The 57,308-nt window shown below is 62.6% G+C and carries 51 protein-coding genes and 1 tRNA gene (2 of these 52 cut by a window edge); 32 read left to right on the top strand and 20 right to left on the bottom strand.

Annotated elements, in window-relative coordinates:
* From AC2D9V_RS02245 to AC2D9V_RS02215, 7 genes are all read left to right on the top strand, one after another.
* Positions 1–410, top strand: the final stretch of a protein-coding gene (locus AC2D9V_RS02245) for an RluA family pseudouridine synthase (RefSeq protein WP_484712407.1). The gene continues 634 nt to the left of window position 1, outside the view; only the last 410 of its 1,044 coding nucleotides appear in the window; the start codon falls outside the window, past its left edge; it ends in the stop codon at positions 408–410.
* 10 nt (positions 411–420) lie between these two features.
* Positions 421–1,128 (top strand): ATP12 family chaperone protein, encoded by a 708-nt coding sequence (locus AC2D9V_RS02240; RefSeq protein ID WP_484712406.1) that lies wholly within the window; start codon positions 421–423, stop codon positions 1,126–1,128.
* A 238-nt stretch (positions 1,129–1,366) separates the two neighbouring features.
* Complete coding sequence (locus AC2D9V_RS02235; RefSeq protein ID WP_484712405.1) at positions 1,367–2,383, top strand: amino acid ABC transporter substrate-binding protein; 1,017 nt, start codon at positions 1,367–1,369, stop codon at positions 2,381–2,383.
* Positions 2,384–2,520: 137 nt separating this feature from the next.
* Positions 2,521–3,798: an amino acid ABC transporter permease gene (locus AC2D9V_RS02230; RefSeq protein ID WP_484712404.1), complete on the top strand. Its 1,278-nt coding sequence runs from the start codon at positions 2,521–2,523 to the stop codon at positions 3,796–3,798.
* Position 3,799: 1 nt separating this feature from the next.
* Entirely contained in the window at positions 3,800–5,239 is a 1,440-nt protein-coding gene (locus AC2D9V_RS02225) for an amino acid ABC transporter permease (protein ID WP_484712403.1), read from the top strand.
* 9 nt (positions 5,240–5,248) lie between these two features.
* The gene (locus AC2D9V_RS02220) at positions 5,249–6,016 is read left to right on the top strand and encodes an amino acid ABC transporter ATP-binding protein (RefSeq protein WP_484712402.1); all 768 of its coding nucleotides are present in this window, start codon (positions 5,249–5,251) and stop codon (positions 6,014–6,016) included.
* 8 nt (positions 6,017–6,024) lie between these two features.
* Positions 6,025–6,405, top strand: a complete 381-nt coding sequence (locus tag AC2D9V_RS02215; RefSeq protein ID WP_484712401.1) for a hypothetical protein — start codon at positions 6,025–6,027, stop codon at positions 6,403–6,405.
* A gap of 17 nt (positions 6,406–6,422) precedes the next feature.
* Here AC2D9V_RS02215 and AC2D9V_RS02210 read toward each other — a convergent pair whose 3' ends face one another.
* Entirely contained in the window at positions 6,423–7,022 is a 600-nt protein-coding gene (locus AC2D9V_RS02210; RefSeq protein WP_484712400.1) for an arylesterase, read from the bottom strand.
* A gap of 97 nt (positions 7,023–7,119) precedes the next feature.
* Between AC2D9V_RS02210 and AC2D9V_RS02205 the strand changes: the two genes are divergently transcribed.
* Entirely contained in the window at positions 7,120–7,815 is a 696-nt protein-coding gene (locus tag AC2D9V_RS02205; RefSeq protein WP_484712399.1) for an ABC transporter ATP-binding protein, read from the top strand.
* Positions 7,812–10,322, top strand: coding sequence for an ABC transporter permease (locus AC2D9V_RS02200; RefSeq protein WP_484712398.1), 2,511 nt, complete (start codon positions 7,812–7,814; stop codon positions 10,320–10,322). Before AC2D9V_RS02205 ends, AC2D9V_RS02200 begins: the two co-directional genes overlap by 4 nt.
* Before the next feature lie 82 nt (positions 10,323–10,404).
* Here the strand turns inward: AC2D9V_RS02200 and AC2D9V_RS02195 are convergent, their stop codons facing one another.
* Entirely contained in the window at positions 10,405–11,127 is a 723-nt protein-coding gene (locus AC2D9V_RS02195) for a BUD32 family EKC/KEOPS complex subunit (RefSeq protein ID WP_484712397.1), read from the bottom strand.
* A 101-nt stretch (positions 11,128–11,228) separates the two neighbouring features.
* A complete protein-coding gene (hemC, locus tag AC2D9V_RS02190; protein ID WP_484712396.1) occupies positions 11,229–12,167 on the bottom strand; it encodes a hydroxymethylbilane synthase in 939 nt (312 codons plus the stop codon).
* Positions 12,168–12,260: 93 nt separating this feature from the next.
* Between hemC and hemE the strand changes: the two genes are divergently transcribed.
* The 3 genes from hemE (at position 12,261) to AC2D9V_RS02175 (ending at position 15,563) form a co-directional block, all read left to right on the top strand.
* Positions 12,261–13,289 (top strand): uroporphyrinogen decarboxylase, encoded by a 1,029-nt coding sequence (gene hemE / locus AC2D9V_RS02185; protein WP_484712395.1) that lies wholly within the window; start codon positions 12,261–12,263, stop codon positions 13,287–13,289.
* A 125-nt stretch (positions 13,290–13,414) separates the two neighbouring features.
* Complete coding sequence (locus tag AC2D9V_RS02180) at positions 13,415–14,317, top strand: DMT family transporter (protein ID WP_484712394.1); 903 nt, start codon at positions 13,415–13,417, stop codon at positions 14,315–14,317.
* Between the two features lie 70 nt (positions 14,318–14,387).
* Positions 14,388–15,563 (top strand): ATP-binding protein, encoded by a 1,176-nt coding sequence (locus tag AC2D9V_RS02175; protein ID WP_484712393.1) that lies wholly within the window; start codon positions 14,388–14,390, stop codon positions 15,561–15,563.
* Positions 15,564–15,720: 157 nt separating this feature from the next.
* Here AC2D9V_RS02175 and AC2D9V_RS02170 read toward each other — a convergent pair whose 3' ends face one another.
* The 4 genes from AC2D9V_RS02170 to AC2D9V_RS02155 form a co-directional block, all read right to left on the bottom strand.
* Positions 15,721–16,224: a SixA phosphatase family protein gene (locus AC2D9V_RS02170; protein ID WP_484712392.1), complete on the bottom strand. Its 504-nt coding sequence runs from the start codon at positions 16,222–16,224 to the stop codon at positions 15,721–15,723.
* Positions 16,221–16,907, bottom strand: a complete 687-nt coding sequence (locus AC2D9V_RS02165) for a ferredoxin (protein ID WP_484712391.1) — start codon at positions 16,905–16,907, stop codon at positions 16,221–16,223. The genes AC2D9V_RS02170 and AC2D9V_RS02165 overlap by 4 nt, the downstream gene beginning before the upstream one ends.
* A gap of 60 nt (positions 16,908–16,967) precedes the next feature.
* Complete coding sequence (locus AC2D9V_RS02160; RefSeq protein ID WP_484712390.1) at positions 16,968–17,759, bottom strand: sterol desaturase family protein; 792 nt, start codon at positions 17,757–17,759, stop codon at positions 16,968–16,970.
* A gap of 247 nt (positions 17,760–18,006) precedes the next feature.
* Positions 18,007–19,563, bottom strand: a complete 1,557-nt coding sequence (locus tag AC2D9V_RS02155; RefSeq protein ID WP_484712389.1) for a 2-isopropylmalate synthase — start codon at positions 19,561–19,563, stop codon at positions 18,007–18,009.
* A gap of 137 nt (positions 19,564–19,700) precedes the next feature.
* Here AC2D9V_RS02155 and AC2D9V_RS02150 point away from each other — a divergent pair, with 137 nt between their 5' ends.
* The 3 genes from AC2D9V_RS02150 to AC2D9V_RS02140 all read left to right on the top strand — a co-directional run bounded on the left by AC2D9V_RS02150 (position 19,701) and on the right by AC2D9V_RS02140 (position 22,090).
* Entirely contained in the window at positions 19,701–21,359 is a 1,659-nt protein-coding gene (locus tag AC2D9V_RS02150; RefSeq protein ID WP_484712388.1) for an NAD+ synthase, read from the top strand.
* On the top strand, positions 21,352–21,723 hold the full coding sequence (locus tag AC2D9V_RS02145) for a hypothetical protein (RefSeq protein WP_484712387.1): 372 nt from the start codon (positions 21,352–21,354) through the stop codon (positions 21,721–21,723). Before AC2D9V_RS02150 ends, AC2D9V_RS02145 begins: the two co-directional genes overlap by 8 nt.
* A gap of 76 nt (positions 21,724–21,799) precedes the next feature.
* Complete coding sequence (locus AC2D9V_RS02140; RefSeq protein WP_484712386.1) at positions 21,800–22,090, top strand: hypothetical protein; 291 nt, start codon at positions 21,800–21,802, stop codon at positions 22,088–22,090.
* 12 nt (positions 22,091–22,102) lie between these two features.
* Here AC2D9V_RS02140 and AC2D9V_RS02135 read toward each other — a convergent pair whose 3' ends face one another.
* From AC2D9V_RS02135 to AC2D9V_RS02120, 4 genes are all read right to left on the bottom strand, one after another.
* Positions 22,103–23,050, bottom strand: coding sequence for a 1-phosphofructokinase family hexose kinase (locus AC2D9V_RS02135; RefSeq protein ID WP_484712385.1), 948 nt, complete (start codon positions 23,048–23,050; stop codon positions 22,103–22,105).
* A 119-nt stretch (positions 23,051–23,169) separates the two neighbouring features.
* Positions 23,170–24,558 (bottom strand): glutamine synthetase family protein, encoded by a 1,389-nt coding sequence (locus tag AC2D9V_RS02130; RefSeq protein ID WP_484712384.1) that lies wholly within the window; start codon positions 24,556–24,558, stop codon positions 23,170–23,172.
* 2 nt (positions 24,559–24,560) lie between these two features.
* Positions 24,561–25,931, bottom strand: a complete 1,371-nt coding sequence (locus AC2D9V_RS02125) for an aspartate aminotransferase family protein (protein WP_484712383.1) — start codon at positions 25,929–25,931, stop codon at positions 24,561–24,563.
* 134 nt (positions 25,932–26,065) lie between these two features.
* Entirely contained in the window at positions 26,066–27,229 is a 1,164-nt protein-coding gene (locus AC2D9V_RS02120; RefSeq protein ID WP_484712382.1) for an alpha-hydroxy acid oxidase, read from the bottom strand.
* 126 nt (positions 27,230–27,355) lie between these two features.
* Between AC2D9V_RS02120 and AC2D9V_RS02115 the strand changes: the two genes are divergently transcribed.
* Together AC2D9V_RS02115 and AC2D9V_RS02110 are read left to right on the top strand one after the other, a co-directional pair.
* Positions 27,356–28,498, top strand: a complete 1,143-nt coding sequence (locus AC2D9V_RS02115) for an Acg family FMN-binding oxidoreductase (RefSeq protein ID WP_484712381.1) — start codon at positions 27,356–27,358, stop codon at positions 28,496–28,498.
* Positions 28,491–28,961, top strand: coding sequence for a MarR family winged helix-turn-helix transcriptional regulator (locus AC2D9V_RS02110; RefSeq protein ID WP_484712380.1), 471 nt, complete (start codon positions 28,491–28,493; stop codon positions 28,959–28,961). Before AC2D9V_RS02115 ends, AC2D9V_RS02110 begins: the two co-directional genes overlap by 8 nt.
* Here AC2D9V_RS02110 and trpA read toward each other — a convergent pair whose 3' ends face one another.
* A complete protein-coding gene (gene trpA, locus AC2D9V_RS02105; RefSeq protein WP_484712379.1) occupies positions 28,962–29,753 on the bottom strand; it encodes a tryptophan synthase subunit alpha in 792 nt (263 codons plus the stop codon). It abuts the gene before it with no gap.
* A 124-nt stretch (positions 29,754–29,877) separates the two neighbouring features.
* On the opposite strand from trpA, the gene AC2D9V_RS02100 reads away from it, so the two are divergent.
* The 3 genes from AC2D9V_RS02100 (at position 29,878) to AC2D9V_RS02090 (ending at position 31,731) form a co-directional block, all read left to right on the top strand.
* Positions 29,878–30,072: a hypothetical protein gene (locus AC2D9V_RS02100; RefSeq protein ID WP_484712378.1), complete on the top strand. Its 195-nt coding sequence runs from the start codon at positions 29,878–29,880 to the stop codon at positions 30,070–30,072.
* A gap of 71 nt (positions 30,073–30,143) precedes the next feature.
* Positions 30,144–31,241 (top strand): redox-regulated ATPase YchF, encoded by a 1,098-nt coding sequence (gene ychF / locus AC2D9V_RS02095; RefSeq protein WP_484712377.1) that lies wholly within the window; start codon positions 30,144–30,146, stop codon positions 31,239–31,241.
* Between the two features lie 400 nt (positions 31,242–31,641).
* A tRNA-Ser gene (locus tag AC2D9V_RS02090) sits at positions 31,642–31,731 on the top strand.
* Between the two features lie 670 nt (positions 31,732–32,401).
* Here the strand turns inward: AC2D9V_RS02090 and AC2D9V_RS02085 are convergent.
* Positions 32,402–33,433, bottom strand: a complete 1,032-nt coding sequence (locus AC2D9V_RS02085; RefSeq protein WP_484713391.1) for a sugar phosphate nucleotidyltransferase — start codon at positions 33,431–33,433, stop codon at positions 32,402–32,404.
* 576 nt (positions 33,434–34,009) lie between these two features.
* Here AC2D9V_RS02085 and AC2D9V_RS02080 point away from each other — a divergent pair.
* Entirely contained in the window at positions 34,010–35,200 is a 1,191-nt protein-coding gene (locus AC2D9V_RS02080; RefSeq protein WP_484712376.1) for a glycosyltransferase family 4 protein, read from the top strand.
* Here AC2D9V_RS02080 and AC2D9V_RS02075 read toward each other — a convergent pair.
* Complete coding sequence (locus tag AC2D9V_RS02075) at positions 35,174–35,602, bottom strand: rhomboid family intramembrane serine protease (protein WP_484712375.1); 429 nt, start codon at positions 35,600–35,602, stop codon at positions 35,174–35,176. The genes AC2D9V_RS02080 and AC2D9V_RS02075 overlap by 27 nt on opposite strands.
* A 470-nt stretch (positions 35,603–36,072) precedes the next feature.
* On the opposite strand from AC2D9V_RS02075, the gene AC2D9V_RS02070 reads away from it, so the two are divergent.
* Both AC2D9V_RS02070 and AC2D9V_RS02065 read left to right on the top strand, forming a co-directional pair.
* On the top strand, positions 36,073–36,768 hold the full coding sequence (locus AC2D9V_RS02070) for a VPLPA-CTERM sorting domain-containing protein (protein ID WP_484712374.1): 696 nt from the start codon (positions 36,073–36,075) through the stop codon (positions 36,766–36,768).
* Positions 36,769–36,951: 183 nt separating this feature from the next.
* Entirely contained in the window at positions 36,952–37,665 is a 714-nt protein-coding gene (locus AC2D9V_RS02065) for a VPLPA-CTERM sorting domain-containing protein (protein ID WP_484712373.1), read from the top strand.
* Between the two features lie 88 nt (positions 37,666–37,753).
* Here the strand turns inward: AC2D9V_RS02065 and AC2D9V_RS02060 are convergent, their stop codons facing one another.
* Both AC2D9V_RS02060 and xrtD read right to left on the bottom strand, forming a co-directional pair.
* Complete coding sequence (locus tag AC2D9V_RS02060) at positions 37,754–38,665, bottom strand: glycosyltransferase family 2 protein (protein ID WP_484712372.1); 912 nt, start codon at positions 38,663–38,665, stop codon at positions 37,754–37,756.
* Positions 38,666–38,732: 67 nt separating this feature from the next.
* Positions 38,733–40,313, bottom strand: a complete 1,581-nt coding sequence (gene xrtD, locus AC2D9V_RS02055; RefSeq protein WP_484712371.1) for a VPLPA-CTERM-specific exosortase XrtD — start codon at positions 40,311–40,313, stop codon at positions 38,733–38,735.
* Between the two features lie 202 nt (positions 40,314–40,515).
* Between xrtD and AC2D9V_RS02050 the strand changes: the two genes are divergently transcribed.
* Positions 40,516–41,193, top strand: coding sequence for a trypsin-like serine peptidase (locus AC2D9V_RS02050; protein ID WP_484712370.1), 678 nt, complete (start codon positions 40,516–40,518; stop codon positions 41,191–41,193).
* Between the two features lie 22 nt (positions 41,194–41,215).
* On the opposite strand, the gene AC2D9V_RS02045 is transcribed toward AC2D9V_RS02050, so the two are convergent.
* The 4 genes from AC2D9V_RS02045 to AC2D9V_RS02030 form a co-directional block, all read right to left on the bottom strand.
* Positions 41,216–42,457 (bottom strand): hypothetical protein, encoded by a 1,242-nt coding sequence (locus tag AC2D9V_RS02045; protein ID WP_484712369.1) that lies wholly within the window; start codon positions 42,455–42,457, stop codon positions 41,216–41,218.
* Between the two features lie 49 nt (positions 42,458–42,506).
* Positions 42,507–43,121, bottom strand: coding sequence for a polysaccharide biosynthesis/export family protein (locus AC2D9V_RS02040; protein ID WP_484712368.1), 615 nt, complete (start codon positions 43,119–43,121; stop codon positions 42,507–42,509).
* 160 nt (positions 43,122–43,281) lie between these two features.
* Positions 43,282–45,717: a tetratricopeptide repeat protein gene (locus AC2D9V_RS02035; protein WP_484712367.1), complete on the bottom strand. Its 2,436-nt coding sequence runs from the start codon at positions 45,715–45,717 to the stop codon at positions 43,282–43,284.
* 107 nt (positions 45,718–45,824) lie between these two features.
* Positions 45,825–46,511, bottom strand: a complete 687-nt coding sequence (locus AC2D9V_RS02030) for a sugar transferase (protein ID WP_484712366.1) — start codon at positions 46,509–46,511, stop codon at positions 45,825–45,827.
* Between the two features lie 410 nt (positions 46,512–46,921).
* Here AC2D9V_RS02030 and AC2D9V_RS02025 point away from each other — a divergent pair, with 410 nt between their 5' ends.
* The 8 genes from AC2D9V_RS02025 to AC2D9V_RS01990 all read left to right on the top strand — a co-directional run.
* Complete coding sequence (locus AC2D9V_RS02025) at positions 46,922–47,839, top strand: ExeA family protein (protein ID WP_484712365.1); 918 nt, start codon at positions 46,922–46,924, stop codon at positions 47,837–47,839.
* An 8-nt stretch (positions 47,840–47,847) separates the two neighbouring features.
* A complete protein-coding gene (locus AC2D9V_RS02020; protein ID WP_484712364.1) occupies positions 47,848–49,443 on the top strand; it encodes a GumC family protein in 1,596 nt (531 codons plus the stop codon).
* 8 nt (positions 49,444–49,451) lie between these two features.
* Complete coding sequence (locus AC2D9V_RS02015; RefSeq protein ID WP_484712363.1) at positions 49,452–50,357, top strand: CpsD/CapB family tyrosine-protein kinase; 906 nt, start codon at positions 49,452–49,454, stop codon at positions 50,355–50,357.
* A gap of 396 nt (positions 50,358–50,753) precedes the next feature.
* On the top strand, positions 50,754–52,361 hold the full coding sequence (locus tag AC2D9V_RS02010) for a right-handed parallel beta-helix repeat-containing protein (protein ID WP_484712362.1): 1,608 nt from the start codon (positions 50,754–50,756) through the stop codon (positions 52,359–52,361).
* 100 nt (positions 52,362–52,461) lie between these two features.
* The gene (locus AC2D9V_RS02005; protein ID WP_484712361.1) at positions 52,462–54,246 is read left to right on the top strand and encodes an ABC transporter ATP-binding protein; all 1,785 of its coding nucleotides are present in this window, start codon (positions 52,462–52,464) and stop codon (positions 54,244–54,246) included.
* A gap of 150 nt (positions 54,247–54,396) precedes the next feature.
* On the top strand, positions 54,397–55,353 hold the full coding sequence (locus AC2D9V_RS02000; RefSeq protein WP_484712360.1) for a glycosyltransferase family 2 protein: 957 nt from the start codon (positions 54,397–54,399) through the stop codon (positions 55,351–55,353).
* A 43-nt stretch (positions 55,354–55,396) separates the two neighbouring features.
* Complete coding sequence (locus AC2D9V_RS01995) at positions 55,397–56,626, top strand: Coenzyme F420 hydrogenase/dehydrogenase, beta subunit C-terminal domain (RefSeq protein ID WP_484712359.1); 1,230 nt, start codon at positions 55,397–55,399, stop codon at positions 56,624–56,626.
* Between the two features lie 30 nt (positions 56,627–56,656).
* A protein-coding gene (locus AC2D9V_RS01990; protein ID WP_484712358.1) for a polysaccharide pyruvyl transferase family protein crosses the window boundary here: on the top strand, positions 56,657–57,308 show its 5' portion. 533 nt of this gene lie beyond the right edge of the window; the window shows 652 of its 1,185 coding nt (coding positions 1–652); it begins with the start codon at positions 56,657–56,659; its stop codon lies off the right edge, out of view.

The raw sequence follows: 57,308 nt of genomic DNA, 5'->3' as shown, positions 1-57,308 counted from the left end.
TCCACCCGGCAAAGCTGGCGGACCACCCCGACGCCAAGCGCGCCCATACCGACTATTTCACCCTCTGGTTCCTTGGCACCCGTCTTTCCTGGATGGCGCTGGAGCCGGTCACCGGGCGCACCCACCAGCTCCGTGCCCATATGGCCGAGATCGGGCATCCGATCCTTGGTGACGGGAAGTATGGCGGGTCCGCGCAAGAGAATGCAGGCGATGGCTGGGGTGCTGCCGTGGGCGGCGATCTGTCGAAGAAGCTGCACCTCCATGCCCGCTCGCTGAGCTTCGAACATCCGATCACCAAGAAGACGATGACCTTCACGGCGCCCTTGCCCGACCACATGGCCCGGACCTGGAAGGTTTTGGACTGGAAGGAAGACGACGTGCCCGCCGACCCCTTCGAGGCGATCAGATGAGGGGCTGCCGTTGACGGGCTGGTCGGCAAAGAGGTTCTGGACCGAGGTGACTGTCCGGCCGGAAGGGCAGGGCTTTGCCGTCCTTCTGGATGCGCGCCCGGTGCGGACCCCGCAGAAGGCGCCCCTGATCCTGCCGACCGAGGCGCTGGCGCGCGAGGTGGCCGCCGAATGGCAGGCGCAGACCGGCTCGGTGAATCCGGCGACCATGCCCTTCACCCGTACCGCCAATTCGGCCATCGACAGCGTGGCCCGGCAGTTCGATGCCGTGGCCGAAATGCTGACCGCCTATGGCGGGTCCGACCTTCTTTGCTACCGCGCCGTTGATCCCCCCGGGCTTGTCGCGCGCCAGGCCGCGGGCTGGGACCCGATGATCGACTGGGCCGCATCCGCGCTTCGGGCGCCGCTGCATGTGACCGCTGGCGTCATGCACATCGATCAGCCCCCGGCCAGCCTTGCGGCCCTTGATGCCGCCGTGCGCGGCCTGACCGCCTTCGAGCTTTCGGCCTTCCATGACCTTGTCGCCCTGTCGGGTTCGCTGGTCCTTGCGCTTGCGGTCATCCGCGGCCGACTGGGTGCGAAAGAGGCCTGGGACCTCAGCCGGATCGACGAGACCTGGCAGGCCGAACTCTGGGGCCAGGACGAGGAAGCGGCCGAAACGGCGGCGCGGAAGCGGGCGGACTTCCTGCAGGCCGACCGATTCTTCCTATTGTGCCGGTAACAAGTTTGCCCATTCCCTGTGCAACGGGTTGCATAACGGAAGATCAGATCGTGCAACCTGCCGAAAACATACGTTTTTCCTGTTTCTGGCCATCGCTGCTTGACCTTTCAAACCGCTTTCGTTGAAACTGAACGGCACTGGGAGAGGCTCACCTCCAACAGTTGCGCCGCCGCGAGGGGATCGCGGGGCACCAAAAACGCGGCCCTTTGAAGGGTCGCCCACTCAGGAAGAGGTAAGAATGAAAAGATCCGTATTCTTCGGCGCGCTGGCTGCCACCACGCTCGTTGCGGGCATGGGCATGGCCGGCACGCTTGACGACATCAAGGCGCGGGGAGAGCTGATCTGTGGGTCGAACACCGGACTGACCGGTTTCGGCGCCCCGGATGCCAGCGGCAACTGGTCGGGCTTTGACGTCGACCTGTGCAAGGCGATCGCCGCAGCGGTCTTCGGTGACGCAACCAAGGTGAAGTTCGTTCCGACCACCGGCGAGACCCGCTTTACCGCGCTCCAGTCGGGCGAAGTCGACCTTCTGGTCCGCAACTCGACCTGGACCGCTTCGCGCGACAGCGAACTGGCGCTCGATTTCGTGGCCGTGAACTACTACGACGGCCAGGGCTTCATGGTGAAGAAGGACCTCGGCGTCTCCTCGGCCAAGGAACTCGACGGCGCCACCGTCTGCATCCAGACCGGCACCACCACCGAGCTGAACCTGGCTGACTTCTTCAAGCAGAACAACATCAGCTACCAGCCGGTCACCGTGGCCGACGACTCGGAAGCGCAGCGCCAGTACCTGGCCGGCGCCTGCGACGCCTACACCACCGACGCTTCGGGCCTGGCCGCCAGCCGCGCGACCATGCCGGATGCCGAAAACCACATCATCCTTCCCGAGATCATCTCGAAGGAACCCCTCGGCCCGGTCGTCCGTCACGGCGACAACAACTGGGGCGACGTCGTCCGCTGGACCTACTACGCGCTCCTGATCGCCGAAGAGAAGGGCATCACCCAGGCCAACGTGGAAGAGGTGCTCGCCTCGACCGCTGACGAGGAAGTCAAGCGCCTCCTCGGTGCCTCGGGCGACTTCGGCACAAAGTTCGGCCTCGACAACGCCGCCTTCAAGAACGCGATCCTTGCCGTCGGCAACTACGGCGAGATTTTCGCCCGCAACATCGGCGAAGGCACCTCGATCAACCTCGCGCGCGGGCTGAACGCGCTGTGGACCCAGGGCGGCCTGCAGTACGCACCGCCCTTCCGTTGATCGGAAGGACCCGGGGGCGCCGTCAAGGCGCCCCCCTCTTCGTTTCAATGACAACCTGACCGTCAGGGGCAAGTCCCCGGAGCGTCACCGGGAAAACCCGGGGCGCGCGTGCCGGCCAAGGGATACAGGGGGAAGCCATGGCAATGGCAACGGATGCGCCGAAAGACGGCTTTCGGCTTTCGATGCTGGTCTACGATACGCGCTACCGGTCCTACACGATCCAGATCGTGGTGCTGGTGCTCTTCGCGATGGCGGTGGCCTGGCTTCTGAACAACACCGTCCAGAACCTGGAAGCGCGCGGGAAAGAGTTCAACTTCGGCTTTCTCTGGCAGCGCGCGGGCTATGACATCGGCCAGCAGCTGATCCCCTACACCAACGACGACACGCATTTCCGGGCGCTTCTGGTCGGCCTTCTGAACACGCTGGTCGTGGCCATCTTCGGCTGCATCTTCGCGACCATCCTTGGCGTGATCATCGGCGTCCTCCGGCTTTCCCGGAACTGGCTCGTGTCCCGGCTGATGACCGTCTATGTCGAGGTGTTCCGCAACGTGCCGCTTCTGCTCTGGATCCTGCTTTCTTACGTGATCCTGTCCGAAACGACGCCCCAGCCCCGCGATTTCCGCATCACTGACGAAATGGCCGCGGCTGGCGAGGCACCGGCCGCCTCGATGATGCTCTTCGACACGGTTGCCGTGACGAACCGCGGCACCAACATTCCCGCCCCGCTTTTCGACCGCAGCCTCGGGTCGCTTGACCTGGGGTTCCTGTCCCTGAACCTGAACCTTCTGGCCTTCATCCTGGCAATTGCCGGATCGGTCTGGCTTAACCGGCGCATTCTGGCCAGCGCGCGGGCCGAGCAGGAGGCAACCGGCAACCGGCCGGTGACCTGGTGGAAGTCGCTCCTGATCCTCTTCGGGCCGGTTGTCGCGCTGAAGTTCATCCTTGGCCTGCACCTCGAGATACCCTCGCTCCAGGGCTTCAACTTCCAGGGCGGGATCCTTGTCGCGCACAGCTTCACCGCGCTTCTGATCGCGCTGACGCTTTACACCGCCGCCTTCATCGCCGAGATCGTGCGCGCCGGGATCATGGCGATCAGCCGCGGCCAGTCCGAGGCCGCCTTTGCGCTGGGTCTGCGCCCCAACCGGACGATGAGCCTGATCATCCTGCCCCAGGCACTGCGGGTCATCATCCCGCCACTGATCAGCCAATACCTGAACCTGACCAAGAACACCTCGCTTGGCATCGCCGTCAGCTACCTCGACCTGCGCGGCACCCTGGGCGGGATCACCCTGAACCAGACGGGGAGAGAGCTGGAATGCATGCTTTTGATGATGCTGATCTACCTCACGATCAGCCTGATCATCTCCAGCGTGATGAACATCTACAACAAATCCGTCCAGCTGAAGGCGCGCTAAGATGGACAAGCACTTTGCCCGTACCGAGATGCTGCCCCCCATGCCGCCGCCGATCACCGAGCGCGGCGCGGTCAAGTGGCTGCGCGACAACCTGTTCTCGACGCCGCTAAACGTCGCCCTGACCGTACTGGCCCTGCTTGCGATCTGGTGGCTGCTGTCAAGCTCGCTCCCCTGGTGGCTGAACTCGGTCTGGAACGCCGGAAGCCTTGGCGAATGCCGCGACATCGTGGCGGCCACGGCGGGCGAAGGCGCGACCGGCGCCTGCTGGGCCTCGATCCGGGTCTGGTGGGGGGCCTTCATCTTCGGCTTCTACCCGCCGGCGGAATGGTGGCGCCCGGTCCTTGCCTTCGGCCTTCTCTTCGCCGCACTGGCACCTGTCCTCTATGCCGGGCAGAAGCGCAACCTGACCGTGCTTCTCGGCGTGGTCGCGCTGTTTCTTCTGGTCGCACTGTGGCTGTCCGCAGCCCCGTTGCTGGCGTTCATTCTTGCCATCCTGCTGGTCGCCGGGCTGATCGGCCTGGCGCAGGTCATGCCGGGCAAGCTTCTGTGGTTCACCCTGATCTATCCGGCTCTGTGCTTCTGGCTCCTGTGGGGCGGGTCGCTCTGGTCGCCCATCGTCGCAATGGCGGGCTTTGCCGTCCTTTATGCCGTCTTCCGCCTGTTGTCGCCGCTGATCGGTCTTTCACCGGCCGCCGGCGCAGGGGTCGTCGCGGCTGTTCTGTGGTGGCTTTACCTTGACAGACCGCTGGTCGAGGCCCTGCAATCGGTCCTGCCCCTGGCGATCACCGCCGTCAATTCCGACCAGTTCGGCGGCTTCCTCCTTGCCACCGTGATCGGGGTGACCGGGATCTCGTTCTCCCTTCCCATCGGCATCCTCCTGGCGCTTGGCCGCCAGTCCGACATGCTGATCGTCAAGACGCTCTCGGTCGGCTTCATCGAATTCGTGCGCGGCGTGCCGCTGATCACGCTTCTCTTCACCGCCTCGCTCCTCCTGCAGTACTTCCTGCCGCCGGGGACGAACTTCGACATCATCCTGCGCGTGATCATCCTTGTGACCTTCTTCGCCGCCGCCTACCTGGCCGAGGTGATCCGGGGCGGCCTCGCCGCCCTGCCGCGCGGGCAGTACGAGGCGGCGGATGCCCTTGGCCTCGACTACTGGCGCGCGCAGCGGCTGATCATTCTGCCGCAGGCGCTGAAGGTGTCGATCCCGGCGATCGTCTCGACCTTCATCGGCCTCTTCAAGGACACCACGCTGGTCAGCTTCGTGGGCCTCATGGACCCCCTGCGCGGTGTGACCCAGATCCTGCGCGCCGACATCAACTGGAAGGGCATCTACTGGGAGCCCTACATCTTCGTCGGCGCGATCTTCTTCCTCATCTGCTTCGGGATGTCCCGGTACTCGATGTACTTGGAACGGAAGCTCAAGACCGACCACCGGTAAGGACACATCATGGCAGACGCAGCAAAGATGCAGATCTCGGACGAAGTCGCGATCCAGATCACCGGCATGAACAAGTGGTACGGCACGTTCCACGTCCTCCGCGACATCAACATGACGGTGCAGCGCGGCGAAAGGATCGTCATCTGCGGGCCGTCGGGCTCGGGCAAGTCCACCCTCATCCGCTGCATCAACCGGCTGGAGGAACACCAGCAGGGCCAGATCATCGTCGACGGGACCGAACTGACGAACGACCTGAAGAACATCGACAAGGTCCGGTCCGAGGTCGGGATGGTGTTCCAGCACTTCAACCTCTTCCCGCACCTAACGATCCTGGAAAACCTCACCCTCGCCCCGATCTGGGTCCGCAAGGTCCCGAAGAAAGAGGCCGAGGAAACGGCGATGTACTTCCTGTCGAAGGTCAAGATCCCGGAACAGGCGCACAAGTACCCCGGCCAGCTCTCCGGCGGCCAGCAGCAGCGGGTCGCCATCGCGCGGTCCCTGTGCATGAAGCCCCGCATCATGCTCTTCGACGAGCCGACCTCGGCCCTTGACCCCGAGATGATCAAGGAGGTGCTGGACACCATGATCCAGCTGGCCGAGGAGGGGATGACCATGCTTTGCGTCACGCACGAGATGGGCTTTGCCCAGGCCGTGGCGAACCGCGTGATCTTCATGGACCAGGGCCAGATCGTCGAGCAGAACGAACCGAAAGAGTTCTTTTCGAACCCGAAATCCGACCGGACGAAGCTGTTCCTCAGCCAGATCCTCGGGCACTGAGCGTGGCGGTGATCAAGGTCCTGGCCGGTCTGGCCATGATCTTGTTCGCCATTCCGTTCTACGCGATCGGCGCCATGTTCGTGTTCGGGGATCGCTCTGACCCCGAGCTTTTCCAGGCCTTCGCCATCTACGGCATGCAAGGCATCTATGCGCCCATCGCGCTCTGCGGCCTGCACCTCGCGGCGTCCGGTCCCCGGCGGTCGCTGGCCTTCCGGGGGATCATGGCCGCGCTCCTTGCCCTTTCACTGGCCGTTTGCGTCATGGGACTGCTGCCCCTGCTTCTCGCCGACCCGCCACGGCCGGAGGCGGGTCAGATCATCCTCAGCGCCGCGATCTCGGCCGCGCTCTTCGGCTGGCCGATCGTCGCTGCCTTCCTGCGGGGTCGCTGACGCCTGCGGTCACGCCGTCACCTCCCGACGCGCCCCAGCAGCTCCAGCACCTTCGGCCCAAGCCCCTCGACGATCAGCTTCACCCCCTCGGGGTTCGGATGGATGCCGTCCGGCTGCATGTAGGCGGTGAGCGAGGCGGGATCGGACGGGTCCGCGCCCGCCGCGCGAAGGCCGGCGAAGAAGTCCTCCGCCAGCACCGCGCCATACTGGGCCGCAAGCTCGGCATACATCCCGTCGAAGGCCGCCTTGTATTCGGGCCCGAAATTCCCCGGCGCCTTCATGGCGACCAGCAGCACCGGCAGCCCCCGCGCCGATGCCTCTTTCAGGATGCCGTCAAGGCTCTCCTTGCTGGCGGCGGGGTCAAGCCCCCGCAGCATGTCGTTGCCCCCCAGCGTCACGATCATCGCATCCGCTTCGGGCCCCAGCGCCCAGCCGACCCGCGCAAGGCCCCCCGCCGTCGTATCGCCCGAGACGCCCGCGTTCTCGATCACCACATCGGCCCCGCGCGCCTTCAGCCAGCCTTCAAGCTGCGGCACGAGTCCTGTGCCGGGATCGGCCAGCCCATAACCCGCCGTCAGGCTGTCGCCCAGTGCCACGATCGTGACCGGTTCCGCCATGACTGAACTTGACAGTGCAAATATTGCAAACGCAGCATTGCGGACTTTCCGAACCGCGCCATATCCAGCCGTAGCAATCACCCGAAGGGCCGAAAGAATGACCGATCCCGTCCTGTCACTGACCGATGCGCGGCTGACCCTTGCCGGCAATGCGGGGCCGGTCGAGATCCTGAAAGGCATCTCGCTGACGGTCGGCAGAGGCGAAACGGTCGGGCTGATCGGGCCATCGGGGTCGGGCAAGTCGTCACTCCTCATGCTCATGGGCGGGTTGGAGCGTGCCACCGGCGGCAAGGTGCTGGCCTTGGGCCAGGACCTGACCGCGATGGACGAAGACGCGCTCGCCCGCTTCCGTCGGGGGAATATGGGGGTTGTGTTCCAATCCTTCCACCTCATTCCGACGATGACCGCGCTCGAGAACGTCGCCCTGCCAATGGAACTGGCCGGTGCAGCAGATGCGTTCCAGCGGGCCGAGGCGGAACTGACGGCCGTGGGCCTTGGTTCCCGGATGCACCACTATCCCAGCCAGATGTCGGGCGGCGAACAGCAGCGGGTGGCCCTGGCCCGCGCCGCGGCACCCCGCCCGGCGATCCTTCTGGCGGATGAGCCGACGGGCAACCTTGACGGGGTGAATGGCCAGGCGATCATGGACCTCCTCTTCGGCCTCCGCGACCGCCACGGGGCGACCCTCGTCCTTGTCACCCACGCGCCCGAACTTGCCGCGCGCTGCGACCGGGTGATCCGCCTTGCCGATGGCCTTCTTGCGCCCGAAGCCCTCGCCAAGGCCGCAGAATGAGCCTCGCCCTCACCATCGCCCGGCGTGAGTTACGCGGCGGCCTTCGCGGTTTCCGCGTCTTTCTCGCCTGCCTCGCGCTGGGCGTCGCGGCCATCGCCGCCGTCGGCACGCTGCGGACCGGCATCCAGCAGGGTCTGACTGACCAGGGCGCCGTGATCCTGGGCGGCGATGCCGAGATGCGCTTTACCTACCGCGCCGCCGACGCCGACGAACGCGCCTTCATGGACCGGATCGCCACCCGCGTGTCCGAGGTCTACGACTTCCGCTCCATGGCGCTGATCGAGGGCGACCAGGCCCTGACGCAGGTAAAAGCGGTCGATGACGGCTGGCCTCTGACCGGGGCCGCCACGCTCGACCCCGCGATTCCGGTGGCCGAGGCGCTGGGTGACCAGGACGGCCTTCCCGGCGCGATCCTCGACCCCGTGCTCATCGAACGCCTCGGCCTTGCCATCGGCGACACCTTCCGTCTGGGCACGCAGGGGTTCCGCCTCTCCGCCGCCCTGGTGCGTGAGCCGGACTCTGCCTCCACCGGCTTTGCCCTGGGGCCCCGCAGCGTGGTGCGGACCGACGCGCTGGCAAATTCCGGCCTCCTCACCGCCGGATCCCTCTACGAGACGCGGTATCGCCTGACCCTGCCCCCCGGCACCGACCTTCAGGCGCTTGAGGATCAGTCAGAGGCCGCCTTTCGCGACAAGGGCATGCGCTGGACCGACAGCCGCCGTGCCGCGCCGGGGATCGACAGTTTCGTGGACCGCATCGGCAGCTTCCTCGTCCTCGTCGGCCTCGCGGGGCTGGCGGTGGGGGGTGTCGGGATCTCGTCGGCGATCCGCAGCTACCTTGACGGCAAGGTGGAAACCATCGCCACGCTGAAGACGCTCGGCGCGACCGGCGGGCTGATCTTCCGGACCTACCTCTGGCAGACGGCGCTTCTGTCGGCCCTCGGCATCCTGATCGGCGTCGCGCTCGGGGCTGTGGTGCCGCTGCTCGCAGCGCCTCTGATCGAGGCGTCTCTCCCCTTCCCGGCAGAGATCCGGCTGGCCCCGATGGCGCTGGTCGAGGCCGCCTTCTACGGCGCGCTGTCGGCGCTGATCTTCACGCTTCTGCCCCTCGCGCGGACCGAACGCATCCGCCCGGCCGCGCTTTATCGCGGCGGCGAGGGCACCCGCGCCTGGCCGCGCCGGCGCTACCTTGCCGCGCTGGTGGCCGCGGCCCTGCTGCTGATCGGCAGCGCGACCTGGCTGTCCGGCATCCCTGAACTAGCGCTCGGGGCGGCGGGTGGGATCGTCGGCTCGCTCCTCGTGCTGGCGCTCGCAGCACTCGCGCTGCGCCTCGTCGCACGCCGCCTTGCCCGCAGCCGTGCCGTCCATGGCCGGCCCGGCGCCCGGGCCGCCCTTGCTGCCATCGGTGCGCCACGGTCGGACGCGACGCCGGTGATCCTGTCGCTTGGCCTTGGCCTCTCCGTCCTCGCCGCCGTCGGCCAGATCGACTGGAACCTCCGCTCGGCCATCGCGACTGACCTTCCCACCCGCGCGCCGGCCTTCTTCTTCGTCGACATCCAGCCCGACCAGCTGGAAGGCTTCCTCGACCGCGTGACCAATGACCCCGCGGTGACCGAGGTGGAAACCGCCCCGATGCTGCGCGGTGTGGTGAACCAGATCAACGGCCGCCCCGCGCGCGAGGTGGTGGATCACTGGGTCGTCCGCGGCGACCGGGGCATCACCTATGCCGCCACGCCGGGCGAAAAGACCCGCATCACCGCTGGCACCTTCTGGCCCGAGGATTACACGGGCGACCCCCAGATCAGCTTTGCTGCCGAAGAGGCCGAGGAGATGGGGCTCAAGCTTGGCGATACCCTGACCGTCAACATCCTTGGCCGTGACATCACCGGCACGATCACCTCGTTCCGCGAGGTTGACTTCTCCAACGCCGGGATGGGCTTCGTGATGACGCTCAATCCCTCGGCGCTCGCGGGGGCACCCCATACCCATATCGCCACCGTCTATGCCCCGCCCGAGGCCGAGGCGCAGATCCTGCGCGACGTGACCAAGACCTGGCCCAACATCACCGCCATCCGGATCCGTGAGGCCGTGGACCGCGTGGCCGAGGCGCTTTCCGCCATCGCCACGGCCACTGCCTGGGCCGCAGGCGGCACGCTTCTGACCGGCTTCATGGTGCTGATCGGGGCAGCCGCGGCAGGGGAACGCGCGCGGATCTACGAATCCGCGATCCTGAAGACCATCGGCGCCACGCGCGGCCGCATCCTTGGCAGCTTCGCACTGCGCTCGGGCCTCATGGGGGCGGCGGCCGGGGTGGTCGCCGTCATCGCGGGCGGCATCGCCGGCTGGGCGGTGATGACCTTCGTGATGGACGGCACCTACCGGTTCGAGCCCGTCTCGGCCATCGGCATCGTCGCGGGCGGGGTGATCGCCACGCTTCTTGCGGGCCTCGCCTTCGCGCTCCGCCCGCTGGCGGCCCGCCCGGCCCAGACGCTCCGCGCGCAGGACTGACGCTAGGGCAAGCAGAGTTTTCGAAAACTCCGCAACGGAGCCTTCAAAGGCTCCGGCACGATTTCTTCGAAGAAATCGGCTGCTACCGGCGGAGCCGCCTGAGGGTCAGTCCGACCGCCCTGAGCTCCCGGCTCTCGGGCTTCAGTCGTGCTGCCCCCGCGGCAATCCAGCCCAGGGGAAGAAGCCCGATCGCCAGCCGCCGCACCCGGTCCATCGCGCCTTCGGGGGCGCTGACGGCATAGGCCGCAAGCGCCGCCTCCAGCCAGCGCGGGTCCTCGGGCCATTGGGTAAACGCCGTCTGCGCGAACATCACGATATCCGCGGCCTGCCGCACCCCGCCCCGCGCGCCCGGCCGGAACCGCTCAAGGTCGATGAACCGCGCCTCGGTGCCGTCCCAGCAGATGTCGCGCACCGCCGGTCGGCCATGCACCAGCCCCGCCCAGTGCAGGCGGCCCAGTGACCGCCCAGCCGCTTCAAAGGCCGCGCGCTTTGCGGCCTCGTCCCTTGAGGGATCGGCCACGACATCGGTCAGGACCGGCCCTGCATCGGGCATCAGCATCCAGTCCGGCCCCTCGGCGGCCAATTCTGCCACCGGCAGCCCCGCATCGGCCAGCGCATGAAGCCCCATGCGCTCGGCTTCGAAGGCTTTCGCCGGGTCACCCTTTTGCGCCCGCATGACGCCGGTCAGTCGCTCGACCCGCTTCAGCCAGAACCGCCGTCCGTCCGGCAGGTCCAGCCGCTGCACCCGTTGGAACGGCTCGTCCAGCGCTGACTGAATCGTGAGATCAAGATCGGGCACAGTCACCAGCAGGGTCCCCTTTCAGGCCCTTCTGTAACGCTTATGCAACGATTTTGTAAGGGGGACCCGTTCGGCGAAGACGGTCCGCCAGGACCGGATGAGCGGCTCTAGCCGAAGAACCCCGGTCCCGCCCGGCCAAGCAACTCATCGGCGAGAGCCTTGCCAAGCGCCGCCCCATCCGCCACCTGCCCGCGCAGCTCTCCGGCGACCGAGGCTGATCCGTCGGGCCGCAGAATCTCGCCCCGCAGCCACAGCTCCCCGCCCGTCACCACCGCCAGACCCGCGATCGGCGTCTCGCAGGACCCGTCCAGCCGCGCGAGGAACCCGCGTTCCGCCGCCAGCCTGAGGCCGGTCTCATGGTGGTGAATGGCTGCCAGCATCCCCGCCACCCGCGCATCCGCCACCCGCCGCTCCACCCCGATCGCCCCCTGCGCCACGGCCGGCAGCATCTCTTCCGGCTCGATCGCCGACCGCACCACTTCGGTCATCCCCAGCCGCGTCAGCCCCGCCATCGCCAGGAAGGTCGCATGCGCCACCCCTTCCTCCAGCTTCCGCATCCGCGTCTGCACGTTCCCCCGGAACTCGACCAGCTTCAGGTCCGGCCGCCGCAAGGCAAGCTGCGCCCGCCGCCGCAGGCTGGATGACCCCACCACCGCCCCCTCGGGCAGCGCCGAAATGCCCGCAAAGCCGGGCGAGACGAACGCATCGCGCACATCCGCCCGCTCCAGATAGCAGTCCAGCACCAGCCCCTCGGGCTGCACCGTCGGCATGTCCTTCATCGAATGGACCGCGATGTCGATCCCGCCGTCCAGCAGCGCCTCTTCGATCTCGCGGGTGAAAAGACCCTTCCCCCCGATCTCGCGCAGCGCCTTGTCCTGGATCTGGTCGCCGGTGACCTTGATCACCACGATCTCGAAGGCCGCCTCGGGAAGTGCAAACGCCTCACCCAAGAGCCGCCGCACCTCATGCGCCTGCCAAAGGGCAAGCGGCGAACCACGGGTTCCGATCTTCAAGGGCTGGGCGGGGGAGGGCAGGGTATCGCTCATGCCCCAAGCCATAACGCTGTCAATCAAGCCTGACAACTCTTGACAACCCTCGCCTGCCGTCGGACGCATGGACCGTCACGGAAAGGACCCACGATGTCGAAGACGATCCTGCGCGCGCTCAAGGGCGAGGTGCTGCCCACCCCCCCGATCTGGATGATGCGCCAGGCCGGCCGCTACCTGCCCGAATACCGCGAGACGCGCGCACAGGCGGGCGATTTCCTGTCGCTCTGCTACAACCCCGTCCTTGCAGCGGAGGTGACGCTGCAGCCGATCCGCCGCTACGGCTTTGACGCCGCGATCCTCTTCGCCGACATCCTCCTTCTCCCGCAGGCGCTCGGCCCGAAGCTCTGGTTCGAAACCGGCGAAGGCCCGCGGATGGAAACGATCACCACGCCGGCGCAGGTCGCGAACCTGAAACCCACCGAGGCGATCCACGAAACCCTGGCCCCGGTCTATGAAACCGTCCGCATCCTCGCGCAGGAACTGCCGAAGAAGACCACGCTGATCGGCTTTGCTGGCGCGCCCTGGACGGTTGCCACCTACATGATCGCGGGGAAGGGCTCGAAGGACCAGGCCGCCGCCCATCGGCTCAAGGACCAGGACCGCGCGACCTTCCAGGCCCTGATCGACCGGATCACCGAGGCGACGGTCGAATACCTCTCGGCCCAGATCGACGCGGGCGCCGAGGTGGTGAAACTCTTCGACAGCTGGGCCGGGTCGCTCAAGGGCCAGGACTTCAAGGACTTCGCCGAGGCCCCCGCCGCCCGGATCATTGCCGCCCTCAAAGCCCGCCACCCCGGCATTCCCGTCATCGCCTTCCCGCGTGAGGCAGGGCAGGGCTACATCGGCTTTGCCCACCGCACCGGGGCCGATTGCGTGGCGCTCGACAACTCCGTCAGCCCGGAATGGGCAGCGGCCAACGTCCAGATCGACGGCTGCGTGCAGGGCAACCTCGCGCCCGAGCATATGGTGACCGGCGGGCAGGCTCTGGTCGCGGCGACCCGCCATGTCGTGCAGGCCTTTTCCAAGGGTCCGCATATCTTCAACCTCGGCCACGGCATCACCCCCGACGCCCATCCCGACAATGTGCAGCTGATGATCGACACGGTCCGGGGCGGCTAGAGACAGATGCCGGCTGACCCTGTTGTCCGGGCCGATTTCTTCGAAGAAATCGGTGCGGAGTTTTCGAAAACTCCGCGCGCCCGGCAGGAAAGGGCCGCGCTGATGGTCAATCTCGGTTCGGTGCGATGCTGAGCAGCCTCTGGGTCCTGGCAACGCTTGTCGCCGCCGCCGCCCAGACCGCCCGGAACACCGCGCAGGCGGGGCTGACCGCGAAGATCGGCACGCTGGGCGCCACACAGGTCCGCTTTCTTTACGGCCTGCCCTTTGCGGCCCTGTTCCTCTGGCTCGCCAGCCTCGGCACCGGCGAAGGCCCGCCCGCGCTGACCAGCACGGCGTTCGCCTACACCACGCTCGGCGCGCTGGCGCAGATCGGCGCGACGGCGCTGATGCTGCTCACGATGAAACGCCGCTCCTTCGCCGTCACCACCGCCTGGATCAAGACCGAGCCGGTCCTCGTCGCCCTCCTTGCCGTGTTCCTGATCGGCGACCCGCTGACCTGGCCGAAGCTGGTTGCGATCGTGGTGGCGACTGCCGGAGTGGTCATCCTTTCCACGAAGCCTGAAACCGCGAAGGGCATGCTGACGGACTGGACGCCCGCCGCGACCGGCCTCCTCGCCGGCCTTCTTTTCGGCGTCGCCGCCATCGGCTTTCGCGGCGGGATCATCAACCTTCCCGAGGGCAGCTTCCTGATCCGCGCCTCCACGATCCTCGTCCTCAGCCTCGTGATCCAAAGCGCCGTGCTCCTCCTCTGGCTCGCGCTCTTCGACCGGACGGCCCTGACCGCCTCATTCACCGTCTGGCGGGTCTCGCTCCTCGCTGGCTTCCTTGGCGCCTTCGCGTCGCAGTTCTGGTTCATCGGCTTTTCGCTGACGAGTGCCGCCAACGTCCGCACCCTTGCGCTGGTTGAGGTGCTTATGGCCCTCGCCGTCTCGGCCTTCGTCTTCCGCCAGCCGGTGAGCGCGCGGCAGAAGGCCGGGATGGCGGTGATCGTGGCCGGTGTGGGGTTGCTCCTGATGTCACAGGCTTAGGTTTGTATCGACTGTGACAGCATTATAGTCTATACAAGCTATAAATGGATAAATCCGGTAGAGTTCCCGCATGGACCCGATCCGTAACCCCTTCGCACCTGGTGCAGGCACGCAACCACCCCAGCTTGCGGGGCGCGATCAGATCATCGAGGACGCGCGGATTGCCGTTCAGCGGGCCATCGCCGGACGGTCAAGCCGGTCGCAGATCCTTCTGGGCCTGCGCGGCGTCGGCAAGACCGTCCTTCTGAACAAGATCGAACAGGAGGCCGAGGCTGCCGGCCATGTCACGTCCTTCATCGAGGCGCCCGAGGACCGCAAGCTTGCCGACCTGCTCTATCCCCGGCTCCAGCATGCCCTGCAAAGCCTGTCGCGGATCGAGAAGGCAAAGGCATCGGCCTACACCGCCCTGCGCGCGCTCCGCTCCTTCGCGGGTGCCTTCAAGGTCAGGTACGGCGATTACGGTATCGAGCTTGACCCCGAACCCGGTGTCGCTGACAGCGGCAACCTCGAATACGACCTTACCGATCTCTTCCTCCGGGTCGGAGAGACGGCCAAGGCCGCCGGCAAGGGGTGGACGCTCCTGATTGACGAGGTTCAGTACCTTGACCAGACGGAACTCGCCGCTCTGATCGTGGCCCTGCACAAATGCAACCAGCGGGCCCTGCCCGTCCTTTTCTTCGGGGCCGGACTGCCGCAGGTCGCCGCGCTGTCGGGCGAGGCCAAATCCTATGCCGAACGGCTTTTCAATTACCCGAACATCGGCCCCCTTGATGACGCCTCGGCGCGGGCCGCGATCCGGCGACCGGTCGAAGCGGAAGGCGAATCCATTTCCGATGCTGCGCTGACGGCGATCAGTGCGGCGACGGGCCGCTATCCCTATTACCTGCAGGAATGGGGCTTCCATGCCTGGAACATCGCCGATCAGTCACCCATCGACGAGGCTGACGTGTTACAGGCCACCGTGCAGGCCCTGCGCCGCCTGGACGAAGGCTTCTTCAAGGTCCGCTTCGACCGGCTGACCCCCAAGGAACGCGACTACGTGATCGCCATGGCCAGTCTTGGCGTCGGTCCCTTCCGGTCCTCTGACGTCGCCGAGAAGCTTGGCACCAAGGTCACCAGCCTTGGCCCCCTTCGCGCCAAGATCATCGAGAAGGGAATGATCTACAGCCCCGCCCACGGCGACATCGCCTTCACCGTCCCGATGTTCGAGGACTACCTGAAGCGGAACTGGATGCCGCCGCCATAGCAGGCCGCCCTCCGTTCCAACGCTTCCCGACCCGTAGGTCGGACTTCAGCCCAACTCCCTCCCTGACCCCCCGTGGGCAAACCTTTCCAAATGGTTACCGTCCACGCGCAACCTTCCTGAAACAAAAGGAAATCCGAATCTGACCACTGTGGTCAGCTCAGGCCGCGATCTCGCGCGGGACGATGAAATCGACCGTTACCCCGCTCCCGAAGGTGACATCGGCCCAGTCCTTTACGTCGAAATCCACCACCAGAGTAGCCCCGGTCGGGTAGCGGGCGAAGTCGGGGGAATGGGGCGGATGGGCGACGAGGCGGGCGGCGAATTCTGCGATGCCGGGGTTGTGGCCGATCATCATCACCGTCTCGGCCTTCGCATGCCGGAGGACCGCCATCATGACATCCGGCCCGGCATGGTAGAGGGCCGGTTTCAGTTCAAGGACCGGGGCACCGGGCAGCGCGGGGGCGATGCCAGAGAAGGTCTTGCGGGTGCGTAGCGAGTCGGAGCAGAGCACCTCCTGCGGGACATAGTCGCGGCTGGCGAGCCACTGCCCCAGGTCCGCCGCCGCCGCCTTGCCGCGGTCGTTCAAGGGGCGGTCGTGGTCGGGGGTGAGAGGATCGTCCCACGAGGATTTCGCGTGCCGCGTCAGGATCAACCGCTTCATCTGTGAAACTGCCCCATGTGATAGGCCGACTGTTCCGGCAGTCTTGCATAGGTCTGCGACACCGGGCAAGCGCGGCGCACAAGGCAGCCGCCGGTCATGCAGGCCCCGCCTTCAGGTCGGTCGAGGAAGGCGTGGCAGGCGGGGACGACATAGCCTGCCCCGGTCAGGGCTGAGGGCGGGCAGGCTGTCAGGCAGGGGGCGGGGCAGCCGTCGCAGGGGCGGGGGGAGGGGGGCGGGAGGGCGACCTCCTCCTTCAGGGCAAGGCCCCCGCGAAAGCTGACCATCAGACCTTGCCGGGCATGGACCAGAAGCCGGACCGGGCTGTCCCAGACCTGCCCGGTCCGGAGCGCCCAGCGATAGAAGGGGTGGTAAGGCGGCCCGCCGAAGGGAAAGAGGGCCTTGGCCCCGAGGTCGCAGGCCAGCCGGCCGATCACCCGGCGCGACCAGCGGTCGATCGGGTCGGGCTGGCCGTCCCATTCCGGTTGGCCTTGAAGGTGTGCCCAGAATCCCGGTTCGGCAGGTCCGATGAGGAGGATCGTGCGGGTCCCCTTGGGCAGGCCTTCCTCGTCGGGCCGGGGGTGGAACCCGCCCAGGACTTCCAGCCGGTGGCGGTCAAGGAGGGCCGCGATCCCGGGAAGGGATTGGCCGGTGCCGGGATGGGTCTGGTCGGTGGAGTCCTCCATACTGCAAGGATGGCCCAACGCGCGGCCAAGGCAAGACCGGAAGCGACCGGCAAGGGGCACCTACCGGCGGAAGGGGAGGGTGAGCATCCAGCCCAGCCGCATCGTCCGGTCGTCCTGCCAGTCGAGGCCGATCGGCATGGTCGGGTGATCTGCCATCGGCTGCGGGCGGTAGGTCCGGAACAGACGGTCCCAGATCGACAGGGCGAAGCCGTAGTTGCTGTCATGCTCGTCCCGGTGAACGGAATGGTGGACGCGGTGCATGTCCGGCGTGACGAGCACGAGGCGGACAATCCGGTCGAGCCACCGGGGCAGGGCGAGGTTGGCGTGGTTGAACATGGCGGTCGCGTTCAAAAGGATCTCGAAGGCCAGCACGGCGAGGGCGGAGGGGCCAAGGAGATAGACAAGCCCCACCTTCAATCCTGCCGATGCAATGATTTCGACCGGGTGAAAGCGCAGTGCGGTGGTCACGTCGAAATCACGGTCGGCATGGTGGACGCGGTGAAAGCGCCAGAAGAGCGGCACCTTGTGGGTGACGAGGTGCTGGGCCCAGATCGCGAAGTCGAGCGCGAGGACGGCCAGGATGAACTCAAGCCAGAAGGGCCAGTCCAGCTGGTTGAATAGACCAAGGCCGAGGGTCTGGGCATCGGCGGCGGCAATCACCGCAAGGATCGGCAGGGCAAAGGCCAGCGCGCGCAGCGCCACCGTGTCGATCAGCACCAGCGCGAGATTCGCCGCCCAGCGCCGCGCCTTGGGCTGAAGCGGGCGGCGGCGCGGATAGGCGCGTTCAAGGACGGCGAGGGCCGCAAAGACCCCCAGGAAGACCGCAAGCCGGATCAGCAGTTCGTTCTGCATCGGTCCCTCCTCCTGCAGGTAGGCTACAACGGGATCGTCTTTGGTGTAACCGGTCGTTTGGGGGAGGTGCCTTCCCACAACGGGGAGGAAGCGGGTCGCGGCCGTTCCCTGCTGAGACAGAGAGGCCCCCACCCCCATCCCCTCCCCACTGTGGGGAGGGGAGGTGTCAGGTGGGCAGGGTTGCGTCTGATCCGGTGGCCGGGGGTTTGTCCCGGCGATCACGTCCCAGTGCACCCGGAAGGACGTTTCAGGGGCTGGTCGCAGGTTCCTCGGCCGGGGCGTCCGGCGTGGGCGCGGGTTCGGCGGGCGCGGATTCGGGCGCAGCGGGTTCGGTGGCTGCGGGTTCGGTCGTGGTGTCTGCCGCAGCGGGCTCGGTCGAGGTGGCACCGGGTGCGGTTTCTGGCGCGGGCTCGGGTGGCGCCGTCAGCACGCCGCGCAGCCAGATTCCGGTCGCCTCTTCGCCGCTGGCATAGGTCAGGGTGCCCTGACCTTCGCGGAGCCCGGCCTTGAAGAGGCCGGTGTAGACATCGCCGCCCGGATAGGTGGCGACACCTTGCCCTTCGATCTGCCCGGCGACCCAGTTGCCGACATAGCGGAAGCCGTCGGTCGTGGTGAACTCGCCCTGCCCATGGCGGAGCCCGGCCTTGAAGTCGCCCTTGTAGAGGCTGCCGTCGGGATAGACAGCGGCCCCAACGCCTTCGCGCTGGCCGTCGGCGAAGTCGCCCTCATAGCGATAACCGTCGGGGAGGGTCATCACCCCCTTGCCCTGGGGACGTGCATTGACGAAGGCACCTTCGTAGACCCGGCCATCCGCATAGGTCGCTCGGCCCTGGCCGGTGATCAGTCCCTCTTTCCAGTCACCCTGGTAGGTCGAGCCGTCAGGGTAGGTGATCGCCCCCTGACCATGCGGCTGGTCGGCTTTCATGGCGCCGACATAGACCGAGCCGTCGGGATAAGTGATCGAGCCGGTGCCTTCCATCCGGCCCTCGACCCAGGTGCCGTCATAGCGGAAACCGTCGGCGGCGGTGAAGACGCCCTTGCCGTGGCGACGGTCCTTCACCCATGCGCCAAAGTAGATGTCGCCGTTTTCATGCGTGAGCTTGCCTTCGCCTTCGCGCTGGCCGTTGACGAAGCTGCCCTCATACACATCGCCGTTCGGTTGGCTCAGGATGCCATTGCCGTTGATCTGCCCGTCTGCCCATTCACCCTGATAGACCAGCCCGTCGGGCATGGTCAGCTTGCCCCGGCCCGAGCGCAGGCCCTTGACCAGCGTGCCTTCGTAGGTGGCACCGTCAGGGTAGGTGATCTTGCCCGTGCCTTCCTTGACGCCCAGCACCCAGTCGCCTTCGTAGGTATAGCCCGAGGCGTTCGTCAGCTTGCCCTTGCCGTTGTGCTGGCCGCGGGTGAAGGCGCCTTCGTAGACCGAGCCATTGGCATAGCGGGCGACGCCTTGACCGGTCATCTGCCCTTGCACCCAGTCACCTTCGTAGACGCGGCCATCGGGGGCGGTGATCTTGCCCTTCCCCTCGGGCTGGCCCTTCACGAAGGCGCCTTCGTAGATCGAGCCGTTGGCATAGCGTGCCGTGCCCTGACCGGTAATCTCGCCCTCGACCCACTCACCCGTGTACTCGAAGCCGGAGGGCAGGCGGTAGGTGCCGGTTCCATGTTGGCGGCCGTTGAGGAAGGTGCCTTCGTAGACCGAGCCGTCGTCATACTGCTTGGTGATGACCTCGCCGTCCTGGGCCAGGGCCGGAAGCGTGGCAAGGCAGAGCGCAAGGCAGGTCATAGAGGCAAGGCGGCGCATGGGCGACTCTCGTGGGCGGACCGGGGGCAGACCGGGGCCAAGGTAAGGGGAAGCGGGCCGCCGTGACAAGCAAAGGTCGTGCGGCTTTCCCTTGGCCGGCAGTCTGGTAGAAGAGAAGTGATCGAAGGGGAGCCCTGATGAGCGACATCTTCCGCCTGATGCTGGCGCAGTTGAACCCGGTGGTCGGCGACATCGCCGGCAACATCGCCAAGGCCCGGTCGGCCTGGGAGGCAGGCCGCGACGCGGGGGCGGACATGGTTGCCCTGACCGAGATGTTCGTGACGGGCTACCAGACCCAGGACCTGATCCTGAAGCCGGCCTTCGTCGCGGCGGCGGTGGCGGCGGTGGAAGCGCTGGCGGTGGATTGTGCGGCCGGGCCTGCGCTGGGGATCGGCGGGCCGGTGCGGCTGGAGGGCAAGCTTTACAACGGCTACTACGTCCTTGAAGGCGGCAAGGTGCATGCGCGCATCCTGAAGCACCACCTGCCGAACGATGCGGTCTTCGACGAGAAGCGGGTTTTCGCCTCGGCCGATGTGCATGGGCCCTATGTGGTGAAGGGTGTCCGGATCGGGACGCCGATCTGCGAGGATGCCTGGCACCCAGACGTGGCCGAGACGCTGGCCGAGACGGGGGCGGAGATCCTCCTCATCCCCAATGGGTCTCCGTATCACCGCGGGAAGCCGAATTTGCGGCTGAACCTAATGGTGTCCCGGGTTGTGGAGACAGGGCTGCCGCTGGTTTACCTGAACATGGTCGGCGGGCAGGATGACCAGGTGTTCGATGGGTCCTCGATGGTGCTGAACCCCGGGGGGCGGCTTATGGCGCAGCTGCCGCAGTTTGACGAGGCACTGGTGATGGTGACCTTCCGGCGTGGGGCGGAGGGGTGGCTTGCCGATCAGGGGGAAATCGCCGAGATCCCGCCGATCGGCGAGGCGGATTACCGGGCCTGCGTCATGGCGCTGGGCGACTACATGCGGAAGACCGGGTTCAGGAAGGCGCTCCTTGGCCTCTCGGGCGGGATCGACAGCGCCATCGTCGCGGCGATGGCGGTGGATGCGCTGGGGCCAGAGAACGTGCGCTGCGTGATGCTTCCCAGCGAGTTCACGAGCCAGGAGTCGCTGGACCTGGCGACGGCGGCGGCGAAGGCGCTGGGCTGCCGCTATGACACCGTGCCGATCACGGGGGCCCAGGCGGCGGTGGGGGAGGCGCTGGCTCCGCTTTTCGCCGGGACCGAGGCGGGGATCACCGAGGAGAACATCCAGAGCCGGTTGCGCGGCCTCTTGCTGATGGCGCTGTCGAACAAGTTCGGCGAGATGCTGCTGACGACGGGCAACAAGTCCGAGATGGCGGTGGGGTACTGCACGATCTACGGCGACATGAACGGCGGCTACAACCCGGTGAAGGACATGTACAAGACCCGCATGTTCCTGACCGCAAGGTGGCGGAACGAGAACCATCGGGCCTGGATGAAGGGTCCGGCGGGGGAGGTGATCCCGGAGCGGATCATCGCGCGGCCACCAAGCGCGGAGCTCAGGGCGAACCAGCGGGATGACGACAGCCTGCCGCCCTACGAGGTGCTGGACGCGATCCTGGAGTGCCTGGTGGAGAAGGAGATGGCGGTTGCCGACATCGTGGCGCTGGGGTTTGACCGGGCGGTAGTGAAGAAGGTGGAACACCTCCTCTACCTCGCCGAATACAAGCGGTTCCAGGCGGCACCGGGGGTGCGGCTGACGCAGAAGGCCTTCTGGCTGGACCGGCGCTATCCGATCGTGAACAGGTGGCGGGACGATGGCTGAGGTCATAGCGGTTAACCGCTATGACTTGCGCGATGCCGGCGCGTTTGACCGCGCAGTCGCAGCGCTGGTCGCCCGGGTCAGGGAAGAGGGGCACCCTGGTGTGCGGGGCTATCGATTCTACAGACCAACCGTGGCCGAGGGGCGGGCCGTGGTCACCTATGCCAGTCCGGAGGCCTGGGTCGCGCATCACGACCTGATCATGGGCTGGCCGGAGATGGCGGCGCTCCGCGCGGCGGGCGAGCTGGTCGAGGTGATGCTGTTCGGGCAGGTCACTGCGGCGATGGCGGCTTGGATCACGCAGATGGGCCTCGTGGACCGGGTGCGGATGATGGGCGAGCCCCGCGCGGGGTTCCTGCGCGACTAGATCGGAATGCTTGGGCAGTACGATTGTCATCTCCTCTAGGCTGGCATGGCCGCGGCAACCGGGGCGGCAGCGGCCGGTGGCGGTGGAATGGCCCACGATGGGGCGGTTGGTGGCGGACGGGGTTGTCGATGCCTATCGTGCCATCCATCCCGACCCTGTGGCGAAGCCGGCCTACACCTGGACGCCGCGCTATGACGAGGCGGCGACGGATGACGAGCCCGACCGGATCGACTTTGTCATGGTCAGGGGCGAGGGCCTGCGGGTGACAGACGCGGCGATCGTCGGCGAGGACGGGCCGCGAAGCGACATCATGGTCATGCCATGGCCGTCGGATCACCGGGCGGTGGGGGCCGAGATCGAGTTCTAACGGGGTCTCACGTCAGACGGCGACCACCGCGCATTCGGGCAGAAGGCGCATGACATCTTCGGGCCGGCAGAGCTGGGTGGCGTCAGTCGTGACCGCAGCAGAGGCCGCAGCCGAGCCGAGGGCCAGCGCCTCGGCGTTGGACTGGCCGCGCGAGAGGGCAAGGACGAAGGCGGCGACAAAGCTGTCCCCCGCGCCGACGGTGGACTTGACCCGGACCTTGGCGGCACGGGCGAAGAGCTTCTGATCCTTGTCGGCCAGAACGTTGCCTTCCGCTCCCCGTGCGACGATGACGGTCTTGGCAACACCCTTCCGGACCAGCGACTGCGCGAATTCGGCCGTGTCGGCAAGCTGCGGCAGGGGATGGCCGGCGAGCTCTTCGCCCTCTGGCCCATCCATCCGCAGGACCTCCAGCCCCGGGATGGGGTGACGCACAGCCTCGGACAGGGTTGCGCCGGAGGTATCAAGCACCACGCGGCTTTCCGGCATCGAGGCGGCAAGCTGGGCCGGGAAATCGACCGGCACGCCGGGGGGCTGGCTGCCCGAGATGACAGAGATGCCGCCAGGCCGGGCGGTGGCGCGCAGGAGCGTAAAGACGCGGGCACGTTCCGCCTCGCCCCAGACCGGGCCGGGAAGCATGAAGCGGAACTGTTTGCCGGAGGTGGCCTCGTTCACGGTCAGGGATTGCCGGGTCTCGCCGGGGCCGAGGATCGACAGGAAGGTGACGCCTTCGGCGCGGATCAGGCCGGCGAGCCGGTCGCCGGTCAGCCCGCCGATGGCGACAAGCGCAAGGCTGTCGCCCCCAAGCGCCTTGATGGCGCGGCTGACGTTCAGGCCACCGCCCCCGGGGTCGAGATGGGGTTCGGTGCAGCGCAGCTTGTGGCCGGGAATCATCTCATGCACCTCGGTTGCCATGTCGAGGGCGGGATTGAGAGTGAGGGTAAGAATGGGGGCTTGAGTCATGCGGCACCTGCGGCTGTTACCGCTATCATAAGGGTTTCCATTGGAAAGGGAACAGGCCCCGACGCGACGGAAGTGCTGTCCCGTGCGCCGGAACACGGGCCTGGCCTGCCTTTCGCCGGTCAGACCGTGTGCAGGTAAAGGTCGAAGTCGACCTCGCTGACCGTCCGCATGACGCGGGCATATTCCGCTGCCTTGATCGCGGTGAAGGTGCGGTGCATGTCCTCGCCCAAGGCCTCTTTCAGGAAGTCCGAGCGCCTTGCAGCGTCGATCGCGGATTTCCAGTCGGTCGGGATGGCGGCGCCGTCCTCGTCCTCATAGCCGTTGCCGGTGGTTTCCGGGCCAGGGTCGATCCTGTCGCGCAGTCCCTTGCGGATCCCGGCAAGGACGGTTGCGGCGACGAGATAGGGGTTTGCGTCCACGCCGGCGGGGCGGTGTTCGATCCGCCGCGCCTTGATGTCGCCGGCCGGAATGCGCAGCGCGACCGAGCGGTTGTTGACGCCCCAGGACGGGCTGACCGGCGCATAGGACTGGCTGGCGAAGCGGCGCCAGGAATTGGCATGGGGCGCAAAGACGAGCATCGATTCCGCCATCGTCTGCTTCAGGCCGCCAAGAGCGTGCAGGATCGTGGGGTTCCAGTTGCCCTCTTCCTTTTCGATGAAGAAGTTGTGGCCGAGGTCGTCCAGAAGCGAGACGTGGAAATGCATGCCGGAACCGGCGTAATTCTCGTTCGGCTTGGCCATGAAGCAGGCGACAACGCCATGCGCGCGGGCCTGGGCGCGGACGATGCGCTTGAGGCGCATAAGGTCATCGGCGGCCTGCATCACGTCGGTGCGGTAATGCAGGGTCAGCTCGTACTGGCCGGGCGCGTATTCGGAGATCAGGGTTTCGGCCTTGATCCCGGCCTTTTCGGCACCGGCGTAGATGTCTGAAAAGAGGGGCAGCATCCCGTGGAGGTGGTCGACGGAATAGACCTCGGTCTTGTTGGACTTGCGGCGGTCGAAGACATCGCGGGCGGGCTGCATCTTGCCGTCGGGCCCACGCTCCGGGTCCAGAAGGAAGAATTCCAGCTCAAACGCCCCGGCCGGGTGGAGGCCGTCCTTGGCAAGGAGGTCCACCTGCCGTTGCAGCGCGTGGCGGGGGTCCGAGGTCATCGGCGCGCCGTCAAGGGTGTACATCGACATGAACACCTCGCCGCGCGGCGGGGTCGTGTTGTGGAGTGGCTTCAGCGTGCCGGGGATCGGCCAGGCGCGGAGGTCGCCGTCGCCCTGGTCCCAGATTAGGCCGGTCTCATGCACATCCTCACCACAGATGTCGAGGCCGAGGATCGAGATCGGTAAGTGGCGGCCATTATTGTAAAAGGACAAAAGCTCATGCCGGCGAATGATCTTTCCCCGCCCGATGCCATTGGCGTCGTGCAGGATAATGTCAAAAGCCTCGATCTCGGGATGGGCATCGAGAAAGGCTTGCGCCTCGGCTGGGGTGGACCCGGAGGGGCTGGTCGCGGTCATGGTCAGGCCTTGAAGAGTTCGGTCAGAATGGCGTCGAAGTTGGCAATCAGGTGGTCGACCTGGGATTTCTTCGTCGCCGGGCTGATGAGCATCATGTTGTGGAAGGGTGCGATGAGGGTGCCGCGGTTGATGAGACCGGTGTGGATTGCGGCCTCGAGCTGGGGTTGGTGGGCATGTCCGGCCTGGGTCCCGTTCTTCAGTGGGCCGGGCGCGCAGATGAATTCCACGCGTGCGCCGACGCGGACGACGTGCCAGGGGGCCTTGTGCCGGTCGATGACCTTGGCAAGGCCGTGGGAAAGACGTTCGGCCAGCTTTTCCATATGGGCGTAATTGTCCGCCGTCATCACCTCGGACAGGGTGGCGACGAGGCAGGCGAATTGCATGGGGTTGGCCGAGAGTGTGGTACCCATGCCGCTGCGGCCCGAGGGGCGGTTGGCGTTCACCTCCTCGTACGCTCTCGCGGTCTCGTCGGTCAGGCCCCAGACGGCGGTGGGCATGCCACCAGCCACGCATTTGCCGACGACGAAGATGTCGGGGCGTAGTGAATGAACGCGGGTATAGCCGCCAAGGCCGGAGGAGATGGTATGGGTCTCGTCGATGATGAGGAGCGCGCCGTATTTCTTCGAGAGTTGGCGGAGGCCGTCATGGAACCCGGCTTGCGGAAGGACCATGCAGGAGTTGGTCATCACCGGCTCGGTCAGGATCGCGGCCACGTCGCCCTGGGCCAGGGCGGCCTCGACCGAGGCGAGGTCGTTGAATTCGGCGCAGACGGCGGTCTGGGTCAGGTCGCTCACCTGGCCGAGGAGGCCGGGGGAGGTGACCGTCTTGCCGTTTTCCAGGCTGACGAAGGTGTCGTCCACCGTGCCGTGGTAGCAGCCGTTGAAGACGAGGACCTTGGGTTTGCCTGTGATCGCGCGGGCGACGCGGAGGGCGAAGCGGTTGGCGTCGGTCGCGGTGGTTGCGATCTGCCAGCGGAAGGGGCCGAAACGGTCGGTCAGGAGGCGGCCGGCCTCAAGCGCGGCCTCGGTCGGCAGCATGTAGGTCAGGCCGCGGCGGGCCTGGTGGCGGATGGCTTTCGCGACGGGCGCCGGCGAATGGCCGAACATCGACCCGGTGTCGCCCAGGCAGAAGTCGTCAAGCTTGATGCCGTCGATATCCTCGATCCGCGCGCCATGGGCTTTGGCGACGAGAGGCAGGTGCGGCATTGGCCAGTCCGACATCCAGTGCATCGGGACGCGGCCGAGGAAGGTTCCGGCCCCTGCGGCCAGCGATTTCAAGGCCTTGGGGCGGGCTTTGGCGTAGATGTCAGCCTCGCGCTTGGCGAAAGCGGCCAGGCGGTCGGTGGAGATTCCGGCGATGGTTTCAGCAGTCATGGCAGGCCCCGGGAACAGTCGCTGCGTTTATGCCGGAATTTGATCAAATAGCAAGCGGCTGCTCCTCGTGCGCCTCCGGCTTCTCGACGCGGGCGGTCAGCGAGGTGCGCCGAAAGCGGACGACGCGCGGGTGGTCAGGCCCAGCGGCCCTCGAAATCTTCGGGCACCAGAAGGTTGTGGCGGCCCATGTTCTTCACGTCACGCTCGCCACAAAGGGCCATGGTGATGTCCATCTCTTTATGGATCACCTCCAGCGCCTTGGTCACCCCGGCTTCGCCCATCGCGCCCAGCCCGTGGATATAGGCGCGGCCGATCATCGTGCCCTTTGCGCCGAGGCTGAGCGCCTTCAGCACGTCCTGGCCGGAGCGGATGCCCGAGTCGAGCCAGACCTCGGTCTGGTCACCGATCGCGCGGACGATGGAAGGAAGCATCCGGATTGAGGAGAGGGCGCCGTCAAGCTGCCGCCCGCCGTGGTTCGAGACGATCACGGCGTCGGCGCCCATGTCGGCGGCCATCTTCGCATCCTCGGGGTCAAGGACTCCCTTCAGGATGAATTTGCCCTTCCACTGGTCACGGATGCGGGCGACCTTGGCCCAGTCGAGCTTGGGGTCGAACTGTTCGTTCGCCCAGGCGGTCAGGTCCGCAAGGCTGGTGACGTTCTTCACATGGCCAACGATGTTGCGGAACTGGCGGCGCGGGGTCTTGAGCATCCCCATCGACCAGCGCGGTTTCGTGGCCATGTTGATCAGGTTCGGGATCGTGGGGCGGGGCGGGGAGGTGAGGCCGTTCTTCAGGTCCTTGTGGCGCTGGCCGAGGATCTGCAGGTCCAGCGTCAGGACAAGGGCCGAGCATTTCGCGGCCCGGGCACGTTCGATGACGCTGTCGACGAAATCTTCGTCCTTCATCACGTAAAGCTGGAACCAGAACGGGTCCGGGCTGGCGGCGGCGACGTCCTCGATGGAACAGATCGACATGGTCGAAAGCGTGAAGGGAACACCAAAGCGCGCAGCGGCGCGGGCGGCGAGGATCTCGCCATCCGGGTGCTGCATGCCGGTGGAACCGACGGGAGCGAGGGCGACCGGCATGGTGACCTTGTGGCCGGCCATCGTCGTCGCCAGGTCGCGCCCGGTCAGGTCGCGGGCGACGCGCTGGCGGAAGCGGAGCTTGGCGAAGTCCGAGGTGTTCTCGCGGAAGGTCTGTTCCGTGTAGCTGCCGCTTTCACAGTAGTCCCAGAACATCTTCGGCGTGCGCTTCCGGTGCAGGCGCTTGAGGTCCTCGATGCAAGTGATGACGGGCATGGGCTCCCCCGGGATTGGTCATCTTCGGTTACCAATTCAGCGAAGCACACGCAATGCAAGATCGGGCTTGCATTTGATACGATATCGCACTAGATGCTGCGATATCGTATCAAATAGGAGCCCGCCATGACCCTGTCCCGACGCCGCACGCTTGCCCTGATCGGAGGCGGCGTCATCCTTGCTGCCACTGCCTCTCTGGGCGCCATCGCCACCCGCCAGCCGCGTACCGCCCTTCTGCCCTGGGGCGAAGCGGGGCAGGGCGAAGATGCCCGCCACCGGGCGCTGTCCTGGGCGCTGCTTGCGCCGAACCCGCATAACCGCCAGCCTTGGCTGGTTGACCTGCGCGAGGCCGGGGTGGTGACGCTTTATGTCGATACCAACAAGCTTCTGCCCTTCACTGACCCCTACAACCGGCAGATCACCATCGGACTGGGGTGCTTTCTGGAACTGATGCGGATGGCCGCAAGCCATGACGGCCATCGGGTCGAGATCACGCCCTTCCCGGAAGGCTTTGACGACCTGGCCCTGGATGGCCGGCCCGTGGCGCGGGCGGTGTTCGTGGCCGACGCCTCGGTGACACCGGACCCGCTGTTTGCACATGCAGCTGACCGCCGGTCGAACAAGGAGCCCTATGACCTGACGCGCCCACTGCCCGCTGGCAGCCTGGAGCGCCTGGCCGTTGCGACCAGCGCGACCTTCGGTGGCACCATCGCGCCGGAGGAGGTCGAGGCCTGGCGCGCCTTCACCCGTGAGGCGCTGCGGATAGAGATTGAGACGCCGCATACCTACAAGGAGTCGGTCGACCTGATGCGGATCGGCCGGGCCGAGGTGGATGCAAATCCCGACGGAATCGACTTTACCGGTCCCCTCTTTGAGGTCCTCGGCGCGACAGGCCTGATGACGCGCGATGGGCTGATGGATACCTCTTCGCCGGCTTACCAGGCCGGGCTGGATGCGGTCTATGCCAATGCGGATACGGCGATGGGCCATGTCTGGCTGGTGACGAAGGGCAACAGCCGCCTTGACCAGATCGCCACCGGGGCGGACTGGCTGCGGGTGAACCTTGCCGCGACGGCGGCCAGGGTGGCGTTCCAGCCGCTGAGCCAGGCCTTGCAGGAATTTCCGGAGATGGCGGCACTCTTCGCCGAGGTGCATGCGAAGCTTGCACCGGGCGGCGGGACGGTCCAGATGTTGGGGCGTATCGGCTATGGGCCCGAGGTGGCGCCCAGCCCCCGCTGGCCGCTGGAGGCGAAGATCCTGGATGCCTGACCGTGCCGCGACCCCGGAAGCCACGCTTTTCGGCTTTTTCAACGAGGTCGCAATCCTTGCTCAACTCAGCCGCGCCCTCTTCGAGGCGCGGCTTCCCCATGGCTTCAACCTGCCGCAGTTCGCTGTTCTGAACCACCTGATCCGGGTCAGGGATGGCCAGACCCCGCTGGCCTTGGCGCGGGCCTTTCAGGTGCCGAAGACCAGCATGACCCACAGCCTCGCGGTGCTGGAACGGCACGGGCTTGTCGAACTGCGCCCGAACGAACGTGACGGGCGGTCGAAATGCGTCTTCATCACCGAAGCAGGTCGCAGTTTCCGCCAGACGGCCATCGAAGGCCTGATGCCGGACATGGCGGCCATTGCTAGCGCCTATCCGGCAGATCGCCTGGCCGAGGTTCTTCCGGTGTTGACCGAGTTGCGTCAGGTAATGGACCGGATGCGCGATCCGGGCCAGAACGACTGATCAGGCCGAATGCGCGCCTTCGGCCAGCGCCTTCACTTTCGCCAGCACTTCGGCAACCGGGACGCCAGCGCCGATATCCTTGACAATGGCAGAGCCGACGACAGCACCGTCCGCGACGCTGGCGATGGCTTTCGACTGTTCCGGCGTCGTGATGCCGAAGCCCACGATCACGGGCAGGTCGGTCGACCGCTTGATCCGCGCGACTTCGGGGCCCACGTCATCCGCCTGCGCGGCGGCGGCACCGGTGATCCCGGTGATTGACACGTAGTAGACGAATCCGCTGGTGTTCTGCAGCACCTTGGGCAGGCGTTTGTCGTCGGTCGTAGGCGTGGCGAGGCGGATGAAGTTCAGGCCCGCCTTCTGGGCGGGGATGCAAAGTTCGTCATCCTCTTCGGGGGGCAGGTCGACGACGATCAGGCCGTCGATCCCGGCGGCCTTTGCCTCAGACAGAAAGCGGTCGACCCCGCGGGAATAGATCGGGTTGTAATAGCCCATCAACACGATGGGCGTAGCCTGATCCCCGGCGCGGAAGGTGCGGACCATGTGCAGCACCTTGTCCATGGTCATCCCGCCCTCAAGCGCGCGCTGGCCGGCAAGCTGGATCGTCGGTCCATCGGCCATCGGATCGGTAAAGGGCATCCCAAGCTCGATCACATCGACCCCGGCGGCGGGCATACCCTGCATGATGGCAAGCGAGGTCGCCTCATCCGGATCGCCACCCATGATATAGGCGACGAAGGCCTTCTTCCCCTCGGCCTTGAGCCGCGCAAAGGTGTCGTCGATCCGTGTCATGGCTGGCCCCCCGGGAGTTCCGGCCCCATCTGCCATGCGTGTGCGGGGGAAATCAATGGCCCCAAGGCGGCATGCGGTGCCAGGGCCTCTGGTATTCTGCCGCTGCAATCCCATCTTCCTTGGCATGAACTATCTTCTCGCCCTTCTCTTGCCGCCCCTGTCGATCGTCCTGACCGGACGTCCGATCCTGGGCATCCTGGTCTTTCCGATCTGGGTGCTGGCCCTGATCTTTTCGGGCGGCCTGACGCATCCGATGTTCATCCTCCTGGCCTGGCTCTTGATCTTCCAGTCCCGCGAACGGTCGGAATGGCGGGACTGACGGTGTCAAAGCTTGCACCGGACCGGTCCGCGCCGTAGAGACGGCGCCGTGCTGGGCTGAAGGGGTCGGACATGGGTTTCAGGATGGGCATCGTCGGGCTGCCGAACGTGGGCAAGTCCACCCTTTTCAACGCGCTGACCCGTACGGCGGCGGCGCAGGCGGCCAACTTCCCGTTCTGCACCATCGAGCCGAACGTGGGCGAAGTGGCCGTACCCGACGCGCGCCTCGACATTCTGGCCGGGATTGCCGGGTCCAAGCAGATCATCCCGACCCGGATGACCTTCGTCGACATCGCGGGGCTGGTGCGGGGGGCGTCGAAGGGAGAGGGGCTGGGCAACCAGTTCCTGGCCAATATCCGGGAATGCGACGCCATCGCCCATGTCCTGCGCTGCTTTGAAGACGGCGACATCACCCATGTCGAGGGCCGGATCGACCCGGTCGTGGATGCCGAGACGATCGAGACGGAGCTGATGCTCGCCGACCTTGAAAGCGTCGAGCGGCGGCGCGCGAATCTGGCGCGGAAGCTGAAGGGGGGCGACAAGGAGAGCCTGGATCAGGACCGTCTTCTGGCCGCAGCGCAGGCGGCGCTGGAGGCGGGCAAGCCCGCCCGGACGGTGAAGGTTTCCGAGGATGACCAGAAACAGTGGCGGATGCTGCAGCTGCTGACCTCAAAGCCGGTGCTTTACGTGTGCAACGTCGAAGAGGCCTCGGCCGCGACGGGGAACAGCCAGTCAGAGCGCGTGGCGAAGATGGCGGCCGGGCAGGGGGCGGGGTCGGTCGTGATCTCGGCCCGGATCGAGGAAGAGATCAGCCAGCTTGCCCCCGACGAGGCGGCGATGTTCCTGGAAGAAATGGGACTGCATGAGGCCGGGCTCGACCGGCTGATCAAGGCCGGCTACGACCTTCTGGGCCTGCAGACCTACTTCACCGTGGGGCCGAAGGAGGCACGGGCCTGGACGATTGCCAAGGGAACCCTTGCCCCGCAGGCGGCCGGCGTGATCCACGGTGATTTCGAGAAGGGCTTCATCCGGGCCGAAACCGTGGCCTACGAAGACTATGTCGCCGGAAAGGGCGAGGCGGGCGCAAAGGAAGCGGGCAAGTTCCGGGTCGAAGGCAAGACCTACGAAGTGAAGGACGGGGATGTGCTCCACTTCCTCTTCAACGGATGAGTGACCACTGTGGTCACCTTGAGAAAATCTATTTTTTACATATAGTTGTGGTTTTCCGTTAGGACTTTCTTCAGATTTCGCGGCGGGCATCCCGCGGCGTGACGCGGATCCTGAAAGTCCGTCTTCGAGCGCCGCCGCAGTTTCGACTTTACCCGATGTCCATCTCCGGTGGGCCGACATGATCGTCTTCTCTCCCGCTTTGAGGGCCAATAGCTGACCCAGCAAATCGATCGCGCCCTCGGTCCTCACCTGGCTCAGGTCGATTAGCGTTCCAACCAACTGACAGCACCAACACCGGCGCGAAGTGACCGACCGACGTGATGAACTCTTTCCAATGGAAACCGGTCGCCGCGCCTTTCTCCCCTTGCCCCCAGAGCCCCCTTTCCGTAAACGGGTCGGCGGAGTGGTGGCCGAGTGGTCGAAGGCACACCCCTGCTAAGGGTGCAGACGGGAAACCGTCTCGAGGGTTCGAATCCCTTCCACTCCGCCATTTTTCCCATAGTGCTTCCTTCCATTCCCAAGAAAGGATCGCACCATCAAACCGTGGGATCAAACACCTAACGGTGGTGCCTTTGGGCTCCAGATCCAAGCCGGCCCTCTTGATCGCAAGAGAAAGCATGGCGGACCGGTCGTCCACAGCGGTTGCACAATCTTCAGTACGACTCAGAAGCCTCGCAACTGAGCGTTTGGCTCCTCCGGCTCCAAGCGTTAGCAGGTCAGGATCCAACCTCTATCGGCACAGGGATTAATCAGCGCCGGTCGTGAGAGGGAATACCAGAAGCCATCGGAGACGGCACGAGCGTGCTAGCTAGTCCGAAAAGGACGCCCGTAAGTCCGCCGCCTATGTATGCCAGTGCCGAGAGCCACACGCCACCACCCATCGCAAGCACACAGCCTGCCAAGAGAACGCCAGTTGCTATGCCGAAGATAACGAACCCGAGTGTCATGTCTTAAGCCCTTGGGCGAGTTTGTTGCTCCAGTTCGCCAGATGATTGTGTCAAGATATCGGCGGCTCTGTGCCTCAACTTGGGGCAATTGCGGCAAGGAAGGCGCGATCGGGGGGGCTACTCACGACCTGCCTGGTCGGCCGTGTTGCCGCAAGCTTCGCTTACCGCTGAAGGCCAGGTGCTTTGGATTCAGTATCGTCGCCGAGCCGCCTGTCACTGCCGGTTATAGACGTCATCATAGCGGGTTATGTCGTCTTCACCGAGGTAGGCCCCGGTCTGGACCTCGATAAGATACATGGGCACTTTGCCAGGGTTCTCCATGCGATGAACTGCTCCCAGCGGGATGTAGACGGACTGGTTTTCTGTCAGCAGCCTGACCTCTGACTCCACGGTCACACGCGCAGTTCCGGCAACGACAATCCAGTGTTCTGATCGATGCATATGAGATTGCAGCGAAAGCATGCCGCCGGGCCTAACGCAGATTCGTTTCACCTGGAAACGGCTGTCGATGCAGAGTGTTTCATACCAGCCCCAGGGACGATGAAACCGCGGATAGTCCGTCGCCTGCGGCACTTTTGAGGCCTTGAGCTGGGCAACCAGAACCTTGACATCCTGTGCCCGGTCCAGGTCTGCGACGAGGACGGCGTCGCGCATTGCGACGGCGACTATCCGATCAAGACCCAGTCCGACCAATTGAATTCCCGGCTCTTCCGTGCGCAGGAGCGTGTTTGTGCAATTCATTGCCATCGCCGGTTGGGCGGCGCGCTCGGCAGCCGGCCTTTCAATGAAGCGGGCGACCTCTGTCGCCTCACCAGGGCGGGAAGCGCCAGTAAGCTCAAGATAGTCATGGCCCGTCTCTGGCCGTGTGGGCGGCACACCGAATGTGACCAGTCGACCATCGCGGGCCGCCTGCACGCCGCATTCTGGAGCAGTCTGGAAAGCGGAAGTGTCCGAGATCAAATGGTCCGAAGGCGCGACAAGCATCAATGCATCAGGCTCATGCGCAAGGCTGAGCGCAGCCGTAAGCACTGCTGGAGCGGTGTTGCGACCCGCAGGCTCGATAAGCACACGTGCATCAGATAGCCCCAGAGCAACTGCTTGCTCTGTCGCGAGGAACCGGAAATCGGTTCCCGTCATTACCAATGGCGCCGTAAAGCCTGGACCGGAGAGGCGACGCAGCGTGGACTGATAAAGGGATTCGGATCCAAGAGTGCTGAGAACTGCTCGGGAAACGTCGCCCGTGATGAAGGCCACAGTCTTGTGCCAGAGCCGCCGCAGAGGATAACTAGAACAATCAGGCTCATGAAACCTCCACAATGCGCACAGCCGACGACCTCCTCGTGCTACACGTCTTGGACCATAGGGCAGGATGTACGACCCCTCAGCCAACACTCGATCAGATCCGAACGTTTTGCATAGAATGAGTTCATCTGCTAGGCCCACTTGCGTGATTTAACATCGGGGTAGTTCAGTGAAGATTGTCATTTTCGGACTTGGATACGTCGGCTTCACAACAGCGTGCAGCCGCCTTAGTCGAAGAACGGATCGCTCAATTTCTTGCTGCTCAGAGGTGGCGAGAATTTGTTTCAGCCGCGAGCTTCTGCGCGTAAGTCTGAGGGTGAAAGACTATTTCCGTCACCACACTCCTGTCAGCCTCATTCAGGCTCAAGCTCATCAATTGGGGCAGCCATTACCTCATTCAGACATTGCTTCGGGTTCCGCAGTTGATGAGTCAATTGGTCGCCACGACTTGCAATACGCCATGAAGTCACTCTGGATTGGAGCCTTCTCTTGATCTCATTCAATCCGGCCCGTCGGGTCTTGATCCTTGTAGAAAACCTGCCGGTGCCGCTTGATCGCCGCGTGTGGCTTGAGGCCACGACACTCGTGCAAGCGGGCTATGAAGTAAACGTAATTTGTCCGTCAGGGCGTGGCTGGACTGAGCCATTTGAGGTAATTGATGGTGTTCATATCTGGCGATATCCAGAACCGCCGGAGGCGCATTCTGGGGCGCTTGCCTATGCACGGGAATGGGGCACCGCCCTTTGGCAAATGGCACGCCTAATGCCTGTCGTGTGGCGAAAACGCGGATTCGATGTCGTGCAGGGCTGCAATCCGCCGGATCTTCTGTTCGTACTGGCGTTGCTTTGGCGACTTCGGGGCGTTCGCTTTCTTTTCGACCATCATGATGTCTGCCCTGAACTGTTCGAAGCGAAGTTTGGGAAGCGGGGTATCCTGCACCAGTTCATGCGAGTTTTGGAACGGATGACCTTTGCAACTGCTACGGTGTCGATGGCAACCAACGAGAGTTTCCGCCGAATAGCCCTTGCGCGCGGTGGCATGCGACCGGAAGACGTCTTTGTCGTGCGTTCTGCGCCTAGGGTCGAAAGCTTTCTGCCAGGTCTAGGTGATGTCTCGATGCGCCGGGGAGCCGCGACGGTCCTTGGATACGTTGGAGTCATTGGTCAGCAAGAAGGCATGGATCTTCTAGTTTCTGCTATTGATCATCTCGTTGGCCGTTTAGGGTATCGAGACATTCATGTAATTGTCGTCGGATTCGGTCCTTCCTTGGGCGATGTGCAGGCCGATGTGGCGGGCCGAGGACTCGAGGAATACTTCACCTTTACAGGTCCGCTATACGGAGATGAGTTGCTGGAGGCGCTAAATGCGATAGACGTCGGTGTGGCTCCTGATCCAAAGAATCCGATGAACGACATCTCCACTATGAATAAGGTTATGGAATACATGGCTTTGGAAAAGCCAGTGGTGCAGTTCGACCTAACGGAAGGGCGGGCGTCGGCAGGAGAAGCATCACGTTATGCGCGGGCAAACGACCCTGAAGATTTCGCGGAACAGATCGCTTGGCTTATTGAGCGACCTGAAGAGCGTGTCCGAATGGGCCGACTTGGTCGCGAGCGGGTGATGGAGCGACTGTCCTGGGCACACTCGGTGCCATCCCTACTGGCTGCCTATGACCGGATCTTTTCAAGGATGAGAAACTCTGCGCCATAGCGGCGTCAGAGCCAGCCCGGCCAGGAAGCCGCCGAGATGGGTCTCCCAGGCGAGGCGACCGCCCTGGAGAACCCAGACGGCGACGTTCATGGCAATGAGCAGTGTGACCAGACCTGCACACCGCAGCAACTTTGCGCGCGCACCAGTGGCGCCCTTCACTTCGGCCACAACCCAGTCGGCTGCCAGCCCGAAAAGAGCGCCCGACGCCCCGACCATAGGCGCAGGAGTGGAAGTCAGAAGACCGAAGGCCAGGCCGCCGCCAAGGGCGGAGAGACACCAGAACCATAGCAACCCGACGTTCCCACGCCGAGCCGCCACCTTCGGCCCCAGCCAGAAAAGGGCAAACATGTTGCCGGCAAGATGTCCCGCTCCGGCATGCAACCAGGTATAGGTGAAGAACATCAACGCCGGCTGTTGTGGATAGTTCGGTGTCCAGCCGTGAAGCAGGCCAGCCCAGAATGCACCCTGGGTATATGCAAGCGGTCGCCAGCGCTCTGAACCCCAGAGACCCCAGTCTGCTCCCTGAAGGATAACTTCGGGCATAACGCAGAACATCGCCAAGACCCAAACTGACCATGGGATTGCGGGAGCCTGATGAGGGAACCGGTTGTGCATGGGCGTGACAGTGGCGCGCCTCTCCATGGCTGGCAAGGTTCGCATGATTCGGCTCGAGCGGCGGGCTTGCAGAAACGCGCGGATGCCATTGTTGCCTTCCAGGCAACCAATTCGACTTGCGCGAGAAATGCCAACCTTCCGATCTTGATGAAGTTCAGCCCGTGGTTGCAAAGTGAAGCGTTCCGGGATTTGCGCTTTGGTGTGGTTGGGCCAGCGCCTACTATCCGTAGTGACTATGGTAAGGTGCGGGGCGGATCATGAAATCTTTGGCGCAAAGGGTCGCGCTCGCTACGCTCCTGTCGCTGTTTGTCGGGGCGGGAAACGCCACTACGGTCAGCTATCAGAAGTCAGGCGATCCGTTCAACGGGAACGGCAGCGTATCGGTTTGGGTCAAGTCTACCTTGCCTCCGGTCACCACAATACATGCGCGCGCTGGCGGTTTCTTCCTGAGGGGCGATATCTTCGGGAACGGGGTAGAGAATTTCGTCGGCTGGTGTCTCGACATTGCGCACTATCTGGCGGACGGAAAGACGTACAAGCCGACGAACACGCCCTTTGAACAGGACAAGCTTACCGACCAGCAGCTTGGGAACATCGGAAGGCTGTTCAATACCGCATATGCACAGCTTGACTTGTCAAAGGCCAGTCAGTCGGCAGGGTTCCAGCTTGCGCTCTGGGAGATCATTTACGAGGACCCGGCCAAGAAACTCGACCTGCGGAACGACAGCCTGACAGTGACAGGAAATTCAGCGGCCGCCGCCATCGCGGTCGGACAGGCATTCCTTGACAATCTGTCAGGCAAGGTGACGCAGAGGTGGGCGCTGACCTTCCTTGAGAGCGAGAAGAACCAAGACCTTGTGACTGCGACGCCGGTTCCGGTTCCGCTTTCGGCTGGTCTGATGATTGTCGCGCTGGGCGGACTTGCGGTCGTCGGGCGTCGCAAGAAGGTTTGAATAGTCCGAAGTCTATTCAATGAAGCGTGAGCGGTCCCTTGGGGGCCGCTCGTTTTTTTCGCGGTCGTCTATGGACGAATTGATCACGGCGACTGATTCGGTTCCTGCCGTCATCCAGCCACACAGTCCCAATCCAACGGACGAATTCTTTGCACGCTTGGCGGGAACTACGAGACGTGACTGATGTCCCCGCGGCAATCGTCGGTTGCAAACGCAGCATCAACGGGCAATCGCTTTGCGCTCGCCAGGAAAACAGGGCAGAATTATGGCATTGGGGCGGCTTATGTACTTTGGAGAGTGATGATGGGTATAACCGGTGAAATGAAGACGCTTCTCGCTGCCGGCGCTATTGCGCTGATGGCTGGTGGGGTGGGCGCTGCAACGGTGAGCGGAACCTGTTCTGGCGGGAACAAATTCGTTTCGCTTTTTTCGGTCGAAGCAAACGACGCAAGCAATGTGTTCTGCCAAGAGGGAAATCCAGACTACTCGACGGATGAGGGCACGCCTGAACTCGATGCGTTTGGTCACACGTTCACACTTGCGTACAAGTCGGCAGGTGGTGTTGGTAGCGCACAGGAAAAGGGTGACAATGCCTTTTCCTTCGCAAGTTTCACCGCCGGAAGGTGGGAGTTGAGCGATGCGCCTTCTGCGACGCTGAAGTTCCTTGTCGGGATTAAGCAAGGCACAACCTACGCTGCGTTCTTGGTGAACGCGAAGGCTGGAACTTGGTTTACTGCAGATTCTTCGACGTCTGAGCCTACCTTTGGTATATCGCATTACGACCTCTGGTATGTAGGCGACACTCCCGCCCCCATCCCGCTTCCTGCCGCTGGTTTCCTGATGATCGGCGCTCTGGGTGGTTTGGCCGCGCTTCGTCGGCGTCGTCGGGCTGTCTGACGTCAGTCAAGGCTGCAGAAAGTTCAAGACGGGCGGTCAAGGGGCCGCCCGGCTTCATTTGTTAGATGAAGTGCCCTGACGCTCTGTCTCAGTGCTGACGACTCTGACCACGGTTCCACGCGCCAGATAGCCGCGCCGGATCGCCTCCGAACAGCAGCCAAAGCATCACCCGTGCGCGGTAAAGCCGAATGCGCACGAGTCCGGCCCAGGCCAAGACGCGGCTGCGAAGGCCGGAGACCCGGTCGGAGCCGAGTATGCGCGGGATTTCGGCCAAGGGCGAAAGACCCATCGCAAGCGCTTTCACGGCGAACTTCAATCGACCCCCTCGCTTCATCTTGGCCGAGGTGAAATCATGTGCGGTATGTCGATCCCATTTCTGGTAAAGGCCCGTGAAATCGGCACGTGCCGGATGGTACACCCGCATCTGCGGCACAAAGCGAATCCGGTAACCTCGGCGTGTTGCCCGCTGCCCCCAGTCACGATCTTCCGCGATTGAAAGTCCGGCAAAAGGGCCGACATCGTCGAATACACTTCGGCGAACGAGCAGGTTGCCCGTACCTGTAAAGCCTTCACGTGCGATGTATCGATCCATCCTGTAGGCATAGATGCTTTCGTAGGCTTCCAGAATTGTCAGACGGGCAGGGTTGGCACAGGCAATTCGCACGTCGCCGCCAAGGATCGTGGCGCTGGGATCAGTCATCTCGGCCGCCCCAACCGCCAGCCAGTCGCGGTCGGCGATGCAATCAGCATCGATGAACGCCAGAAGCTCGCCACGCGATGCGGCAACGCCGGCATTGCGGGCAGGTCCTGGACCAGGAGTGGGTTCCTGGATCAGGCGGACTCCGTCGTGTGCGCCACAGATACCTGTCGGAAGGACCGCTGATCCGTTATCGACGACGAGCACTTCGTCAGGCTGCTTCGATCCGGAGAGCAGTGACGTCAAGCAGCGCTCCAGCATTTCCGGCTGATTGAGGTGAGGAATGATCACTGAGATGCGCATAAGAGACCTGAGATCTCGCTCCCAAGATGGCAACCGCCTCCTGCCTTGGTGTTCGGTGGCACTTGGCTCAATCCGGAACAAATCGGGGCAGTCTCTGCAGCGCTTCAGCCATGAAGCGCTGCATCCGCGCTTCCGCATCGGCCTCGGTCTCATCCGGGCCGATAGCCGTTACGAAGCGCACGAGGGCACCATCGGTGCGGCCAATGGTAAGGCTGTCCCAGACGACCGAGGCCTTGGCGGCATAATCGTTCGTCATGCGCTTGCCGCGCTGTTCGAACCAGTAATAGACCAACTGCTTTGATAGTCCCTTCTGGATGACTGCGCGGTTGACTGTGAAATCGCCGTAAACCGTTCCAGGGATCGAAACCGGAGTCGGGTCGATTGAGGACACCTCCCAACCGCCGACGGGCAGACAGACTTCCGGGGAGTGAATGCCGGACCCTTCGGTCTGCTTTTCGTAGAACGCGGCGAAGAAGTTGACAAAGCCGGTCTCGCCCGGGGCCTGATAGGTTGCGTTGATATAGTCGTCGGCACCCAGAACCTGCTCTACTTCAGGATCGAGTCGTTCAACTTGCCCAGACCAAACACCAAGGTCGCGCGGAAAGAGGCTGAACGGGTCGCGGTCTACGGCGACAGGAGTCCGAGGAGGAGTGGCGACAAACGCAACTGTCACTGCCAGCGTCATCAGGGCAGCAACGATAATGCCTCGCGCAGGCGCAATGGCAGGAAGTCGGCGCATTTGTGCTGCAAAGCCAGTGGTGTCGAGGTCAATGGTTTCAGACAGGGGTTTCGGGTCCCGGGTCAGGCGCTGCAAACCGATTGCCATAAGGAATAGGATCCCAATGCAAGCACCAAAAATCACCCAGCCTTCGAAGAAATGCAGAAAACCTTCTGCGTGTTCGATGCCATAACTGTTCACCAGAACGCCGATCATGCCGATCCGGAAGCTGTTCATGAAAACGGTCAGCGGTGCCGCCATAAGAAAGAGTACCGCCTTGTGCCAGAAAGGCCCGCGGTAAAGAATTCCGAAGAGGTAGGAGAATGAGAGGATCGGAAACAGGTAGCGCAGACCTGAGCAGGCTTCGGCGACTTGAAGCTTGTAGACGCCCAGGTCGATCACGTTGCCTTCCAGAAAGACCGGAACGCCAGCCAGACGGATGAACCAGACCCCAAGTTCAGAGGAAATGAGCTGCAGGAAGATGGTCAGTTGCCAGAAAACGAACTGGGGCAGAGGAAGCATGAAGATCAGGTGAAGCACAGGCAACTGGTGCAGACGTCCCCGCTCCCAGCCCATGCAGACAAGAACGACGCCGCCAATCCAGATGATCAGCGCATAGGTCACTATATCAGGGATACGGACCAGATTGCCGAAGATGCCGAGCAGGAGGGCGAACAAGATAACCACAACTCCAGGGCGTCGATCCACTGGAGCAGTCGGGTCAACTTGCGGGGCCTGCCGAAGCTCTCGAAGAAAAAGGTAGAGAGAAATCACCGGGATTAGCGGGCCGTGGCTGTATTCAGCCGTTGTCCATGCCGCACCGAGGGAGACAAGGCCCAGCCAGAAGACCGGGATTGCCGACACAGTCAGCAAAAGAAACCAGGCAAGACCGGCCGGATTGACGGCCCCAAGGCGACCCTGAGAATCCAAGTATGTCATGGCAACAAGAACCCGAAGAAACGCACAGGATACACTACTGTTTTGCGATCAGTCTGGCCAGCGGAACCAGAACGAAAACACACTGATCACGAAGTGTTAGGCACATGCGAGGCTTGACCTTGCGTTTGGCCTTGCGTCAGACTCTCTCATCCGTCGCGTTGGTTGAACCGTGAATGGATGAAAGGGCTTCCGTATGGCTTGTCCTGTCCTTGTCGCATGCACATTGATCGCGATGCTGGCTCCTCATGGCGCGCAGGCAGAATCGGTGCCCGCTGCCATTGGACGGATAAGCTATGGCGCTGAGCCGGTTCCAGGCAGTGCAATTTGTACCGGAGTACTTGTCACATCTGATGTGGTTCTGACGGCTGCTCATTGTGTTCGCGATGCTGCACTCAGCCCGGAAACCATCCATTTTGTGGCAGGTTGGTCGAAGGGTCAGCCGACCGGACGCCGTGGTTCAGCGGTCATCCTCGCGGGTGGCGAAGGCGGGCCGGGACTTGCTGGACTGGTCGAAGATGTGGCGCTTGTGGTCTTGGACACACCTTTCCCGACCAATGAATTCTCGCCGCTGCTGCTGACGGACCCAGGGAGCGGGCCATTTTTCCTGACCGCTTTTGACCGTGCCACACCGAACCAACTGCGCCGTTCCGTTTCTTGCAGGCCATTGGCACAGACTGACGGCCTGATTGCGCTTGATTGCCCGGTTGTCTCGGGTAACTCGGGTGCCCCGTTGTTGCAACAGGATCCGGAGGGTTGGCATGTAGTTGCCGTGATGGTGGCATCATCCGTGGATGGACCTTTTCGGTCCTGGGCAGTTGTTCCTCAGGCAAAGTTGCGGCACCTGATCTCGACCCTTGGCGACGGGGATTAGGCCGATCAGGGTAATGTTTCGGTCACGGACGCCATTCAAATGCCCGTCGGAGTTCAAGAAAGACGGTGTCTGACGTTGCATTACCAGTGTTATCTTCATCGCGGATACGATGCGTAACGCCCGCATCGAGGATCCAGTCATAGGGCAAACTCAGGTTGTAGCTTGCCGTAACGGCAGCATTCCTGGTCGTTTCGTCGGATTCGGTAGCCTCGCTGTCGCTGGCGCTTAGTCCGAAGTTAACCGACGAAAGAGGGGAAATGGAGTGGCTTAGTCCGAGGCTGGCAGTCGTAACGATGGTTTCCTCATCGTCATCACCTGAGGTCACTTCGTGCCTAAGGCTTGCGCTCAGATTGCCACGAGGCAGGTCTCGCTGCCAGTTAACTCGGCCTGTCGGAGACACTTCGCCCGTGACACCGCGCGTTGCACCGACACTGAAGGAAAGCGAACTGTCCGGTTGTTCCCAACTCCGACCAAAGTTAAAGCCCGCCCGTGTGCCGTCCTCAGTGTCTTCAGCGAAGACGTTGGCAGAGGCGAAACCTGCAGGCCGATCACGCTGCAACCCGAATTCTGTGCGAAGGGTGTCGCGCGGGTCGTCGCCTTCTTCATCGTAACGCGACCAGCGCAGGCCCCCTGTCACTTCCGTCGCGTCGTCCAGAGAGAAACGCAAACTCGCACCGGCATTGCTACGCTGGTTGTCAACTTCATCTGTTGCGCCGCTATACGTGGTATCGGTGAGGCCGGCAGTCAGTGACCCACCCCACGGCCCTTCGTCGCCGAAGGAGAAAGCAAGCGCGCCCCCAGTCTGGCGTTGTGTGCCATTTCCAACCACGTCTTGGGTGATGTCTCCGGTCTCGGGATCAAGGACAAACTCCCGCAACGTATCGAGGTCGTTCTCCCGCAAGAATCCGGATAGCGTAAGCGAAGATGTTGCGCCAAATCGCTTCAGCGAGAGGCGCAGATTGGGGTCTATGAAGCCGTCTGGACTGACGTCGTCATTGTCGGCGGAAAGAGTTCCGCCTGCGGAGAGAGCTACTTCACCGGTACGAGTCGCATCGGTCAGCCCGAAGGTCAGCCGCGAAGAAAATCGATCCCGCCTAGGTTCTGCCGGCACGGTAAGGCCAGGATTTGAAGCACTTTCAACTCGGCCAGAAATACCGAAGCTTAGCCGCAATCCGCCGTCGTCCTGTGCCAAAACGGGAAAGACGACCAGAGCTGCAAGCCCTAGTCCCGATACAGTCGTTGCGATCCACGCCCCGTATGTCATGCCCGCCCTTGTGCGCCTTCGGCCTTGCTGGCCAGTTCTTGCGCGATTGTTATTCAAATAGCTTTCGCTGCGGCACCATGATCACATCACCGTCCTGAAGGACGATTGATCCTGCATTGCTGGTTCCGCGTTCGATTGCATCATAACTGATTGTGGTGATTTCGCCACCACGCCGCAGTTGTACGCGCTTGGTCGCGGCAAACGGCGAAAAGCCACCCATCAAGGCAAAGGCCTGGAGAAGATTCGTGCCGCGCTCGACGTCCAACCTGCCGGCTTTTGCCGCCTCACCGATCACAAAGACTTCGATGACCGCGGGGGTTGCTTGGCCGCCGGACGCAGCTCGCGGCTCGGCGACTTGTTCAAGGGAAATAAAGACGTTGGGAACGGTCGCAAAGTTCGCGCCGATCTTTCCGGCCAGATCGCTCTGCAACTGCTCGATCGTACGGCCCGCCGCAACAACGCCGCCCGCTAGCGGGAAGGAGATGCGACCATCCGGAGACACAAGCGTCGAACGGTTAAGGCCGGGGTCTTCCAGAACCTCTACCCGCAGGACGTCGCCTGGCCGGATAAGGTAGTCCTGTGCAGCAACGTCGTCTGCCACCGCCGAGACAGCCAGCACGCTACCCAACACAACTGTGCTAACCCTGCGAGCAATCCGCTTCATTTCGCAGTCTCCCCTGGGCCGCAAGCATCTGGCCCGCAAAACACTCAGCTTAAACTTTAGTCGCTATCGTCAACATCTGAAAGCACAATTGTCCATAGAGGGTCGGATACCCTATGCGAACTTGCAGGAGCGTGGCTTCCCTGCCGCAGGTTCGGCGCCCTCAAGGAGCGGGAGGCAAGGATGCCAAAGTCTCGCGTGCGGTCTGGAATTGAGGCAACGGACTGTCTTTCGCGAGCTCCAGCGCGGTGCTCAATTGACGACGAGCATCTTCTGGCCGGTTCAATCCAGCATAGACCATTCCAAGATGGAACTGTACCAAGGGGTCATCTGGCAAACCCGCGGCCGCTGGTTCAAGGTAACTCAGTGCCTCTTCCAGGTTACCGCGTCGGTACTCGATCCAGCCGTAGGTGTCCTGGAAGGCGGGCACGTCGGATCCCCGCAGGCGACGGGCCACGGCAAAGGCACGCTCGAGACTTTCCGGATCGGTACGATGCGTCGTGATCAGACTTGCAAGATTGTTTGCTACAACGACGTTGCTGCTGTCCTCGGCGTACATGGCTTCGTAGATTGAGATGGCTCCTTCAAAATCGCCTGCGCGTTCCAATTCGCTAGCCTTCAACCATCTGAGTGAGCTTGAGGCCGGTTGAGCGACGAGTGCTGCATCTAGAACGGAGCTTGCCTCAGCTGACCGCCCGGCGGAGTTGAGCAAGCCATACAGCAGTCTCGGAGGCGTATCAGAGGAGGGATCCTGTGCGATCAATTCGCGTAGCGTCGCCTCAGCGAGGTCGTTTTCACCCGCCAGTACGCGCAGACCAGCGTCAAGCAGCTTCAATTGCGGCTCATCGGGGCGTTTGGCAAGTTGGGCGTCAAGGTAGCTTCGTGCCTTGGTAAGCTCCCCTGCGCGGGCATGTGTCTGCACGATCAGTGTGATGGCGCGAAGATCGTCGTTTCCTTCGCCTATCTGGCTCTCAAGAAATGCAATCCCTTCCTCGACCCGGTTCTGGCTGAGGAGCAGGGCAGTTTGAAGGCCTCGCTCGGTTTCGAGAGCCTCTGCCGTGCCAAGCTGTCGCAACGCTGCGCGAATCTCTTCCGCTCGGAGCCAGTCCTGAGAGGCAAGATACAACTCTGCGAGTTGAGCGAGAACCGAAACGCTGGTTGGGTCTGCCTTCCTCGCATCGGTCAGTACCGTTTCGGCTGCATCCATACGATCTTGTTGCATCAGGAACGCGGCATATCGAAGGGAAGTCTCGACGGCGTGTCCCGAGACCTCGACCGCCAACGCCAAACGTTCGCCAGCCAGGTCGATTGCACCGTCACGTTCATGAGCTTGCGCCATCAGCGTCAGAATTTCCGGATCCCGGGGTGCCTGGTCCAGTGCCGCGCGCAGATCGATTATGGCATCACCCGGCCTGTCCTCGGACACATGCCAGGCCGCCCGCATCTTGAGCGCTTCGACCATTGTGCTGTCTTCGGCAAGCACCTCTTCGACGCGCGCACGAGCGCCAACCCGATTCCCATTGGCTTCGAGCATTCGTGCTTGCATCACCTTGATGCGCCGGGTCTGGTCCGATGGCGCAGCTGCCGCGATAACGGCCTCCAGTTCTTCCAGTGCCGCTTCGCGTTCACCTGCTTCGAAGTCTATCCCCGCGCGCAGGGCGCGGTAGAGGTCTGAGTTCGGCGTTCCAGCATTTGCTGCGATGAGCTTGTCGAGTTCAGCGCGCGCTGCCTCCGCACCCTTCGCCGACTGAAGCAACTGGACGACCGCCAGATGGCCTTCAGGAGTTGATGTCAGCTCACCGGCGAGGCGCCGAAGCAATTCTTCCGCCGCATCGAGGTCTCCCTGGGCGAGATGCCAGCCAACAAGTGAACTGCGAACGTCCTGATTGTCTGGGAAGCGGTTGAACATTGCTTCAAGCAGCTTTCCTAGGCCATCTATATCCCCTGCATCAGCAAGGAGCCGCAGTTTCATGCTGTAGAGTTCGAGCGAATCCGGCTCTGCCTCGATGGCGCGATCGATCTCGGAAAGGGCGGCAAGAGGTGTATCCCCTTCGACCAGATAGTCGATTACAACGCGGCGGGCTAACTCTTGATCTGGCGAGGCGTCGAGCAAGGCGCGTGCCTGCTCATACAATTCCTTCTGCGCGGCGGTATCGCGGTCGGTAACTGCTTTGCGATAATCCAGAGCAAGCCGGATTGCCGGGACGCCTGTCATCTCGGGTGCCAGCCTTACGACTTCGCGTCCGTGCCGCTCGGCCTCTGTCCAGTCCCCGCGGCCGATTGCAAGCTCGGCCAGTTTCAGGCGGACCTCCGGCGTATCCGGGTACTGCTCGATCAGACGAAGATACTGGCTGTAGGCATCAGCGACCTCACCGCGCGCCAAGATGGTGTCCGCATATAGCTGGCGCGCTTCCTTGTGGAATCCGTCCAGCTCGAACACGTTGCGCAGTTCAACGAGGGCCCGGTCGGTATCTCCCTCAGCAAGGAGAGCAAGGGCAGACTGATAGTGTTTTTCGGCGCGTTCCTCCGCACTGTCGCAGCCAGACAACGCGAGAGTCCAAAGGATCAGGAAGAGGGTCAGAAACGATCGTAAGCGCATGGTCTGGTTCCGCTCGGGTGGGCAGGCCGATCAGAGGTTTTCAGCACACGACTTGCTCCCAGACAGATCGACCCGTCTGCGTTCGGGAAGGGCACATGAGTGCAAGTTCAGCATCCGGTACCGCGAGCTACTGCCCGAACCGTTGCAGCGAGGATTCGAACATCCGTCGCGAATGACAGGTTACGGTCATATTCATAGTCATAGCTCGCGCGCGCAGCAAAGCCCGACTCGTTGCGCGCCGACACCTGCCAGAGGCCGGTGATCCCCGGACGCAGCGAGTAGTAGGCATCGCCAGGGTAAAGCGCACGCTGCGATGGCATCATGGGTCGCGGTCCGACAAGGCTCATGTCGCCCCGCAGAACATTCCAAAGCTGCGGCAGCTCATCCAGCGAGGTCCGGCGCAGCAGCTTGCCAAGGCGCGTAACGCGGGGGTCGTGGCGAAGCTTCTGGCTATGATTCCACTCGGCCTGCGCGACCGGGTCTGTCCCGAGATAGGCGGCAAGCCTTTCGTCGGCATCAAGCTCCATCGTACGAAGTTTCCACATCCGGTAAAGGCGACCGCCCTTCCCGACACGATCCTGGAGATAGAAGGGTCTTCCGCCGCTCATGGCGACTGCTGTCGCAAGGACAAGTATGAGCGGAAGGACAAACGGCAGGCCGACAATCACAAGGACGACATCAAGGGCACGCTTGACGTAGGAGCGGTAAACGCCGTCATGACGCTCCCTCCGAGTGCCCCTTTCGGTCGCAAAAGTATGGTTGTGCTGATCCGGAAATCTATAATGTGTGGTCATCAGAATACTACTCACTTGCACGATTCATGTTGAACTTGAGCGGACCGCCACATGGTTTTCTGGGCAAAATCCCAAGGGCAGGCGCGAGGCAATACAAGGGCAGGCGCGGGGCAATACATCGGTATACGGCCTTTGTCTCAACTTGACGACGATAACACCCGGCGGAAATCGATGCTAACGGAATTTAACCAGTCTGGTCACGAATCAGTTCGTCAAGCCTTTGAAAAGCGGAATTTTTCCACAACTCTGCATTGTTTCCGTCCAGGAACATCACTTTCCTGTCGGCGCTCTTGGCGGATCGTCACGCAGGGGGCGAAAGATTTCACGCATCTGCAATCAATAGTTGTGCGAACCGATTCTCTCGATAGAGAGCGTTGACATCATCAAGCCTTGGAATGGCCAGACTTTGCGTGCAGAAGACACTCCGTTCTGATACTCGTGGAGCTATGGAAAGCACTCTTGATATCTACAATGTGCACTTCGGACTGAAGGAGCGCCCGTTCTCACTATTGCCGGATCCGGATTTTCTCTTCTGGTCCGAACAGCATCAGAGTGCGTTCGCAATGCTGGAGTACGGGATACTCACACGCGCACCAATCACGCTGATCACCGGCGAGGTAGGCGCAGGCAAGACCACGGTCTTGCACCAGCTCCTGCGCTCGGTTGGCCCGGATGTCCGGATCGGCTTGGTATCCAACGCCCATGGTGATCGGGGCGAACTGCTTCGTTGGGTCCTTATGGCTCTGGGCGAGGCCGCACCGCGCGACGCAGGTTACGTTGATTTATTCGCGCAACTGCAGACGTTTCTGATCTCGGAATATGCAGCTGGGCGACGCGTGATCCTGATCTTTGATGAGGCACAGAACCTTAGCCGGGAGAGCCTTGAAGAACTCAGGATGTTCACAAACATCAACTCCGGGAAGGATGAACTGCTCCAACTCGTGCTAGTCGGTCAACCCGAGTTGCGCAGTATGGTGCTGCGGGCGGACCTTACGCAGTTTGCACAGCGGGTGGCGTCAAGCTTCCATCTTCAGGCTATGGATGCAGCCACCGTAGCCGGCTACATCCGTCACCGTCTGGCAGTGGCAGGCGCTCAGCGCGAGCTTTTCAGCCCCCTTGCGATGAAGGAAATTCACCGGGTGACTGGGGGAGTGCCGAGGCTGGTCAATCAACTTTGTGATCTTTCGCTGGTTTATGCCTTTACGAATGGGCACAAGCGTGTGCTTTGGAAAACGGTGCGACAAGTTTTGAACGATGGTGTCTTCTTTGGGGGTGGACTGCGCGACCTTGCGCCCGCACCCCGGCGGAAGTCTGTGAAAAAGGGTTGACTGACGCGATGGATTTCCGGTTCTACTTTTCGCTCTTCCTTCGACGCCTTCCTTATTTCCTGCTTGCGGTCGTGACTTGCTCTGTCGTCGGGCTGACCCTTGCCCGTGTGCTGCCGCCGGTCTACCGGGCCGAAGCGAAGCTTGTCGTCGAAAGTGAGCAGATCCCTGATGAGTTGGCGGCTTCCACCGTTCAGACCGAAGCGACTGAACAGTTACAGATCATTCAGCAGCGTATCCTGAGCCGGGATAGGTTGTTGGAAATGGCTAATCGGTTGGACATATACGGCGGGGACCAGTCCGGTTCGACCAGTCGCATGGCCCCGGATGAGATTGTCGCCGATCTTCGAGAGCGCATCCGCATTGTCACAACCGGTGGGCGCAGCACGCGGGGGCCCACCCAAGCCACCCTTGTTTCCGTCAGCTTTGCGGCACCGACCCCAGCCTTGTCAGCCGCCGTCACTAATGAGGTGGTGACCCTTATCCTCGAAGAGAACGTGGCCATGCGGACATCAGTGGCAGGCCAGACACTGGACTTCTTCTCGCAGGAAGTGGAGCGACTGGACCAGGAGTTATCCCGTCAAGCAGCCGAGATCCTTGCATTCAAGAACGCAAACAAAGACGCGTTGCCCGACAGCCTGGATTTCCGTCGATCCCAGCAATCGGCTGCGCAAGAGCGTCTGCTGCAGCTGGATCGCGAAGAAGCGCTGCTCAAGGATCGACGTGCGCGACTTGTCCAGATCTACGAACAAACAGGTCAAGTCGATGCGGGCTCGACTGCAAACCAAACGCCCGAGCAGCGTCAGCTCGTTGAGCTTCAGGACGAGATGGCGCAAATGCTGACGGTTCTGTCGCCCGAGAACCCTCGGGTAAAGATGCTCGCCTCGCGAATAGAAACGCTGGAAAAGAGGATTGCAGGGCAATTGGCCGCCGGAGGACAGTCCACTGCAGATACGGGACTGTCAGTCTATGACCTGCAACTTGCAGACATCGACGGACAACTCAGCTTCATCGAAGCGCAGCGATCTCAGATCCGAAGTGAGCTTGAGGCCCTGCTCATCACGATCGAAGCAACACCCGGGAATGCGATCAGGATAGATACGCTTGAGCGCAACTATGCGAACACCAGAGCCCAGTATGATTCCGCCGTTGCAAACCTTGCCCGGGCTGAGACTGGCGATGTGATCGAGGCACTGGCAAAAGGGCAGCGAATCTCGATCATTGAACAAGCCGTTGCGCCGCGCGCGCCAGAGAGTCCAAATCGGCCGTTGATTGCTGCCGGGGGTATCGGTGCAGGTGTTGCGCTTGGCTTTGGAATTGTCTTGTTGATGGAGTTGCTTAACACCGCCATACGCCGGCCGCAGGAACTGACGTCAAAGCTTGGCATAGCACCCTTTGCCACCATTCCGCTCATGCGCACCCGAGGCCAGGTGCGTAATCGTCGAGCAATCATTCTGTTCGTCTTCGCCATTGTAATCGTTGCAATTCCACTCGGTCTCTGGGCGATCGACACTTACTATCGTCCCCTTGACCTGTTGTTAAATCAGCTCTTGAGTCGGGTTGGCCTTGCCGCTCTGGATTCGAAGCTTGGCTTCTTGGTTGGGTAAGGACAACGATGGAAAAGATCCAGTCAGCCATTGCGAAGGCACGTGCAGATCGAACTGCTTCGAGCAGTCAAGGTGAAGGGGCCCAACAGCAAACGTCCGCACCTGTCGTGTCGGGATCAGGATCTACCGTGCAACACTCTACCAGGGTTGCATCAAGGATATTGACAACCTATCCGGACGAAGCTGCTTCCATCGCCGTGACTTCGCGATGGCAGACAATTCCTACCTTCTCGCCGCCCCCGGCCCTCATGGCGCGGAACCATGTAGCAACATTTATCGGCAGTTCCGAAGCCGTGCATTTCGACGTCATGCGCACACGCTTACTGCAGGTGATGCGCGCAAACGGCTGGAAGAGGGTGGCCATTACTTCACCCGGACCGGGTTGCGGAAAGTCAACATTGGCCCTCAACCTCGCCTTCTCCCTGGGGCGACAACCCAGCCTTCGGACGATTCTTCTGGAAATGGACTTCCGCCGGCCTTCTCTTGCCCGAATGTTGGGATTGACCACAAAGAACCAGTTTTCACATGTTCTTGAAGGCATTGCTCATTTGCCGGAAAATGCCGTGCGCTACGGCGCGAACCTCGCAATCGCCACTCAATCCGGGCCAGTCCGTAACGCAGCGGAACTGTTGCACAATCCTTCGACGGGCGCGGCTCTTGACGCGATAGAGGCAGAGTACGATCCGGCTGTAATCATTTGCGATCTGCCGCCAGTATTCGCAAGCGACGATGCAATGGCTATCATGGGCCACATGGACGCAGCGCTTATTCTTGCCTCCGCCGAACTGACAACGATCAAGGAGATCGATCGCTGCGAACGTGAGGTTGCCGGACAAACCAATGTCATTGGGGTCATCCTGAACAAATGTCGGTACATGGAAAAGGATTTCGGCTACGACTACTATGGAACGTAGGGCTTGGGCCACGCTGAATAGATTCAGGGACCCACTCGGCAAAATGGCGCCAACGCTGTCTGCCTGTGCATTTAGCTCTTCCTTCGGGTGGCCTGAACACATGAAGTTACGGCAACGGCCTTTTCTGGGCTCATCCGGGCAGCCTTGAACGTGAATGATGTGTGGCTTGCCACCGTAACCGGTCCGAGGTGTCGCCGTCAGATCTGTGGCTCGATACGTTTCGCGATTCTCTGCCTGACCCGTACGCGACACATCGCGCTTGATCCTGTTTCGTGCAAATCTGGTAGAGGAGTGCCCAAAGACCCCAGATCGCCACTGCTTCACCGCAGCAACGCCACAATTGGTCGATAACTCGGAAACAATACAGTGTCAGTTCGAAAACGATGAGGTAAGGTTATGCTCAGACTCGTCATCCTGCTGGTTGGTTTGGTCGCAATCATCAACGGCCCGGCGCATAGTGAAACCTACTATGTCGCTCCTCCCGGTACGACAGTCAGGGGGGTGTCTGACGGATCAGAGAGCCTGCCCTTCCTGTCTCTTGGCGCGGCCTTCTCTTCGGGTAAGGTAAAGGGAGGCGACACGCTGCTCCTGAAGGATGGAGCATATGGCAGAGTCACGATCAAGGCCAACGCAGCCTTCGACTCGCCGGTAGAGATCGCCTCGCAGAATGCCAAGTCGGCACACTTCGATAGCATCCTCCTGGCTGGAAACACGCGCAATCTGACCTTGCGAAACCTGTCAGTGTGGCCAAGAGATCCGGCGACGGGATCCAACTGGTTGGTTCGGGCCTATGACAGTACTTCACATATCACTGTTGATGGCCTCGATATCAGAAGCGAAGAGGGTGCTGCTGACTACAAGAACTGGACCGCGGAAAGATGGAACGCACGCAAGTTCAGCGGAATTCTGCTGCAGGGCCCAAATGGAAGGGTGACAAATAGCATACTGACTGGAATCTACCATGGTATCCTGGTCGCCGGCGGGTCCCAGATTATCGGGAACAGCGTTTCCGGGTTCAACGGGGATGGGATGCGGTCCGGCAGCAACAGCCTCGTAATGGGCAACCGTATCGTGGATTGTGTCAAGACGGATGGTAACCATGACGACGGTTTTCAATTTTTGGCCGGCGTGTCGAACCTCGTATTGGACAGCAATACAGTACTTGAATGGACCGGTGATTTTGCGAATAGTCTGCGTTGCCCGCTTCAGGGTGTAGGCCTATTCAACGGGAACTACAGAAACATAACTATCCAGAACAACCTGATAGTAGTCTCTGCATATCATGGAATCTCCATTTATGGTGTCAGTGGTGTCCAGATTCTGAACAATACTGTCGCACATACTAGGGGGCATACCGTGACGCATCCGTACATCTTTGTCAGCCCGTCCAAGGAAGGTGTGCCTTCTACTGATGCTCTCGTCGCCAACAACGTCGCGATGAGTATAAGAGGAGGAGCAAGCGAGACAAACCGTGTCTTCTTCCGCAACAACTCGGTCATCGGCAAGCCGTCAGTCGTCTTCGAGAATCCTTTTGTCCATGACTACAGGCCGAAAGCAACAAGCGGGTTTATCGATAGTGGTGATGCTGACGTTGCACCTGCCAAAGACTTGCTCGGCAACGCGCGCCCAAGCGGTTCTTTACCCGATCGCGGAGCTATTGAAGTACAGGAAGGTAGTGCAACGCCCCCGTCGTCAAGTGTAAAGCCAGTGAATGAGCCCGTGCAGGTCGCGCAACCGACACCAGTCACAGAGCCGGCGCAGGTCGCTCAACCAGCCCCAACAACAGGGCCAGTCCAGGTAGAGCAACCGACACCAACGGTGCCTGTGATGTCTCCCAGTGTCCCGGCTGCACAAGTCAACGTGCCTAGGCAACCTCCTGTTGCCGAAGTGTCTTCACGGCCGGCATCTCCAGGTGATAGGGCTCGTACTGTTTCAAAACGCGCGGCTTCGGTTCTTTCCAGATTGATAGGGTGGATGGCCGGGGTGAGGCTGGCAGCGCGATAACCTTTTCTCTTGAATGAAAATGGGTTTGAGCGCTTAAGCGCCTCCGGGGATTGGAGCCGGCGCACCGCCCCAAGACAAGGTACAGGGAAAGATCGACGGAATGCTCACAATCTATCGTCAGCTCTTCTCCCTTCTTGATCGGTCAGAGCGACGCCAGTTCTACGGCCTGTTGATTCTTGTGACCCTCATTGCGCTGATAGATCTTGTCGGGGTGGCGGCCGTGCTGCCATTCTTGGCGTTTGCCGCCAATCCCGAAGTTGCGAGAGAGAATGCTGTTCTGGCATTCCTCTACGAAAAGAGCGGGGCCACCTCAGACCGTGAATTCCTGTTGGTCCTTGGGGGATTGATGCTGGCGTTCATCCTTTTCGGAATGGCGGTGAAGCTGCTTGGACAGTACCAGATCATTCGCTACGCCAACGCACGCAACCACAGCCTCAGCCAGAAGCGGCTGGCGAAGTACCTCTCCCACCCGTATGTGTGGTTCCTGCCGCGGAATAGTGCAGGGCTGGGGGCAGCAATTCTTTCGGAATGCGACCGGGTTGTCGCGAGCGTGCTGCTGCCAGCTCTTAGGATTCTGTCTAGTTCGATTTCTCTTCTTTGTCTTGTGGGCTTGCTGATTCTCGTCAGCCCGTGGGTTGCGTTATCGGCCGCCATTGGAGTTGGGGGAGCATACGCCCTCATTTTCTTGTTTGTCCGGCGGAGCCTTGGCCGGATGGGACAGCAACAGGCGCGTGCGAATACAAGCCGATATCGAGTGGCACAGGAAGCCTTCGGCGGCATCAAGGATGTGAAGCTCATGGGGTTGGAGGGCTCATACGTTCGCCGATACGACGGCCCATCGCGCCAATACGTCAATTCCATAGCCACAAGTCAGATCATCGGTGAACTCCCCCGCTTCCTCCTCGAAGCGATCGCCTTCGGCGGACTGGTCCTGATCATTCTCGGCCTTCTTGTTCTGCAGGATGCAAAGCTGGCAGATGTGCTTCCAACCTTAGGCGTTTTCGGCTTCGCAGTCCTCAGGATATTCCCCTCAATCCAGCAGATCTATCACGCGCTTACGCAAATGCGCTTTGGTTCGCCCGTATTGGCAAAGCTACATGAGGAGTTGATGGAGGAGGCTTTGCCTGTCGTCACCAATAGCCTCGCGTCCTTGCCCTTGACGAAGGAACTGGTGCTTGAGGAAATCCATTTTGCCTATCCGGGATCCGGACGGTCTGCGCTGAAAGGTTTGTCGCTCTCGGTGGCTGCAAGATCGACAGTGGGAATTGTCGGGGGAACAGGCGCAGGCAAGACCACCGCAGTAGACCTGATCCTGGGGCTTCTTGCCCCCGACGAAGGACGTATCATGGTGGATGGGGTGCCGCTCGGACCCGACAACATGCGGGCATGGCAGGATACCATCGGCTACGTCCCCCAGCAGATATTCCTTGCCGATGATAGCGTGGCAGCGAACATTGCTTTTGGCATGCCGCCTGAGGCCCGCGACGTCGCGGCGATCGAGCGGGCTGCTCGGCTGGCTGAGTTGCATGAGTTCGTCATGAACGACCTTCCGCGGGGATACGACACCGAAGTTGGGGAACGCGGCGTCCGTCTTTCGGGAGGGCAGCGTCAGCGCATCGGCATAGCGCGGGCTTTGTATCACGACCCCACGGTGCTGATCATGGACGAGGCGACAAGCGCACTTGATAACCTTACCGAGCGGGCTGTGATGGATGCCGTAGCGAACCTTGCACATGCGAAGACGATAATCATGATCGCGCATCGCCTGACGACGGTGCGTGCCTGCGACACGATCTTCCTGATCGAGAACGGCAGACTGGCTGCACAAGGCAATTTTGATGAACTGATCACGCGCAGCGAGGTTTTTCGGCGCATGGCATCGTAGAATAGCGAGGCGTAGGTGTTTGTTTCGCGCCCGGATCAAGCACCTCTGAAGGCGTTTTCCGGCGATCTGCCCGAAATGCGGTTTCCGCCAGCCAGTGTCCATAGCCTTGGGCGTGAGCTCGGCGCGATAGTGTCTTAAGGGATTTCAAGCATGAGTTTCTCAGTCATCATTCCGGTCTTCAACCGCGCCCATTCGATTCTCGCGGCCCTTCAGTCTGTCCTAGATCAGTCGCGGCCGCCGGATGAAGTCATCGTGGTGGATGACGGTTCGACCGATGATCTCGACACGGCTCTTGCGACGGTCATGTCGCGGATCGTGCTCTTGAGGCAACCCAACGCCGGGGTCGCTGCCGCACGTAATCTCGGAGCGAGCAAGGCGAAGGGCAAATGGCTCACGTTTCAGGACAGCGACGATCTCTGGACGCCGGACCACCTTGCGATCGTCGAACGGGACTTGCGCGAAGCAGCGGCAGACATAGTGGCTCATATCGGAGATGTGGTCTACACGGGCAGCGGCTATTCCGAAGGCCTGTTCGGCATAAAGGGCCTCAGCTTTGCAAAGTCCCAAGCGATCCGCGTCGCTGATCCCTTGGCCCTTGTCGTGTCGGGAATGACATTGCAGGGCGCAGCGGTCCGTGCCGACGTGTTCCAGCGGCTGGGCGGCTTCGATACAGGTATGCGCATGCTCTCGGACACGGCTTTCTTCTGCCAGCTTGCCCTGGAAGGGCCGTTTCTTGTGACGGGCGATCTCATGGCCCACATACAGCGGATGGAAGGCGATCGGGACGCGATCTCCCAACTGCACCGAAAGAACGCGCGATACAGTTGCGAGATGCAGATCCGGATCCTGGAAAAACTGCTGCCGCGACACTTGAACGCCGCCCAAGCCGCAATGATCGATCGCAAGCTGTCCGGAGCCTATTTCAGAATGGCCCGGGTCCTGTCAGAGGGGGATCGATCCGCCGAGCAGGAGATGCTGCGAAAATCCGCACGGCGCCACCCATCCGCCCTGATCGGGTGGGGCAAAGCTGCAGCGGTCGGGATTCTCGGCCGTTCCGCCTATGGCATGTTGCTGCGTCAACGTCGCCGGCTTGATCGCACGATCTAGCAGATACGGAGTTCGCCCAGGATTGATTGACGGAAACGCTTGGATGTCTCGGCAATGCCACTCATTTCTTGTCGTAGCACAGGGAAATCTCTGCGCCGGCTGCGGCGCCTGCGCGGGACTTCTGCCCGGCAAGGTCGCGATGGAGTTCGCTCCACCCGGTTTCCTGCGCCCGGTCGAGCTTGCCACGCTCACGCCCGAGGAAGATGCCAGCATCGCCCGCATCTGCCCCGGCCTCGGCCAGCGACTGAAGGCAGCCGGGCGCAAGGATGATGTTCTTTGGGGGCCCTATGTCGAAATGGTGACGGGCTGGGCCACAGATCCGGACCTCCGCTTTGCCGGAGCTTCGGGCGGCGCGCTTTCGGCCTTGGCCGCGCACCTTCTGGAAAGCGGATTTGTCGATGGCGTCGTCCAGATCGCTGCCGATCCGAAGACTCCGGTTGCCAATCGGACGGTGGTAAGCAGCACGCCCGCAGAGATCATGGCGGCCGCTGGCTCGCGTTATGCTGCCTCCGCTCCCTTGGCGGGGCTTTCGGCCCTTCTGGCAGACCATCTTGCCACCAGGCGCCGCTTTGCACTTGTCGGCAAGCCCTGCGATGCGGTGGCGCTGCGGGCGCTGGTAGAGGAAGATGAAGTGGCGGCAGCGGCCTTCCCGGTCATCCTGTCCTTCTTCTGCGCAGGTGTGCCGTCCCAGGCCGGCGCTCAAGCGGTTCTTGCTTCCCTCGGAGTGACCGAGGGCGAGGTCGCCAGCTTCCGCTATCGCGGAAACGGCTGGCCAGGTCGTGCGACCGCGGTTCTGAAAGACGGCTCCACCCACTCGATGACTTACCATGACAGTTGGGGCGGCATCCTTTCAAAGCATGTCCAGAACCGATGCAAGATATGTGCCGACGGCGCCGGAGCAGCCGCGGACATCGTTTGCGCCGATGCCTGGGAGGCCGATGCCCAGGGCTTTCCAAGTTTCGAGGACAAGCCGGGTGTGAGCCTGATCGTCGCGCGCACGCCCCTCGGGCAGCACCTCGTCGACCAGGCAAGGACCTCGGGCCGGATTCAGACAGCGACCTTCGATGTGGCAAGCCTCGCCGCCATCCAGCCCGGACAGAGAGAGCGTCGGCGGGCGCTGCTTGCCCGGCTGCTGGCGCTTCGTCTGGCGGGTCGCCCGGTTCCGCGCTACGAGGGCTTGCAGATCGTATCGGCGGCGATGCAAAATCCGATACGGCGAAATGTGAAGAACTTTCTTGGCACCCTCCGGCGGGTGCTGCTTCCCCGGCGCTGACGGGGGGCGATCAGACCCGAAGGAGCATCCATGTCCGCCCGTCCGATCCGTGTCTGTCTGATCATGCACTCGACCCGTTCGGACAACATGGGTGTCGGCGCCCTGACCGCTTCGGAAGTCGCGATCCTGCGAGACATTGGCCGGGACATCGGCCGTGACATCGCCATCACGGTGATGGATTGGAAAGACAAGCGGCCGCCTTATGTCTCCGGCCCGGATATCCGGATCGTGGACCTGGACGGCAAGACGATGCTCAACCCCTTCGGTTATCTTGCAATTGCAAGGGGATCGGATCTGGTCATCGACATCGGGGCAGGCGATAGCTTCGCGGACATCTACGGCTCCCGGCGCCTCACCCGGATGTTCATCCTTAAGTTCCTGACCCACTTTGTTCGCAGCCCGCTGGTCATGGCTCCTCAGACGGTCGGCCCCTTCACCCGGCGGCTCTCCCGAATCCTCGCGCGGATGACGATGCAGCTTTCAGCGGTGGTCTCAACGCGAGATCATATTTCCGCCGCGGCTGCCCGAGATTTGGGGTTCACGGGGGCCTTGATCGAAGCTTCGGACGTGGCGCTGCGCCTGCCCTATGATCCACCTGTGGCGCGCGACCCCGAAGGACCAATCCGCATTGGTTTCAACGTTTCTGGCTTGTTGATGAACAAAGGCTATTCGGGTCGCAACG

This window comes from Tabrizicola sp. T46, assembly GCF_057219895.1.
This window is presented reverse-complemented; position numbering and strand designations above follow the sequence as displayed.

Coding starts and splice junctions, on each gene's coding strand:
- AC2D9V_RS02235 (WP_484712405.1), top strand. CDS start 1,367: ATGAAAAGATCCGTATTCTTCGGCGCGCTGGCTGCCACCACGCTCGTT.
- AC2D9V_RS02230 (WP_484712404.1), top strand. CDS start 2,521: ATGGCAATGGCAACGGATGCGCCGAAAGACGGCTTTCGGCTTTCGATG.
- AC2D9V_RS02225 (WP_484712403.1), top strand. CDS start 3,800: ATGGACAAGCACTTTGCCCGTACCGAGATGCTGCCCCCCATGCCGCCG.
- AC2D9V_RS02220 (WP_484712402.1), top strand. CDS start 5,249: ATGGCAGACGCAGCAAAGATGCAGATCTCGGACGAAGTCGCGATCCAG.
- AC2D9V_RS02210 (WP_484712400.1), bottom strand. CDS start 7,022: ATGGCGGAACCGGTCACGATCGTGGCACTGGGCGACAGCCTGACGGCG.
- AC2D9V_RS02205 (WP_484712399.1), top strand. CDS start 7,120: ATGACCGATCCCGTCCTGTCACTGACCGATGCGCGGCTGACCCTTGCC.
- AC2D9V_RS02200 (WP_484712398.1), top strand. CDS start 7,812: ATGAGCCTCGCCCTCACCATCGCCCGGCGTGAGTTACGCGGCGGCCTT.
- hemC (WP_484712396.1), bottom strand. CDS start 12,167: ATGAGCGATACCCTGCCCTCCCCCGCCCAGCCCTTGAAGATCGGAACC.
- hemE (WP_484712395.1), top strand. CDS start 12,261: ATGTCGAAGACGATCCTGCGCGCGCTCAAGGGCGAGGTGCTGCCCACC.
- AC2D9V_RS02180 (WP_484712394.1), top strand. CDS start 13,415: ATGCTGAGCAGCCTCTGGGTCCTGGCAACGCTTGTCGCCGCCGCCGCC.
- AC2D9V_RS02175 (WP_484712393.1), top strand. CDS start 14,388: ATGGACCCGATCCGTAACCCCTTCGCACCTGGTGCAGGCACGCAACCA.
- AC2D9V_RS02170 (WP_484712392.1), bottom strand. CDS start 16,224: ATGAAGCGGTTGATCCTGACGCGGCACGCGAAATCCTCGTGGGACGAT.
- AC2D9V_RS02165 (WP_484712391.1), bottom strand. CDS start 16,907: ATGGAGGACTCCACCGACCAGACCCATCCCGGCACCGGCCAATCCCTT.
- AC2D9V_RS02160 (WP_484712390.1), bottom strand. CDS start 17,759: ATGCAGAACGAACTGCTGATCCGGCTTGCGGTCTTCCTGGGGGTCTTT.
- AC2D9V_RS02155 (WP_484712389.1), bottom strand. CDS start 19,563: ATGCGCCGCCTTGCCTCTATGACCTGCCTTGCGCTCTGCCTTGCCACG.
- AC2D9V_RS02150 (WP_484712388.1), top strand. CDS start 19,701: ATGAGCGACATCTTCCGCCTGATGCTGGCGCAGTTGAACCCGGTGGTC.
- AC2D9V_RS02145 (WP_484712387.1), top strand. CDS start 21,352: ATGGCTGAGGTCATAGCGGTTAACCGCTATGACTTGCGCGATGCCGGC.
- AC2D9V_RS02135 (WP_484712385.1), bottom strand. CDS start 23,050: ATGACTCAAGCCCCCATTCTTACCCTCACTCTCAATCCCGCCCTCGAC.
- AC2D9V_RS02130 (WP_484712384.1), bottom strand. CDS start 24,558: ATGACCGCGACCAGCCCCTCCGGGTCCACCCCAGCCGAGGCGCAAGCC.
- AC2D9V_RS02125 (WP_484712383.1), bottom strand. CDS start 25,931: ATGACTGCTGAAACCATCGCCGGAATCTCCACCGACCGCCTGGCCGCT.
- AC2D9V_RS02120 (WP_484712382.1), bottom strand. CDS start 27,229: ATGCCCGTCATCACTTGCATCGAGGACCTCAAGCGCCTGCACCGGAAG.
- AC2D9V_RS02115 (WP_484712381.1), top strand. CDS start 27,356: ATGACCCTGTCCCGACGCCGCACGCTTGCCCTGATCGGAGGCGGCGTC.
- AC2D9V_RS02110 (WP_484712380.1), top strand. CDS start 28,491: ATGCCTGACCGTGCCGCGACCCCGGAAGCCACGCTTTTCGGCTTTTTC.
- trpA (WP_484712379.1), bottom strand. CDS start 29,753: ATGACACGGATCGACGACACCTTTGCGCGGCTCAAGGCCGAGGGGAAG.
- AC2D9V_RS02100 (WP_484712378.1), top strand. CDS start 29,878: ATGAACTATCTTCTCGCCCTTCTCTTGCCGCCCCTGTCGATCGTCCTG.
- ychF (WP_484712377.1), top strand. CDS start 30,144: ATGGGTTTCAGGATGGGCATCGTCGGGCTGCCGAACGTGGGCAAGTCC.
- AC2D9V_RS02075 (WP_484712375.1), bottom strand. CDS start 35,602: ATGTTCTTCACCTATACCTGGTTGCATGCCGGAGCGGGACATCTTGCC.
- AC2D9V_RS02070 (WP_484712374.1), top strand. CDS start 36,073: ATGAAATCTTTGGCGCAAAGGGTCGCGCTCGCTACGCTCCTGTCGCTG.
- AC2D9V_RS02065 (WP_484712373.1), top strand. CDS start 36,952: ATGTCCCCGCGGCAATCGTCGGTTGCAAACGCAGCATCAACGGGCAAT.
- AC2D9V_RS02060 (WP_484712372.1), bottom strand. CDS start 38,665: ATGCGCATCTCAGTGATCATTCCTCACCTCAATCAGCCGGAAATGCTG.
- AC2D9V_RS02050 (WP_484712370.1), top strand. CDS start 40,516: ATGGCTTGTCCTGTCCTTGTCGCATGCACATTGATCGCGATGCTGGCT.
- AC2D9V_RS02045 (WP_484712369.1), bottom strand. CDS start 42,457: ATGACATACGGGGCGTGGATCGCAACGACTGTATCGGGACTAGGGCTT.
- AC2D9V_RS02040 (WP_484712368.1), bottom strand. CDS start 43,121: ATGAAGCGGATTGCTCGCAGGGTTAGCACAGTTGTGTTGGGTAGCGTG.
- AC2D9V_RS02035 (WP_484712367.1), bottom strand. CDS start 45,717: ATGCGCTTACGATCGTTTCTGACCCTCTTCCTGATCCTTTGGACTCTC.
- AC2D9V_RS02030 (WP_484712366.1), bottom strand. CDS start 46,511: ATGACCACACATTATAGATTTCCGGATCAGCACAACCATACTTTTGCG.
- AC2D9V_RS02020 (WP_484712364.1), top strand. CDS start 47,848: ATGGATTTCCGGTTCTACTTTTCGCTCTTCCTTCGACGCCTTCCTTAT.
- AC2D9V_RS02015 (WP_484712363.1), top strand. CDS start 49,452: ATGGAAAAGATCCAGTCAGCCATTGCGAAGGCACGTGCAGATCGAACT.
- AC2D9V_RS02010 (WP_484712362.1), top strand. CDS start 50,754: ATGCTCAGACTCGTCATCCTGCTGGTTGGTTTGGTCGCAATCATCAAC.
- AC2D9V_RS02005 (WP_484712361.1), top strand. CDS start 52,462: ATGCTCACAATCTATCGTCAGCTCTTCTCCCTTCTTGATCGGTCAGAG.
- AC2D9V_RS02000 (WP_484712360.1), top strand. CDS start 54,397: ATGAGTTTCTCAGTCATCATTCCGGTCTTCAACCGCGCCCATTCGATT.
- AC2D9V_RS01995 (WP_484712359.1), top strand. CDS start 55,397: ATGTCTCGGCAATGCCACTCATTTCTTGTCGTAGCACAGGGAAATCTC.